This window comes from Mesorhizobium sp. P2_E9 (assembly GCF_056403815.1).
This window is the reverse complement of record NZ_JBFUET010000008.1, coordinates 172,404-228,277: the sequence shown is the minus strand read 5'-3', so window position 1 is coordinate 228,277 and position 55,874 is coordinate 172,404. Positions and strand designations below refer to the sequence as shown.

Annotated in this window: 60 protein-coding genes and 1 pseudogene (2 of these 61 cut by a window edge); 42 read left to right on the top strand and 19 right to left on the bottom strand. The window is 63.9% G+C overall.

All coding sequences use genetic code 11. The features are described 5' to 3' along the window. The 32 genes from AC1D05_RS16110 to AC1D05_RS15955 form a co-directional block, all read left to right on the top strand. Window positions 1-435, top strand: partial view of a DUF1217 domain-containing protein gene (locus AC1D05_RS16110; RefSeq protein ID WP_477442084.1) — the final stretch only. Its footprint begins 687 nt before the window's first position; only the last 435 of its 1,122 coding nucleotides appear in the window; its start codon lies off the left edge, out of view; it ends in the stop codon at window positions 433-435. Window positions 436-437: 2 nt separating this feature from the next. Beyond that, a complete protein-coding gene (gene flgF / locus AC1D05_RS16105; protein ID WP_258581711.1) occupies window positions 438-1,163 on the top strand; it encodes a flagellar basal-body rod protein FlgF in 726 nt (241 codons plus the stop codon). Between the two features lies 1 nt (window position 1,164). Next, a complete protein-coding gene (gene fliI, locus AC1D05_RS16100) occupies window positions 1,165-2,565 on the top strand; it encodes a flagellar protein export ATPase FliI (RefSeq protein WP_477441970.1) in 1,401 nt (466 codons plus the stop codon). After that, a complete protein-coding gene (locus tag AC1D05_RS16095; protein WP_477441969.1) occupies window positions 2,546-3,424 on the top strand; it encodes a hypothetical protein in 879 nt (292 codons plus the stop codon). The genes fliI and AC1D05_RS16095 overlap by 20 nt, the downstream gene beginning before the upstream one ends. Before the next feature lie 157 nt (window positions 3,425-3,581). Next, window positions 3,582-3,962, top strand: a complete 381-nt coding sequence (gene flgB, locus AC1D05_RS16090; RefSeq protein ID WP_019860948.1) for a flagellar basal body rod protein FlgB — start codon at window positions 3,582-3,584, stop codon at window positions 3,960-3,962. Window position 3,963: 1 nt separating this feature from the next. Continuing rightward, a complete protein-coding gene (gene flgC, locus AC1D05_RS16085; RefSeq protein WP_027045477.1) occupies window positions 3,964-4,380 on the top strand; it encodes a flagellar basal body rod protein FlgC in 417 nt (138 codons plus the stop codon). Then, a complete protein-coding gene (fliE, locus tag AC1D05_RS16080; RefSeq protein WP_477441966.1) occupies window positions 4,377-4,700 on the top strand; it encodes a flagellar hook-basal body complex protein FliE in 324 nt (107 codons plus the stop codon). The genes flgC and fliE overlap by 4 nt, the downstream gene beginning before the upstream one ends. 11 nt (window positions 4,701-4,711) lie before the next feature. Beyond that, window positions 4,712-5,500 (top strand): flagellar basal-body rod protein FlgG, encoded by a 789-nt coding sequence (gene flgG / locus AC1D05_RS16075; protein WP_477441964.1) that lies wholly within the window; start codon window positions 4,712-4,714, stop codon window positions 5,498-5,500. Window positions 5,501-5,506: 6 nt separating this feature from the next. After that, window positions 5,507-6,055: a flagellar basal body P-ring formation chaperone FlgA gene (flgA, locus tag AC1D05_RS16070; RefSeq protein ID WP_477442082.1), complete on the top strand. Its 549-nt coding sequence runs from the start codon at window positions 5,507-5,509 to the stop codon at window positions 6,053-6,055. Beyond that, window positions 6,052-7,293 carry a flagellar basal body P-ring protein FlgI gene (locus AC1D05_RS16065; RefSeq protein WP_477441962.1) on the top strand — a complete coding sequence of 414 codons (1,242 nt, stop codon included), beginning with the start codon at window positions 6,052-6,054 and terminating at the stop codon, window positions 7,291-7,293. The genes flgA and AC1D05_RS16065 overlap by 4 nt, the downstream gene beginning before the upstream one ends. Before the next feature lie 3 nt (window positions 7,294-7,296). Further along, a complete protein-coding gene (locus tag AC1D05_RS16060; RefSeq protein ID WP_477441961.1) occupies window positions 7,297-7,878 on the top strand; it encodes a MotE family protein in 582 nt (193 codons plus the stop codon). Beyond that, window positions 7,875-8,576, top strand: coding sequence for a flagellar basal body L-ring protein FlgH (gene flgH, locus AC1D05_RS16055; RefSeq protein WP_477441959.1), 702 nt, complete (start codon window positions 7,875-7,877; stop codon window positions 8,574-8,576). The genes AC1D05_RS16060 and flgH overlap by 4 nt, the downstream gene beginning before the upstream one ends. Before the next feature lie 20 nt (window positions 8,577-8,596). Continuing rightward, on the top strand, window positions 8,597-9,091 hold the full coding sequence (locus tag AC1D05_RS16050) for a flagellar basal body-associated FliL family protein (RefSeq protein WP_477441957.1): 495 nt from the start codon (window positions 8,597-8,599) through the stop codon (window positions 9,089-9,091). Continuing rightward, window positions 9,088-9,819: a flagellar type III secretion system pore protein FliP gene (gene fliP / locus AC1D05_RS16045; RefSeq protein ID WP_027045485.1), complete on the top strand. Its 732-nt coding sequence runs from the start codon at window positions 9,088-9,090 to the stop codon at window positions 9,817-9,819. Before AC1D05_RS16050 ends, fliP begins: the two co-directional genes overlap by 4 nt. A gap of 241 nt (window positions 9,820-10,060) precedes the next feature. Continuing rightward, window positions 10,061-11,047, top strand: a complete 987-nt coding sequence (locus AC1D05_RS16040) for a flagellin N-terminal helical domain-containing protein (protein WP_477441955.1) — start codon at window positions 10,061-10,063, stop codon at window positions 11,045-11,047. A gap of 275 nt (window positions 11,048-11,322) precedes the next feature. Beyond that, complete coding sequence (locus AC1D05_RS16035) at window positions 11,323-12,390, top strand: flagellin N-terminal helical domain-containing protein (RefSeq protein ID WP_477441953.1); 1,068 nt, start codon at window positions 11,323-11,325, stop codon at window positions 12,388-12,390. Between the two features lie 129 nt (window positions 12,391-12,519). Further along, window positions 12,520-14,169 (top strand): flagellar basal-body MS-ring/collar protein FliF, encoded by a 1,650-nt coding sequence (gene fliF, locus AC1D05_RS16030; protein WP_477441952.1) that lies wholly within the window; start codon window positions 12,520-12,522, stop codon window positions 14,167-14,169. Window positions 14,170-14,172: 3 nt separating this feature from the next. Next, window positions 14,173-14,793, top strand: a complete 621-nt coding sequence (locus AC1D05_RS16025; protein ID WP_477441950.1) for a hypothetical protein — start codon at window positions 14,173-14,175, stop codon at window positions 14,791-14,793. Then, on the top strand, window positions 14,790-16,169 hold the full coding sequence (locus AC1D05_RS16020; RefSeq protein WP_477441948.1) for a MotB family protein: 1,380 nt from the start codon (window positions 14,790-14,792) through the stop codon (window positions 16,167-16,169). Before AC1D05_RS16025 ends, AC1D05_RS16020 begins: the two co-directional genes overlap by 4 nt. Beyond that, a complete protein-coding gene (locus tag AC1D05_RS16015; RefSeq protein ID WP_477441946.1) occupies window positions 16,166-17,536 on the top strand; it encodes a chemotaxis protein MotC in 1,371 nt (456 codons plus the stop codon). The genes AC1D05_RS16020 and AC1D05_RS16015 overlap by 4 nt, the downstream gene beginning before the upstream one ends. After that, on the top strand, window positions 17,533-18,900 hold the full coding sequence (gene fliK / locus AC1D05_RS16010) for a flagellar hook-length control protein FliK (protein ID WP_477441944.1): 1,368 nt from the start codon (window positions 17,533-17,535) through the stop codon (window positions 18,898-18,900). The genes AC1D05_RS16015 and fliK overlap by 4 nt, the downstream gene beginning before the upstream one ends. After that, window positions 18,830-19,417 carry a transglycosylase SLT domain-containing protein gene (locus AC1D05_RS16005; RefSeq protein WP_477442080.1) on the top strand — a complete coding sequence of 196 codons (588 nt, stop codon included), beginning with the start codon at window positions 18,830-18,832 and terminating at the stop codon, window positions 19,415-19,417. Before fliK ends, AC1D05_RS16005 begins: the two co-directional genes overlap by 71 nt. Before the next feature lie 224 nt (window positions 19,418-19,641). Next, window positions 19,642-20,310: a response regulator transcription factor gene (locus AC1D05_RS16000; RefSeq protein ID WP_010911291.1), complete on the top strand. Its 669-nt coding sequence runs from the start codon at window positions 19,642-19,644 to the stop codon at window positions 20,308-20,310. 79 nt (window positions 20,311-20,389) lie between these two features. Then, on the top strand, window positions 20,390-21,646 hold the full coding sequence (locus AC1D05_RS15995; protein ID WP_477441942.1) for a flagellar hook protein FlgE: 1,257 nt from the start codon (window positions 20,390-20,392) through the stop codon (window positions 21,644-21,646). Window positions 21,647-21,674: 28 nt separating this feature from the next. Next, entirely contained in the window at window positions 21,675-23,129 is a 1,455-nt protein-coding gene (gene flgK / locus AC1D05_RS15990; protein ID WP_477441941.1) for a flagellar hook-associated protein FlgK, read from the top strand. A 3-nt stretch (window positions 23,130-23,132) separates the two neighbouring features. Continuing rightward, window positions 23,133-24,176, top strand: coding sequence for a flagellar hook-associated family protein (locus AC1D05_RS15985; RefSeq protein WP_477441939.1), 1,044 nt, complete (start codon window positions 23,133-23,135; stop codon window positions 24,174-24,176). 28 nt (window positions 24,177-24,204) lie between these two features. After that, entirely contained in the window at window positions 24,205-24,552 is a 348-nt protein-coding gene (flaF, locus tag AC1D05_RS15980) for a flagellar biosynthesis regulator FlaF (RefSeq protein ID WP_477441937.1), read from the top strand. Beyond that, window positions 24,549-24,992, top strand: coding sequence for a flagellar biosynthesis repressor FlbT (gene flbT, locus AC1D05_RS15975; RefSeq protein WP_475457849.1), 444 nt, complete (start codon window positions 24,549-24,551; stop codon window positions 24,990-24,992). The genes flaF and flbT overlap by 4 nt, the downstream gene beginning before the upstream one ends. Next, the gene (flgD, locus tag AC1D05_RS15970; RefSeq protein ID WP_477441935.1) at window positions 24,992-25,399 is read left to right on the top strand and encodes a flagellar hook assembly protein FlgD; all 408 of its coding nucleotides are present in this window, start codon (window positions 24,992-24,994) and stop codon (window positions 25,397-25,399) included. The genes flbT and flgD overlap by 1 nt, the downstream gene beginning before the upstream one ends. A 13-nt stretch (window positions 25,400-25,412) precedes the next feature. Further along, window positions 25,413-25,679, top strand: a complete 267-nt coding sequence (gene fliQ / locus AC1D05_RS15965; protein ID WP_010911298.1) for a flagellar biosynthesis protein FliQ — start codon at window positions 25,413-25,415, stop codon at window positions 25,677-25,679. A 174-nt stretch (window positions 25,680-25,853) separates the two neighbouring features. Beyond that, window positions 25,854-27,722, top strand: coding sequence for an asparagine synthase (glutamine-hydrolyzing) (asnB, locus tag AC1D05_RS15960; protein ID WP_477441933.1), 1,869 nt, complete (start codon window positions 25,854-25,856; stop codon window positions 27,720-27,722). Between the two features lie 177 nt (window positions 27,723-27,899). After that, the gene (locus AC1D05_RS15955) at window positions 27,900-29,543 is read left to right on the top strand and encodes an MFS transporter (protein ID WP_477441932.1); all 1,644 of its coding nucleotides are present in this window, start codon (window positions 27,900-27,902) and stop codon (window positions 29,541-29,543) included. Window positions 29,544-29,567: 24 nt separating this feature from the next. On the opposite strand, the gene AC1D05_RS15950 is transcribed toward AC1D05_RS15955, so the two are convergent. The 10 genes from AC1D05_RS15950 to AC1D05_RS15905 all read right to left on the bottom strand — a co-directional run bounded on the left by AC1D05_RS15950 (window position 29,568) and on the right by AC1D05_RS15905 (window position 39,748). Next, the gene (locus tag AC1D05_RS15950; RefSeq protein ID WP_477441930.1) at window positions 29,568-29,936 is read right to left on the bottom strand and encodes a cupin domain-containing protein; all 369 of its coding nucleotides are present in this window, start codon (window positions 29,934-29,936) and stop codon (window positions 29,568-29,570) included. A gap of 3 nt (window positions 29,937-29,939) precedes the next feature. Continuing rightward, on the bottom strand, window positions 29,940-31,325 hold the full coding sequence (locus AC1D05_RS15945) for an NAD(P)/FAD-dependent oxidoreductase (protein WP_477441928.1): 1,386 nt from the start codon (window positions 31,323-31,325) through the stop codon (window positions 29,940-29,942). A gap of 82 nt (window positions 31,326-31,407) precedes the next feature. Then, complete coding sequence (locus tag AC1D05_RS15940; RefSeq protein ID WP_477441926.1) at window positions 31,408-32,523, bottom strand: ABC transporter ATP-binding protein; 1,116 nt, start codon at window positions 32,521-32,523, stop codon at window positions 31,408-31,410. Further along, complete coding sequence (locus tag AC1D05_RS15935; RefSeq protein ID WP_477441924.1) at window positions 32,520-33,317, bottom strand: ABC transporter permease; 798 nt, start codon at window positions 33,315-33,317, stop codon at window positions 32,520-32,522. Before AC1D05_RS15935 ends, AC1D05_RS15940 begins: the two co-directional genes overlap by 4 nt. After that, the gene (locus tag AC1D05_RS15930) at window positions 33,317-34,189 is read right to left on the bottom strand and encodes an ABC transporter permease (protein WP_477441923.1); all 873 of its coding nucleotides are present in this window, start codon (window positions 34,187-34,189) and stop codon (window positions 33,317-33,319) included. The genes AC1D05_RS15935 and AC1D05_RS15930 overlap by 1 nt, the downstream gene beginning before the upstream one ends. Window positions 34,190-34,211: 22 nt before the next feature. Continuing rightward, window positions 34,212-35,288 carry an extracellular solute-binding protein gene (locus AC1D05_RS15925; RefSeq protein WP_477441921.1) on the bottom strand — a complete coding sequence of 359 codons (1,077 nt, stop codon included), beginning with the start codon at window positions 35,286-35,288 and terminating at the stop codon, window positions 34,212-34,214. Between the two features lie 39 nt (window positions 35,289-35,327). Then, window positions 35,328-35,987 (bottom strand): helix-turn-helix domain-containing protein, encoded by a 660-nt coding sequence (locus AC1D05_RS15920; RefSeq protein ID WP_477441919.1) that lies wholly within the window; start codon window positions 35,985-35,987, stop codon window positions 35,328-35,330. A gap of 158 nt (window positions 35,988-36,145) precedes the next feature. Then, window positions 36,146-37,927 carry a chloride channel protein gene (locus tag AC1D05_RS15915; RefSeq protein ID WP_477441918.1) on the bottom strand — a complete coding sequence of 594 codons (1,782 nt, stop codon included), beginning with the start codon at window positions 37,925-37,927 and terminating at the stop codon, window positions 36,146-36,148. A 564-nt stretch (window positions 37,928-38,491) separates the two neighbouring features. Further along, window positions 38,492-39,004: a cupin domain-containing protein gene (locus tag AC1D05_RS15910; RefSeq protein WP_477441916.1), complete on the bottom strand. Its 513-nt coding sequence runs from the start codon at window positions 39,002-39,004 to the stop codon at window positions 38,492-38,494. A 15-nt stretch (window positions 39,005-39,019) separates the two neighbouring features. Beyond that, window positions 39,020-39,748, bottom strand: coding sequence for an NAD-dependent epimerase/dehydratase family protein (locus AC1D05_RS15905; RefSeq protein WP_477441915.1), 729 nt, complete (start codon window positions 39,746-39,748; stop codon window positions 39,020-39,022). A gap of 62 nt (window positions 39,749-39,810) precedes the next feature. Between AC1D05_RS15905 and AC1D05_RS15900 the strand changes: the two genes are divergently transcribed. Beyond that, on the top strand, window positions 39,811-40,284 hold the full coding sequence (locus AC1D05_RS15900) for a MarR family winged helix-turn-helix transcriptional regulator (protein WP_477441913.1): 474 nt from the start codon (window positions 39,811-39,813) through the stop codon (window positions 40,282-40,284). Between the two features lie 37 nt (window positions 40,285-40,321). On the opposite strand, the gene AC1D05_RS15895 is transcribed toward AC1D05_RS15900, so the two are convergent. Further along, on the bottom strand, window positions 40,322-40,621 hold the full coding sequence (locus tag AC1D05_RS15895) for a putative quinol monooxygenase (protein ID WP_477441911.1): 300 nt from the start codon (window positions 40,619-40,621) through the stop codon (window positions 40,322-40,324). A gap of 116 nt (window positions 40,622-40,737) precedes the next feature. Between AC1D05_RS15895 and flhA the strand changes: the two genes are divergently transcribed. Genes flhA through AC1D05_RS15880 form a run of 3 tightly spaced genes read left to right on the top strand, consistent with a single transcriptional unit; the run spans window position 40,738 to window position 43,960 of the window. After that, window positions 40,738-42,825 carry a flagellar biosynthesis protein FlhA gene (flhA, locus tag AC1D05_RS15890; protein WP_477441909.1) on the top strand — a complete coding sequence of 696 codons (2,088 nt, stop codon included), beginning with the start codon at window positions 40,738-40,740 and terminating at the stop codon, window positions 42,823-42,825. Next, on the top strand, window positions 42,822-43,574 hold the full coding sequence (gene fliR / locus AC1D05_RS15885; protein ID WP_027045516.1) for a flagellar biosynthetic protein FliR: 753 nt from the start codon (window positions 42,822-42,824) through the stop codon (window positions 43,572-43,574). The genes flhA and fliR overlap by 4 nt, the downstream gene beginning before the upstream one ends. 2 nt (window positions 43,575-43,576) lie before the next feature. Next, window positions 43,577-43,960 carry a hypothetical protein gene (locus AC1D05_RS15880; protein ID WP_477441907.1) on the top strand — a complete coding sequence of 128 codons (384 nt, stop codon included), beginning with the start codon at window positions 43,577-43,579 and terminating at the stop codon, window positions 43,958-43,960. 20 nt (window positions 43,961-43,980) lie between these two features. Here the strand turns inward: AC1D05_RS15880 and AC1D05_RS15875 are convergent, their stop codons facing one another. Genes AC1D05_RS15875 through AC1D05_RS15855 form a run of 5 tightly spaced genes read right to left on the bottom strand, consistent with a single transcriptional unit; the run spans window position 43,981 to window position 48,755 of the window. Next, complete coding sequence (locus AC1D05_RS15875) at window positions 43,981-45,102, bottom strand: ABC transporter permease (protein ID WP_477441905.1); 1,122 nt, start codon at window positions 45,100-45,102, stop codon at window positions 43,981-43,983. Window positions 45,103-45,105: 3 nt separating this feature from the next. Next, window positions 45,106-45,867 carry an ABC transporter ATP-binding protein gene (locus AC1D05_RS15870; protein ID WP_477441904.1) on the bottom strand — a complete coding sequence of 254 codons (762 nt, stop codon included), beginning with the start codon at window positions 45,865-45,867 and terminating at the stop codon, window positions 45,106-45,108. Then, on the bottom strand, window positions 45,836-46,450 hold the full coding sequence (locus tag AC1D05_RS15865) for a Tgt2/MlaC family protein (protein WP_477441902.1): 615 nt from the start codon (window positions 46,448-46,450) through the stop codon (window positions 45,836-45,838). The genes AC1D05_RS15870 and AC1D05_RS15865 overlap by 32 nt, the downstream gene beginning before the upstream one ends. Window positions 46,451-46,459: 9 nt before the next feature. Continuing rightward, window positions 46,460-47,680, bottom strand: a complete 1,221-nt coding sequence (locus AC1D05_RS15860; protein ID WP_477442078.1) for a sulfotransferase family protein — start codon at window positions 47,678-47,680, stop codon at window positions 46,460-46,462. Window positions 47,681-47,738: 58 nt separating this feature from the next. After that, entirely contained in the window at window positions 47,739-48,755 is a 1,017-nt protein-coding gene (locus AC1D05_RS15855; protein ID WP_477441901.1) for a type III polyketide synthase, read from the bottom strand. A 652-nt stretch (window positions 48,756-49,407) separates the two neighbouring features. Between AC1D05_RS15855 and AC1D05_RS15850 the strand changes: the two genes are divergently transcribed. Both AC1D05_RS15850 and AC1D05_RS15845 read left to right on the top strand, forming a co-directional pair. Continuing rightward, window positions 49,408-50,112 carry a class I SAM-dependent methyltransferase gene (locus AC1D05_RS15850; protein WP_477441899.1) on the top strand — a complete coding sequence of 235 codons (705 nt, stop codon included), beginning with the start codon at window positions 49,408-49,410 and terminating at the stop codon, window positions 50,110-50,112. After that, window positions 50,109-51,281: an NAD(P)/FAD-dependent oxidoreductase gene (locus AC1D05_RS15845; protein WP_477441897.1), complete on the top strand. Its 1,173-nt coding sequence runs from the start codon at window positions 50,109-50,111 to the stop codon at window positions 51,279-51,281. The genes AC1D05_RS15850 and AC1D05_RS15845 overlap by 4 nt, the downstream gene beginning before the upstream one ends. Window positions 51,282-51,357: 76 nt before the next feature. Here the strand turns inward: AC1D05_RS15845 and greA are convergent. Continuing rightward, window positions 51,358-51,839 (bottom strand): annotated as a pseudogene (gene greA / locus AC1D05_RS15840) (transcription elongation factor GreA). Between the two features lie 237 nt (window positions 51,840-52,076). On the opposite strand from greA, the gene AC1D05_RS15835 reads away from it, so the two are divergent. The 4 genes from AC1D05_RS15835 (at window position 52,077) to AC1D05_RS15820 (ending at window position 54,160) form a co-directional block, all read left to right on the top strand. Beyond that, window positions 52,077-52,688 carry a rod-binding protein gene (locus AC1D05_RS15835; protein ID WP_477441895.1) on the top strand — a complete coding sequence of 204 codons (612 nt, stop codon included), beginning with the start codon at window positions 52,077-52,079 and terminating at the stop codon, window positions 52,686-52,688. Between the two features lie 13 nt (window positions 52,689-52,701). After that, entirely contained in the window at window positions 52,702-53,127 is a 426-nt protein-coding gene (locus tag AC1D05_RS15830) for a hypothetical protein (protein ID WP_027043086.1), read from the top strand. A gap of 29 nt (window positions 53,128-53,156) precedes the next feature. After that, window positions 53,157-53,693, top strand: a complete 537-nt coding sequence (locus AC1D05_RS15825; RefSeq protein ID WP_477441893.1) for a hypothetical protein — start codon at window positions 53,157-53,159, stop codon at window positions 53,691-53,693. Window positions 53,694-53,875: 182 nt separating this feature from the next. Next, a complete protein-coding gene (locus AC1D05_RS15820; protein ID WP_027043088.1) occupies window positions 53,876-54,160 on the top strand; it encodes an SCP2 sterol-binding domain-containing protein in 285 nt (94 codons plus the stop codon). Between the two features lie 99 nt (window positions 54,161-54,259). Here the strand turns inward: AC1D05_RS15820 and AC1D05_RS15815 are convergent, their stop codons facing one another. Together AC1D05_RS15815 and odc2 are read right to left on the bottom strand one after the other, a co-directional pair. After that, complete coding sequence (locus AC1D05_RS15815; protein ID WP_477441891.1) at window positions 54,260-54,826, bottom strand: GNAT family N-acetyltransferase; 567 nt, start codon at window positions 54,824-54,826, stop codon at window positions 54,260-54,262. A gap of 142 nt (window positions 54,827-54,968) precedes the next feature. Next, window positions 54,969-55,874, bottom strand: partial view of an ornithine/lysine decarboxylase gene (gene odc2 / locus AC1D05_RS15810; protein WP_477441889.1) — the 3' portion only. Its footprint extends 228 nt past the window's final position; the window shows 906 of its 1,134 coding nt (coding positions 229-1,134); the start codon falls outside the window, past its right edge; it ends in the stop codon at window positions 54,969-54,971.

Genomic DNA, 55,874 nt, shown 5'->3' with positions numbered 1-55,874 from the left:
ACCATCAACGCAGCGCAGCAGCCGACCGTCGACATGTACCTTCGCCAGACGCTTGAGGAGGATGCCGGCAAGACCAATGAGGGTGTGCGGCTAGCGCTCTATTTCCAGCGCAAGGCGCCCGACATCACCAGCTGGTACGACGTGCTGGCCGATACGGCCCTTGCCAGCGTCGTGCGCACCGCGCTGGGGCTGCCCGATTCCTTCGCCACCGCCGACATCGACAAGCAGGCGCAGCTGTTCGAGCAGAAGCTCGACCTCACGGATTTCACCGATCCCGCGAAGCTCACCAAGTTCCTGACCCGCTTCACCAGCATGTACGAGATCAACAACCCGACCTCGACCGCGGTGTCGTCCATCAGCGTGCTCTTCGCCAAGCCGGTCACATCGGGCATCTCCACCGACCTGATGATGGCCATGCAGAAGTTGAAATTCTGATCATGCAAGACAGTCTCTACGTCGCCCTTTCCGCGCAGATGGCGCTCGAGCGCCGGCTCGACACGATCGCCGACAATGTCGCCAACGCCAACACCGTCGGCTTTCGCGCCACCGGCGTGAAATTCGAGGACGTGGTGTCGGGCACCGGGCAGAAGTCGGTGTCCTTCGCCTCTTCGGGCAAAACCTATCTTTCGGGCGCCCATGGTTCGCTGAGCGAGACCGGCAACCCGTTCGATTTCGCCATCCAGGGCGACGCCTGGTTCGCCATCGACACGCCGGCCGGCACCGTCATGACCCGCGACGGCCGCTTCTCGATGAACGAGAATGGCGAGCTGATGTCAATCGAGGGCCATCCGGTGCTCGACGCCGGCGGCGCGCCGATCCAGCTCGACCCCCGCAACGGCCCGCCCAAGGCCGGCGCCGACGGCTCGCTGCGCCAGAACGACCAGCTCGTCGGCTCGATCGGCCTCTACAATTTCGATCCGGGTCAGAATTTCGTGCGTTACGGCAATTCCGGCATCGTGCCTTCGCGCACGCCCGAGCCGGTCACCGATCGCTCCGATGTCGGCATCGCCCAGGGTTTCGTCGAGGAATCCAACGTCAATCCGGTGCTGGAGATGACCCGGCTGATCATGGTCCAGCGCGCCTTCGAGAACACCGCGGCCCTGATGCGGCAGACGGATTCCTCCACCGACGAGGCGATCAAGACGCTCGGCTCGAAGTCGTAGCATGTCGCTCGACCGGTCCTCCATCCGCGCACCCGAAATCCAGCTCCAACCGGCGCCGGAGGATCGGTTGGTCGCGTTGGAACGGGTAATTCGGCGCTTCAGCGACGCCGATGGGCTGGTCAAGCGTGGCGGTCTCGTCACCGAAGTCACGCCGACACATTACAAGGTGCGCGGGCTCTCCGATTTCGCCAGGCTGGGCGACATGGTCGAACAGCGCGGCCAGACCGGCGCGCGCCGCGGCGAGATCGTCAAGATCAGCCGCGACGAGGTCGTTGTCGCGCCCTTCGAACGCAGCGCAGACGCCGGCATCGGCGATGCCGTGTTCCGCAGGGGACCGCTCGCGGTGGCGCCGCACGGCTCATGGCGCGGCCGCACCATCGACGCGCTCACCCGGGCGATCGATGGCGGCCCGCCGCTGATCAGGGGCGACGACCTGTCGGGCAGTTCCACGACGCCCGGTGCCATGGCCCGGCAGCGCGTCGGCACCGCCTTCATGACTGGCGTCAGGGTCATCGACATCTTCACGCCGCTGTGCTTCGGCCAGCGCATGGGCGTCTTTGCCGGTTCGGGCGTCGGCAAGTCGACGCTGCTCGCCATGCTCGCCGGCGCCGACGCGTTCGACACCGTCGTCGTGGCGCTGATCGGCGAACGCGGCCGCGAGGTCCGCGAATTCCTCGAGGACACGATCGGCGACAGCATGGCCAAGACCGTGGCCGTCGTCGCCACCAGCGACGAGAGCGCCATGATGCGCCGGCGCGCACCCGACACCGCCATGCGCGTCGCCGAGCACTTTCGCGACCAGGGCCAGCGTGTGCTCCTGGTGCTGGATTCGATCACCCGCTTCGCCCATGCGTTGCGCGAGGTGGCGACGGGAACCGGCGAGCCGCCGGTCGCCCGCGGCTATCCCGCCTCGGTTTTCACCGAACTGCCCAAGCTGCTCGAGCGCGCCGGGCCTGGGATTGAGGGCAAAGGGTCGATCACCGCCATCATTTCCGTGCTGGTCGACGGCGACGACCACAACGACCCGGTCGCCGATTCCGTGCGCGGCATCCTCGACGGCCATGTCGTGCTCGACCGTGCGATCGCCGAACAGGGCCGCTATCCGCCGGTCAATCCGCTGTCGTCCATATCGCGCCTGGCCAGCAAGGCCTGGAGCGTCGAACAGCGCGCTTTGGTGACGCGGCTGAAGTCGATGATCTCACGCTTCGAGGATACGCGCGACATCCGCCTGCTCGGCGCCTATCAGGGCGGCGCCGACGCCGAGCTCGACATCGCCGTGCGCCAGGTGCCGCTGATCTACGAGGCGCTGACGCAATCGCCCAGGGACCGCCCGTCAGCCGATCCGTTCTCCGATCTCGCCCGCCATCTCAAGGGAAAGCTGAATGCCGAATCAGGAGACTGAACGCCAATACACCGAGCGCATCCTGAACGAGATGATCGCCGAAGCGAACGCCGCCGAGGCAGCTCGTGCCGAGGAAGAGAGGGCCGCCAAGGCAAAGGTTGCCAGCGCCATAGCTGCCAAGACCGCGGCTGTTCTGGCCAGAGCCGCCAAGCCGGCTCTGGCCAGAACCAAGCCGGCGCAACCCAGATCAGAGCCGGCTCTACCCAGATCCGAAGCTGTTCTGGCTCAGGCTGCCGTGCCCACCATGCATATGGTCCCTCGCGTCGAGCCTGCCGAGATGACACAGGCAAGCCGCGAATCGCTGATCGACGGCCTGTTCCCCGTCACCGAATGGCCGCAACCACCAAAGGCGCAATTTCCAAAATTGAGCAAAAAGGCGGACCGGCGCAGCGACTTCGTCATCGCCGCGCTCGGCGTCACGCTCGGCCTGATCTGCGCCCTGTTTCCCTGGTATATCTTCTTCAACCAGGAGCAGTTCGGCGTTCAGGCGATCAAGTTTGGCGGGACCGGCACCAATTCGGGACGCGCGGGTGGTGGTGTGGTCGCCTCGCGCAGCGCGCCGCTGACGGCCAAGGACGTTCCCAACACCAGCATCGATCTGCTCGCCACCGGAACGGTGCAGGATGACGCCACCCCGGCACAACCGCCCGGCGACCAGCCCTTCCCCGCCGATGTCGCGAAATTCCGCATGGTCCATGTCGCCAACGGCCGCGCCATGATCGAGGACGACACCGGCCTGTGGATCGTCCAGCGCGGCTCGACGCTGCCGGACTCGAGCACGGTATCGTCGATCGAGCAGCGCAACGGCAAATGGGTCATGCTGACCAGCACCGACCAGGTGATCCAGCTTTCCAGGTAGGCCGTCGCGGTTCTGCCGGCGCGGCTATCTCGGACAAACGGTGCCCGTTTGTCCGAGATAGCCGCTTCTCACTTTTCGGCCTCATGCTCTAGCGGCCGCCCGCAAGGTCCGCGCAAGACTGGCGGCCTAGTCTTTGGGCACATGCCCGGAGATTCCCATGGAGCCCGTTTCCCTTTTCGATCTCGCCGCCAAGCAAGCGCAGTGGCTTTCCGTGCGACAGTCGGCGATCGCCGGCAACATCGCCAACGCCAACACCCCGGGCTACACGGCAAACGACGTCGAGCCCTTCGAAAAGGTGCTCGACCGTACCGCGGTGTCGCTGCAGACCACCGAGGCCGGCCATCTCGGCAGCGCGGCGACCAATGCCGGCTTCACCATCAAGCCGCAGGAAGATGACGGCGTGGTCATGCCGTCCAAGAACACCGTCGTGCTTGAAGACCAGCTTCTCAAGGCCGGCGAGGTGCGCCGCTCCTTCGAGCTCAACACGGCGATCGTCAAGGCCTTCCATTCGATGATGATGATGGCGGTGAAGAGCTGACATGGACGCGCTGACCGCAGCCCTGAAAGTCGCAGCATCCGGCCTCGGCGCCCAGTCCGAGCGCTTGCGCGTGGTCTCCGAAAACCTCGCCAATGCCCAGTCGACCGGCACCACGCCCGGCGCCGACCCCTATCGCCGCAAGACCATCAGCTTCGTCTCCGAGCTCGACCGGGCCTCCGGCAGCTCGACGGTTGAAGTGAACTCGATCGACCGCGATCCGAGTGATTTTCCCATCGAGTTCCAGCCCGGCAACGAGGCCGCCGACGAGAAGGGCTACGTCAAGATGCCCAACGTCAACGTGCTGATCGAAATGGCCGACATGACCGAGGCCAACCGCTCCTACGAGGCCAACCTGCAAGTCGTGAAGCAGGCGCGCGACCTCATTTCAATGACCATCGACCTGATGAGGAACCAATGATCGTGAATGGCATCGGCGCGCTTAACCTGAAGCCCGGGCTGGGCGATATGGCGACCGACCTGCTTCAGGGCGGCGTCGCGCCGGCGACATCGGGCAACCTCGGCACCTCCTTCGCCGAAGCGGTGAGCCAGGCAGCCTCCAAGACCGTCAACACGCTGCAGAACGCCGAGCAGGTGTCGCTGCAGGCGCTCAAGGGCGATGCCGACACCCGCAAGGTGGTCGATGCGGTGATGAGCGCCCAGCAGGCGCTTCAGACCGCCGTCGCCATCCGCGACAAGGTCGTTTCGGCCTATCTCGAAGTCAGTCGAATGGGTATTTGAGGAGTTAGGGCATGAAAGCACTTTCCATCGCCGCCACCGGCATGAATGCCCAGCAGACAAATCTGGAAGTCATCGCCAACAACATCGCCAACATCAACACCACCGGCTACAAGCGGGCGCGCGCCGAGTTCTCCGACCTGCTCTACCAGGTCGACCGCACGCAAGGCGTGCCCAACCGCTCCAACGCCTCGCTGGTGCCGGAGGGCGTTTCGATCGGCCTTGGCGTCAAGACGACGGCCGTGCGCAACGTGCACACCCAGGGCGAACTGACCAGCACCGGCAACAGTTTCGATATGGCGCTGACCGGCAGGGGCTGGTTCCAGATCGAGGGTGCCGACGGCGGCACGCTCTACAGCCGCGCCGGCGCCTTCAACACCAACGCCACCGGCCAGCTGGTGACGGTGGACGGCGCCAGCGTCATTCCGGCCATCACCGTGCCGACCGACGCCGTCGAGGTCATCGTCAACAAGACCGGCCAGGTCTTCGCCCGCATCGACGGCCAGACCGCCCTCCAGAGTCTCGGCCAGCTCCAGATCGCCAACTTCGCCAACGAGGCGGGCCTCGCACCGCTCGGCGACAACCTCTTCCAGGAAACGGCGGCCTCCGGCCCGGCCAATGTCGGCGTGCCCGGCGATCCCGGCTTCGCCACCATCCAGCAAGGCTATCTCGAGGCGTCCAACGTCGATCCGGTCAAGGAAATCACCGAACTGATCTCGGCGCAGCGCGCCTATGAGATGAACTCAAAGGTAATCCAGGCCGCCGACGACATGGCCTCGGTCGTCTCCAAGAACATCAGGTAACGGATGATGGCCATGCCGATCTCCTGCCCCGCATTCCGCCGCACCGCGCTGATCCTTGCGCTGGTGGCCGGCGGCATGCCGGCTTTAGCCCAGGAATCGACAAATCAATCGGCAAGCCAGACGGAAGGCCAATCGGCAAAGCAGATCGCCAGCAATCAACCCGCCGGCGAGGTCGTGCTGATCCCCAACCGCGTCATCTATCCCGGCGAGACCATCGAGCTTGCCGCCCTGAAGCAGGTGACTCTCATTCCGGGCAAGCACAAGCCCGATGCCATGGCCACCCGCTCCGAGGAGCTTCAAGGCAAGATCGCCAAGCGCACCCTGCTGCCCGGCCGCTACATTCCGTCAGCCGCCATCCGCGAGGCTTGGCTGGTCGAACAGGGTGCCGCCGTGCAGGTCTTCTTCATCGCCGGCGGACTGACGATATCGGCCACAGCCGTGACCTTGCAGCCGGGTTCGGCCGGCGACCTCATCAAGGTTCGCAACAGCGACAGCGGCAAGATCCTCTCCGGCACCGTGATGGCCGACGGAACCATCCAGGTCAGCGCTTCATGATGCGCCCGCTTGCCCTTCTGCTCGCGGCCACGCTCGGCCTGCAGCCTGCGCTGGCCGACGGCCTGACGCCCAAGGCCAAGCGCGAGCTCGCCGCCAGGAATGGCGGCGTCGACAACGATCCGGAATATGATCCGGCGACCACCACCCGCATGTTCCGCGTTTCGCCCGGGCCAAGCTCGCTGCCGCCCGGCCAGGTCGCCTCGCGTATCAAGGACATCGCCCAGCTGCAGAGTTCGCGCGACAACCAGTTGGTCGGTTACGGTCTTGTCATCGGCCTCGCCGGGTCCGGCGACAGCTTGCGCAATTCGCCGTTCACCGAACAGTCGATCCGCGCTATGCTGGAAAATCTCGGCATCGCCACCGAAGGCGGTAGCGCCCGCGCCAAGAATGTCGCCGCCGTCATCGTCACCGCCAACATGCCGCCCTATGTGCAATCGGGCGCCCGTATCGACATCGACGTCTCCTCGATGGGCGACGCCACATCGCTTGCCGGAGGCACGCTGATCATGACGCCGCTGAAGGCGGCGGACGGCGAAATCTATGCCGTCGGCCAGGGCGCGGTCATCGTTTCCGGCTTTATCGCGCAGGGTCAAGCCCAGCAGTTGACGCAAGGTGTCCCGACCGCCGGCCGGGTGCCGAACGGCGCCATCGTCGAGCGGCAGGTGAAAGCCGAATTCGACGACCAGCCGATCTTGACGCTGCAACTGCGCAATCCCGATTTTTCGACCGCCATCCGCATCGCCGACGCCATCAACGACTACACCAGCCAGCGTTTCGGCATGCGCGTGGCGGGCGAGCGTGATTCTCGCACCGTTCAGATCAGAAGACCGAAGGGCGTTTCGGCCGCGCGCTTCTATGCCGAGATCGAAAACCTGGTGGTCGAATCCGATACGCCGGCCCGCGTCGTCATCGACGAGCGCACCGGCACCATCGTCATCGGCAACGACGTCAAGATTTCGCGTGTCGCCATCAGCCATGGCACGCTGACGGTGCGCATCACCGAAGCGCCGCGTGTCGTGCAGCCCGAACCCTTCTCCAAGGGCGAAACTGCCGTCGAGCCGTTCACCGCCATCGACGCCAGCCGGCCCAATGGCCGCGTCGCGGTGCTCGACGGACCAGACCTGCAAACCCTTGTTTCCGGCCTCAACCGTCTCGGCGTCAAGCCGGACGGTATCATTGCCATCCTGCAAGGCATCAAATCGGCCGGCGCCCTGCAAGCCGATCTGGTTCTCCAATAGGCGATGCCGATGATCCCTCCCCTCTCATCCCATGAAAGACGCCGCGCGATGCTGTTCGCGGCCGTGGCTCTCGCGGCCATGTCCGCTGCCAGTGGCGGCGCACATGGCGAGGATGTCGTTCGTCAGGTTCTGCCCGGAGCGCAGCCCGCGGTGGCGCCCCAGCAACTGACAAAGGAGAAAGCGCCGGACCAGAGCGAGATCGAGCGCTTCTGCTCCAACATAGCCGACGCCGCCCGCGACCGCCGCTATGCCTTGCAGGCCGAAGAGTTGAAGCAGCTCCAGGCCGGCATCGACGAGCGTATGAAAGCGCTGGACGCGAAGAAGGCAGAATACGAGACCTGGCTGAAGCGGCGCGAGGTCTTCCTGGCCCGGGCCGAGGATGGCGTCGTCAAGATTTATGCCGGCATGAAGCCGGATGCGGCGGCCGAGCGACTGGCAATCGTCAACGCAGATCTCGCCGCGGCCATCCTGATGAAGCTCGATTCACGCAAGGCCAGCGTCATTCTCAACGAAATGGACCAGAAGGCGGCGGCGACGCTCACCGGCATCATGGCCAGCGCAGCCCGAAGGGTAGATCCGTCATGATCCGCAAAACGCTCATTTTGTGCGCGGTCGCGATGCTGTCGGGCTGTGGCACGGACCTGCGCCAAGTCGGCAAAGAACCGGCACTGTCGCCTGTCGGCTCCGGCGTGAGCGACGGCACCACTGGCTCGCTTTATCCGGAACCACCACCAGCACCGGTAAGGAAATTCTCGTTGTGGAACGACCGCCAGAGCCGGCTGTTCACCGACCCGCGGGCGCTGTCGCAAGGCGACATTCTCACTGTCAAGATCTCGATCAACGACAGGGCCAATTTCAAGAACCAGAACGACCGGAGCCGCACCGCCAACCGCAAGCTCGGCTACGACATCAGCGCGCAATGGGACAAGCTGAGTACCGCTGGCAAGGGCTCTGGCGCGCTCAGTTCCGGCACAGATACTACCGCGGACGGTGAGATCAAGCGATCGGAGACCCTCGAACTCAATGTCGCCGCCATCGTCACCGACGTCCTGCCCAACGGCAACCTGATGATCAGAGGCTCGCAGGAAGTGCGCGTCAACGCCGAACTGCGGGTGCTGACCATCGCCGGCATCGTCAGGCCCGCCGATATCGGCGGCGAGAACACGATCCCCTACGAGCGCATCGCCGAGGCGCGCATTTCGTATGGCGGACGCGGACGCATCACCGAGATCCAGCAGCCGGCCTACGGCCAGCAGGTTCTCGACCAGGTTCTTCCGTTCTAGGGATTGGGGAACAAAGCACCGTGGCCAATGTCGAACAGGTTCAGCCACGCAAGGGTCCGTCCCTTGTCGTCCAGGGCGCCATGCTGCTGGTGGTGACGGCCGCCGCCATCGGCATGGGCTGGATGTCCGGCGGTTATCTCAAGGGCGTCGACGCACCGTCATCGGTGCCGGTTGCGCCTGAAAATGAGGGCAAGCCTGTCGAGCCCGCCGCCGCGCGTGAGCCTGGCGCAGGGCCGACGCTCGTGGCGCTGGCGCCGATCACCACCAACATCGCCTCGCCCGCCGACACCTGGATCAGGATGGAAGTATCCGTGGTCTACGACGCGCCGCAGCCGCCGGCGATGGCCGAGGATATCCATCAGGACCTTCTGGCCTTCGTGCGCACGCTGAAGATGCATCAGGTCGAGGGCGCCAGTGGTTACCAGCACCTGAAAGCCGATCTCGAGGAACGCGCCTCGATCCGCAGCCAGGGGCACGCCAAACAGGTTCTCATCAGGACATTGCTGCTCGAATGAAGAAGTTCCTTCTCGCCGCGGCGCTGATCGGCGCCGCCACATCGATCGCGGCGGCGCAGCAGCTGGACCTGGGCGGCATCGGCAAGGCCGACGGCACCACCGTCGGCTACATCATCCAGATGTTCGGCCTGCTGACCGTGCTGTCGGTGGCGCCGGGACTGCTGATCATGGTGACGAGCTTCACCCGCTTCGTCATCGCCTTCTCGATCCTGCGCGCCGGCATCGGCCTGCAGTCGACGCCGGCAAACCTCATCCTGATTTCGCTGTCGCTGTTCATGACCTTCTATGTCATGGCGCCGACCTTCGATCAGGCCTGGAACACCGGCGTCAAGCCGCTGATGGACAACCAGATCAGCCAGACCGAAGCCTTCGAGAAGATCTCGGATCCGTTCCGCACCTTCATGCTGCACAATGTGCGCGACAAGGACTTCGATCTCTTCGCCGACCTCGCCCGCGAACGCGGCCAGGTCGTTGCCAAGGAGACCGTCGACCTGCGCATCCTTGTTCCCGCCTTCATGATCTCCGAGATCAGGCGCGGCTTCGAGATCGGCTTCCTGATCGTGCTGCCCTTCCTGGTCATTGACCTGATCGTCGCCACCATCACCATGGCGATGGGCATGATGATGCTGCCGCCCACTGTGGTGTCGCTTCCGTTCAAGATCCTGTTCTTCGTCCTGATCGACGGCTGGAATCTGCTTGTCGGCAGCCTGGTGCGATCCTTCAACTGATCTCGCCGCATCGGCCCAAGGCGCTGCCCGTAAGAACCGGCAGCGCGCCAGACGTCATCAAAATTCTCCCAAATTATTTTCGATTAACCGTCCGATTTAGTCCTTTGGTAGGGACTCGCCGCCATAGTCGCTCGCAGATGGCGGGTGACCCAAACGCAACGGTCATTGGCATGATGCCGCTCCGTCATACCGGACAATCCGGTATGCCAAAAACACCTGTAAAAACAAGGTACGAGTAGCCATGGCCAGTATCATGACCAACGCCTCGGCGTTGACCGCTCTGCAGAGCTTGAGCGCCACCCAGAAGAACCTCGACACCACCCAGGCCCGCATCTCGACGGGCTATCGCGTTTCCCAGGCTTCCGACAACGCCGCTTACTGGTCGATCGCCACCACGATGCGCTCGGACAACCAGGCTATGTCCACCGTTTCGGACGCACTCGGCCTCGGTGCTTCGAAGGTCGACACCGCCTACACCGGCATGAACAGCGCGATCGACACCATCAACCAGATCAAGACCAAGCTGACCGCTTCCTACGGCCAGACGGATGCCGACAAGGAAAAGACCCAGGTCGAAATCGCTGCGCTTCAGAAGCAGTTGAAGGCCTATGCCGATGGCGCGACCTTCTCCGGCACGAACATGCTCTCGGTGTCCAACGCCACCGGCGCCTCGGCCGACATCAAGGTCGTCTCGGCCTTCAACCGTAGCGCCACCGGTTCGGTTTCGATCTCGACGATCGACGTCAACGTCGAAAGCATCAAGCTTTATGACAGTGGCGCTGCCCCGACCACGAAGGGCATTCTGGACGCGGCCCGCCTCGGCACAACCGGCGCTACCACCGCCACGGCCCAGAACCCGACCCTGGGTGCTGCTCCGGCTGCCGGCGACACCTATTCGGTCGCCACTCTGTCCATCTCCACCGGCGGCGTGGCCGCCAGCGATGCGCAGATCGCCCAGCAGATGAACGTCGTCGACGCCGCGCTCAAGGACATGACGACCGCTGCCACCAAGCTTGGCGCCGCCAAGAGCTCCATCGACCTGCAGAAGACCTTCACGCAGAGCCTGATGGACTCCATCGATCGCGGTGTCGGCCAGCTCGTCGACGCTGACATGAACAAGGAATCGACCCGCCTCCAGGCTCTGCAGGTTCAGCAGCAGCTCGGCGTCCAGGCACTGTCGATCGCCAACGGCTCGTCGCAGTCGATCCTGTCGCTCTTCCGCGGCTGATCGCTCAAACGGCTACATCAAACAAGCGGGCCGCGCCAAAAGCGCGGCCCGTTTTGCGTTTGCTCCAGCCCCGCGCAACCCTCGTTTCTTAACCCTCGAAAGCTAGCCTTTAACAGGCCGTTAACCATAACAAGCTAGTCATGGTTAACCATAGCTTACACCGGATTGGCGAATCGGCCCGGGCGGCACGACGGCAATCGATGGGCGGGCCAGCGGCTCGCGAGGGAAATGCCGGTTTTTGAGAAAGACCGGCCTGGAAAAAAGGAGCGAGTTTCTTGGCGAGCATCATGACAAACGCTGCGGCGTTGACTGCACTTCAAAGCCTCAACGCCACCAACAAATCGCTTGAGCAGACACAGTCCCGGATTTCGACGGGCTACAGGGTCTCCGAGGCCTCTGACAACGCTGCCTACTGGTCGATAGCCACCACCATGCGTTCCGACAACCAGGCGCTTTCGACCGTGCAAGACGCGCTCGGCCTTGGTGCCTCGAAGGTCGATACCGCCTACACCGGCATGAACAACGTCCTGACGACGATCGGCAACCTCAAGACCAAGCTGCTTTCGACCATCGGCCAGACGGATGCCAACAAGGCAAAAACGCAGACCGAAATCACCTCGCTTCAGGCGCAGATGAAGTCGTTTGCCGACGCGGCCACTTTCTCCGGCTCGAACTATCTGTCGGTGACGTCAACGCAGGTCGCTGCCGCCAACGATGGCGTCCAGGCCAACGCCAAGATCGTCTCGTCCTTCAACCGTTCCTCGTCGGGCGCCATCTCGCTCGGAACGATCGACATCGATGTCGAGAGCACCAAGTTGTTCGACAACGGGCTCCCCACCGCCGTCAAGAACCAGGGCATTATCGACCGCAAGACGTCCGTCTACGCGACAGCGGCCGCCCAGAACCTGTACGACACCGCCTATGCGGCTGCGATCGCCGGCGGCGGCACGGACATCGCCGCCAACACCGCTGGCCAGACGGCGGCAGGGGCGGTCGCCAAGGTCGACAACGTCTCCGCCTTCAATCTCGACATCACGGCAGCGGGCGTGACCGACGATATCATCACCCAGATGGTCAACAAGATCGACAAGGTCATGAGCCAGTTGACCGACTCGGCCACCATCCTCGGCGCCGCCAAGAGCTCCATCGACCTGCAGAAGACCTTCACGCAGAGCCTGATGGACTCCATCGACCGCGGCGTCGGCCAGCTCGTCGATGCCGACATGAACAAGGAATCGACCCGCCTGCAGGCGCTGCAGGTGCAGCAGCAGCTCGGCATCCAGTCGCTGTCGATCGCCAACAGCTCGTCGCAGTCGATCCTGTCGCTGTTCAAGAACGGCTAATCCCGCCGTAACTGACAGATACCTGCATCCAATTCACGGGCCGCGCCGCAAGCGCGGTCCGATTTCATTTTCGCACAAGCTTCGAGGGCTAGTGTTCCGGCGGACAATCATGCTGGGAGTCGCTCTATCGTGCCGGAACAGATCCAGAGCATCATCTCTAACCTCCGCGGTTTTGGTGTGAAGCGCCTCGCCATGCTGGCGGGCATCGCCGTTCTGGTGATGGGCGTCATCGGCATCGCCTCGGTTTACCTCAACCGCCCGGCCTACGACACGCTCTATGTCGGCCTCGATCGTTCCGACGTGAACCAGATCGGTCTGGTGCTGGGCGAGGCCGGCATCGGCTTCGACGTCGGCGCCGACGGAACCTCCGTGCTGGTGCCGGCCGGCACCACGGCGCAGGCGCGCATGCTGCTCGCCGAAAAGGGTCTGCCGACCAGCGCCAATGCCGGCTACGAGCTGTTCGACAATGTCGGCGCGATGGGCCTGACCTCGTTCATGCAGCAGATCACCCGGGTGCGCGCGCTCGAAGGCGAGATCGCCCGCACCATCCAGTCGATATCAGGCATCAAGGCGGCGCGCGTCCACATCGTCATGTCCGAGCGCGCCAATTTCCGCCGCGACGAACAGCAGCCCTCGGCCTCGGTCGTCATCCGCTATGCCGGCATCGATGCCGAGAAAAGTGCCCAGTCGATCCGCCATCTCGTCGCCGCCGCCGTCCCCGGCCTGTCGGCCGACAAGGTGACGGTGCTCGATTCCAACGGCAATATGCTGGCCGCCGGCGACGATCCCTCCAACACCAGCGCCGCCCGCACGCTCGGCGTCGAGCAGACCGTGGAGGCGCAGATCGGCGACAACATCCGCCGCGCGCTCACCGCCTATCTCGGGCCCGACAATTTCCGCGCCAGCGTCAAGGCCGACGTCAACACCGACACCCGCCAGACCGAAGAGACGATCTTCGATCCCAATTCCCGCGTCGAGCGCTCCGTGCAGTCGGTGCGCGCCAATGAAAACAGCAACCAGAAGCAGGCTTCGACCCCGGCCAGCGTCGAGCAGAACCTGCCGGAGACTCAGGCGACCAGCACCGAGGGTCCGCAGACCTCTTCGGCCAACGACCGCAAGGAAGAGATCACCAACTACGAGATCAACTCTAAGAAGGTCGCCACCGTCTCCAACGGCTATACCGTCACCAAGATGTCGATCGCCGTCGTCGTCAACCAGGATCGGCTGAAAGCGATCCTGGGCAAGGACGCCACCCCCGAGCAGATCGCCAAGCGCGTCGCCGAGATCCAGAAGATGGTCAGTTCCGCCACCGGCTTCGATGACAAGCGGGGCGATGTCATCGACGTCTCGGCGGTCGAATTCATCGACGGGCTGGACGGCGAGGCGATCCCGCAGGCTGGAATGCTGGACTCCGTCGGCCAGCACGCCGGCACGCTGATCAACGCCGGCGCCTTCATCGTCGTCGTCTTCCTGGTGGCCTTCTTCGGCCTGCGGCCGATGGCGGCGGCGCTGACGGCAAAGGCGACGCCCGCTTTGTCGGGTCCAAATTTCGATGAAGTCCAGCGTTCGCTGCCGACACCGGAGGCAGCCGCTTCCGCCGATGCTGGTGCCGCCATGGGCGCCTTGCCCAACTCGCGGCCTGGCACCAATGCGCTCGACGATCTTCGCCAGAAGATCAGGCCAGCGCCACAGGAGCGGCTTGCCCGCATGGTCGACCTCAATGAGGAGCGCACCGCGCAGATCCTGCGCAAATGGGCGGCCCAGGAAGTCGCGGCGTAAACCATGGCCTCCGCAGCCCTTTTCGATCTTCTCCCTGATTTCGGTACGCGTGCGCCGCGCGTCAGCCAGCCTCAGGCCACGTCCGAACACAGACCGGAAGCACCCGCACCGAAGGCCGATATCGGCACGTTGATCGCCGAGGCGGTTGCCCAGGCGGAGGCAACGCTGGCGGAACGGCTTGTCGCTGCCCATGACGCAGCCTTGGAAGCGGAGCGCCAGGCGAATGCCGAGGAAGCCAGGGTTTTCCTCGAAAGCTTCGGCGGCGATATCGGCAAGGCGGTCTCGCTGCGCATCGATGCCATGGAGACGCGCGTGACGGACCTCGTCGCCGCCACGGTCGCCCGCATCATCGGCGGCGTTGTCAGCGACGATCTGCAGAAGCGCTCGCTCGAGGCGCTTGCCGGCGCGGTTCGCGAAGCCGTTGGCGATGGCGAAGCGGTGCGCATCGCGGTGCGCGGACCGCTGTCTATGTTCGAACCGCTGAAGGCATCGCTTGGGCCACGCATAACAAATCTCGATTTCATCGAGGCGCCCGGCTTCGACCTGACGGTGACCATTGACGAGGCCGTGTTCGAAACACGCATGGCCGAATGGGCGGTAACCCTTTCCGAGGTCTTGTCATGAGTGTCGCCGAAGCCGATCACGGCAGGCACGAGATCATCATCGTGCGGCGGGCTCATGACGACCACGACGAGGCCCATCATGGCGGAGTCTGGAAGATCGCTTTCGCCGACTTCATGACCGCCATGATGTGCTTCTTCCTGGTGATGTGGCTGATCAACGCCGCCAACGAACAGACCAAGGCGGCCGTCGCCAGCTACTTCAACCCGGTAAAACTGGTCGACCGCAATTCGAGCCGCAAAGGCCTGGAGGACCTTGGCGACGGGCCGAACGCGATCGGCACGACTGCCCCAAACCCGCAACAGGTGACAGCCAAGGCGGGCCAAGGTGGCGCTGGCGAGGCGGGTTCTTCTGATCGCAAGCAGGACAAGCAAGAGCCGCAGAAGCCGCAACAATCAGACGATCATCTGTTCGCCGACCCTTACGCCGTGCTCTCCGAAATCGCCACCGACACCGGCGTCATGCAGAATGTCAGCCAGAAGGGCGATGGCGGCGCGCAGAGCGCCGGTCCGGCGACGGGTGCATCGGGCGGCGCGTCCTACCGCGATCCCTTCGAGCCCGATTTCTGGTCGCAGCAGGTCGCTACGCCCGCCGCCGAGGCGAGTGCGCAGCGCCCCAAGATAGAGGGCGACCCGCTCAAATCAGGCGACAAGGCCGCGGAAACGCAGGTCGCCAAGGTCAAGGCCGTGCCGCCGGCTCCGCCCGTCAAGGACGCACCGCTCGAGCCCCTGGCCGGAGATGGCAAGGACGCCGCAGCAGCGATGGCCAAGGTCGGCGAAACCAAAGCCAGCAACGCCAAGGCCGGTGATGCCAAGGCTGGAGACAGCAAGGCCGTGGCCGCAGCCAAGGCGGAAGCCGCAGCCGCCGCGCAAGAGACAACCCCGCCTGAAGCCGCCGAAAAGCCGCCGACCGCCGCTGCGGTGAAGGCCGCGGCCGACGTCAAGCAGCAGCTGGCCGATGCCTTCAAGCCCGGCGACAAGCTGCATGACGGCGTCTCGGTCGAAGCCACCGACAAGGGCGTCGTCATTTCGATCACCGATCAGCTCGACTTCGGCATGTTCGAAGTCGGATCGGCGGTGCCGAGTCGCGAACTGGTGCTGGCGATGGAGAAGATCGGCCGCATCGTCAACAGCCAGAAGGGCACCATCAGCATCAACGGCCACACCGACGCGCGGCCCTTCCGCAGCGCCAGCTACGACAATTGGCGGCTGTCGACGGCGCGCGCGCATTCCGCCTACTACATGCTCGTGCGCGGCGGCGTCGACGAACGCCGCATCACCGAGGTCGCCGGCTTCGCCGACCGTCAGCCGAAGGATCCGGCCGACCCCCTGTCGGCGGCCAACCGCCGCATCGAGATCCTGATGGCGACCGGCGGATGATGCGGGCGACCGTCACCAGCCGGCTGATGGGCCTGTTGCTGATGGCAGCCGGCTATCCGTCGGCCGGCTTTGCTCAGGATACGCTGCAGCCTTACCAGCTGGTGCGCTCGCTGCAGCTTGTCCAGGACCGCATCGCCGCCGGCGATCACGCCGCGATGCCGATGCAGGCCAAGCTGCTCGAGATGACCGATACGCGCCTGCGCGAAGCGGATGCGCAGGACTTCAAGGACCCCAAGAATTTTCGCGCGCTCCTGGTCTACGGCATGAGCGGCGGCAATCCGGTGACCGTCGAGGCAGCCGTGTCGCGTGCCGCCACGGATCCGGCGAACCTCGCCATCGCCAAGGGTGTGATCGACTATCTGAACGGCCGGCCAGGCCAGGCTATCGAAGCCCTCAGGCCGATCGATCCGATGACCCTGCCCGCCGATCTCGGCGCATTCCTTGCCCTGGTCAAAGGTTCGCTAATGGCGACGGACGACCCGGCGGCGGCGTTGACGCTGCTCGACGAGGCCAAGCTGCTTAGCCCTGGCACGCTGGTCGAGGAGTCGGCACTGCGGCGCTCGGTCGGCATTGCGGTGACGCAAGGCGATGCGGCGCGCTTCGCGCTCGCCTCCACCCAGTATGTCGAGCGCTACCTCTATTCGCCCTATGCCAGCCAGTTCGCCGATTCCTTCGTCTCCGGCGTCATCACGCTGCACATGTCGATCAGCCAGGACAAGCTGGCCGATATCACCGCGATGATGGATCCTGAGCGCGAGAAGGTGATCTATCTGCGCATCGCCCGCCGCGCCGCGATCGATGGCCTCAGCGAATTGTCGGCCTTTGCCTCGGCACGGGCCGAGCAGAGCCGCGACGGCAACACCAATCGGGGCGATCCGCGCGCCCTGCTCTATTCCAGCCTGTCGACCGTGACTTCGGACACGACCGAGGATGTGCGCGCCAAGCTCGGCAAGATCGACCGCAGCAAGCTGTCGGACGGTGATCGTGCCCTGCTCGACGCCGCGCAAGCGATCGCCGGTGAAATGGTGGCGCCGCCTGCCTCCGCTCCAGCCGCAAGCCCGGCGCCTGCATCCGCTGCATCGCAGTCCAAACCTGAAGTCGCCGCCATGCAGGCCGCCGACGAGGCCGGATTGCCGCCTGTCGAGGGCGCCGTCTCCGAACAGCCCGCCGCCCCGCCGTCCGGCGGAACAGTACCCTCTGCACCGAACGCATCGGCGCCTTCAGCCGATGCGGCAACGGTCCTGCCGGCATCAGCGCCGGCAGATTCTGCCGCTCCCGACACGACCGATCCGACCGACGCCGCCATGATGAAAACCCGTCGACAGCTCGACCTGATCGACCAGATGCTTGGAGCCGCCCCGAAATGACCCCCAGCCTCGGCCCGGCCTTGCCAGGATTTACCGCCGCGCGCACGGCGGAGCAGCCGGCCGCGCCCGGAAAGAAGGATGATTCCGGTTTCGGCAAAATGGTGCACGGCGGCGCAAGCCAGGCGGAAAAGCAGCCGTCGGCCGAGGCCGGGACGCGCGACCCGCGCTGGAGCAAACTTGCCGCCGACCTTGCGGCACAGACAGGCGAGGACGAACCGATGCCGTCCGGCAAGGTGAAGACCACGCCGACCGGATTGACGGCTGCGAAATCCGCAAAAGACGGCAAGGCTGTCGAGGCGGACAAGGACGCCGATACCGAAACGCCGGCGACCGACGCCGGCGCGACGCCGCTCGACGACCACCTGCCTCTGCTGATGGCGTTTCATGATCTGCGCCATTTCTCGACATCGGCCAAGTCAGCCGACGCAGGCGAAGCCGGACAGCAACCGGCGCTCGGCGGCCAGCTCTTGCCGAAGGCCTATCGGGCGACATCGGCCGCCGGGCATGACGACCTCGAACCGATGTCTAAACCAGAGCTGGTGTCGCTCGTCGACGGCCCGCTGACGAAGCTCGAGTCCGTCCGCGATGCCGGCGCTGGCGCGCCGCGGCGTGACAATGCAATCGCTGCCAGCGCGCTGCCCGACACGGCAACCGCCGAGGTGCCGGGCGTTGAGCCGAAGCAGGCGGCGCCGCAGCTGAAGTCCATCGCCGACGTCCAGTCCTCGTTGCGGTCGGAGCCGGGAAAACAGCCCTCGGCGCAGGCGCGCGTCGACGTGGTTTCCGAGCGCAGCTTCCCTGCCCCGCCGCAAGCGCCGGTGAGCCAGGCAGCGCTCAACGTAATCAACGCCGTAGCGGCCGATGTTGGCACGAAGCAAGCGTCTTCGACAGCCTCCGCCAGCACTCAGCTGGCCAGTTCTGTTGCAGTTCCGACACATGTGTTGAAGATCGAACTTCACCCGGCCGAACTGGGCATGGTCACGGCCCATCTTCGCCTCTCCGGAGAACAACTCTCGATTGAATTGAAGCCCGAAACACACGACGCCTACCGCCGGCTTTCCAGCGACAGCGAGGCAATCGTCAAGTCGCTGCGCGGGCTGGGCTTCGAGGTTGATAAGGTCACCATCATGCAACCGTCAGTGGCCGTTCCGGCTACGACCCGGGCGGATGCAACCGCTTCGCTCACCGCAGCACCTGGCCGCGACCAGTCCTCGTTCCAGCCCGGAAACTCCAGTGGCGGCAACAGCGGCGCCGGCGGCCAGCAACCGGGCCAGCAGTCCGCAAGGGGTAACCATGATGACGCGCAAGCACTCGGCCGCACCGCTTCGCCATCTCGCGAGCGCGCTGGCGGCGATATGTTTATCTAGCCTCGCGAACGCCGCCCTCGCCGCCACCAATCCCTGCGAGCCCGAGATCCTGCGCGCCGCCGACCGCTACGGCGTGCCCGCCGGCATCCTCTATGCCGTCGGCCTGACCGAGACCGGCAACAAAGGCAGTCTTCAACCTAATGCATTGAATATAGAAGGAAAAGCGGTCTTCCCAAGGAGCCGGGCCGAAGCGCTTGCCACCTTCGCCAATGCGCAGCGCGAGGGCAAGACGCTGATCGATCTCGGCTGCATGCAGATCAACCATCACTATCATTCCTCGCATTTCCGCAGTGTCGAGGACATGCTCGATCCGCGCCAGAACGTCGACTACGCGGCGCGTTTCCTGGCCAGTCTCCATGCCCGCCACGAAACCTGGTCGATGGCCGTCGCCCGCTATCATGCCGGTCCCGACAACGACCCGGCGCAGAAGGTTTATGTCTGCCGGGTGATCGCCAATATGGTTGCCACCGGTTTTGGCAAATGGACGACCAACGCCCGCTCCTTCTGCAACCCGTAAGCGCATTTTCTGCTTCCAATACGCCAGTCGCACAGCTCTTGGGTTGCGGTTTTGACTTGCCCAGAACTTCCCGCCGCAAGCATATCTGGCAGCACGCTAATGCAACCGGTGCGATTCCAGACTCCCAAGAAACTAGTTACAAGAAATGACGGTTGTTCAGGTTTCCCGCCAGCGGTTACGCCTTTCCCCACGGGGCAGATGTGCTGATTCGGAAGGCGGGGCCGATGATCGTGATCGTTGACGAGCGAGAGCTCGTAACTGAGGGATACAATTCACTTTTTGATCGTGAAGGCGTCGCCTGTGCAGGCTTCGCGCCCGGCGAATTCGGCGAGTGGGTGAACTCGGCCGCCGACACCGACCTGCGTTCGGTACGGGCCTTCCTGATCGGCGACTGCCGCGACGGCGCCATCTCTCCACGCCAGATCCGCGACCGCACCGGCGCTCCGGTCATTGCGCTCAGCGAGCAGCATTCGCTGGAAAACACGCTGCGGTTGTTCGAGAGCGGCGTCGACGACGTCATCCGCAAGCCCGTCCACATCAGAGAGATCCTGGCCCGCATAACCGCCATCCGCCGTCGTGCCCATGAGGATGTCGCCTACACCGAGATCGGCGCCATGCGCATCTTCATGGACGGCCGCGACCCCGAGATCGACGGCCAGCCGCTACCCTTGCCGCGCCGCGAGCGCCGCATCCTCGAATACCTGGCGAGCAACCGCGGCCGCCGTGTCACCAAGACCCAGGTCTTCAACGCCATCTACGGCATCTTCGACGAAGAGGTCGAGGAGAACGTCGTCGAAAGCCACATCAGCAAATTGCGCAAGAAGCTGCGCGAGAAGCTGGGCACCGACCCCATCGATTCCAAACGCTTCCTCGGCTACCGGCTGGTGTTCTGATGCCGCGCCGCGCCAGCTTCGCGCAAGACAGGACGCGTAGCCTCAAAGCCAGTGGCATGGACATAGCGGAGACGTTTCGATGAGCCTCTACGGAATGATGCGGACCGGCGTTTCCGGCATGAACGCACAGGCCAATCGCCTGTCGACGACAGCCGACAACATCGCCAATTCCGATACCACCGGTTACAAGCGGTCCTCCGCCGAATTTTCGACGCTGATCATGCCGTCGACGGGCGGCGCCTACAATTCCGGTGGCGTCACCACGACGATCCGGCAGGCGGTCAGCGATCCGGGCGTGCTTCAGTACACGACCTCGGTTTCCGATCTTGCCGTCAGCGGCGATGGTTTCTTCGTTGTCCAGGATCCGAGCGGCACACCTTTCCTGACCCGCGCCGGCGCCTTCGTTCCCGATGCACAGGGCAGGCTGGTCAATGCTGCCGGCTTCCAGCTGATGGCCTACAGCTACGCCAATGGCACGCCGGCGGCGACGGTGAACGGCTTCGAAGGCCTGGAGCCGGTTGTCATCTCCGACCAGGGACTGACCGCAACCCCGAGCACCACGGGTAGTTTCAGCGGCAATCTGCCGGCAGGTGCGACTCCGGTCGTCGCCGCCAACCTGCCTGGCGCCAACGCCGCCACCGCGCAGTACACCTCGAAATCGTCGATGGTCGCCTATGACAATCTCGGCAACAAGAAGCTGCTCGACGTCTATTTCACCAACACCGGCACCGGCACCTGGCAGGTGGCGGTTTTCGATCAGTCGAAGGCGACGCCTGGAACATCGTTCCCCTACACCGGCGGCGCACTCGGCACGGCCAACCTGACCTTCGACACCACCACCGGCAAGCTTACTGGTACCCCTACCGACGTTTCATTCACCGTGCCGGGCGGCGCCAGCCTCGATCTCGATCTGTCGACACTGACCCAGCTCGGCACCGGCTTCACCGTTAGCGACGCTCAGGTCAACGGCAACGCGCCGAGCACCATCGACAAGGTGCAGATCAGCAAGGATGGCACCATCTACGCCCAGTACAAGGACGGCTCCACCAAGCCGCTCTACAAGATTCCGCTGGCCGACGTGCAGAGCCCCGACCAGCTCAAGGCGCTGCCGGGCAATGTCTACGCGCAGGGCACCGATTCCGGTGCGATCCGCGTCGGTTTTGCCAATGAAGGCAAGCTCGGCTCGATCATCTCCGGCGCGCTGGAAAATTCCAACGTCGATATCGCCGAGGAATTGACCGACATGATCGCGGCGCAGCGCAGCTACACCGCCAATTCGAAAGTCTTCCAGACCGGTTCCGACCTGATGGACGTCCTTGTCAACCTGAAGAGATAAAACCGGGCGTGGCCCGTGAAAGACCAGCATGTCGTTATCTTCCGCATTGAGCATCGCCCAATCGGCGCTTATGAGTACCGCGCGCCAGACCAGCGTCGTTACACGCAACGTCTCGGACGCCTCCAATCCGGACTATACGCGCCGCATCGCCGTCGTCACCAGCACGGCGCCCGGCGCGCGTTCGGTTGATATCCAACGCGCAACCAACGACCTGCTCTTCCGGCAGAATCTCGGCGCCCTGTCGGCGTATAGCGGCCAGAACGCACTCTACAGCGGCATGGATCAGCTGGACGTGTCGGTCAACGGTGTCGACAACGCCTCCTCGCCCTCGACGGCAATAGCCAATCTGCAGCAGCAGCTGCAGCTCTATGCCACCTCGCCGTCCAACCAGAATCTCGGCTCCAGCGTCATCGACGCGGCCAGGCAGGTCGTGCGTTCCCTGAATGAAGGCTCGCAGGCCATTCAGGATTTCCGCACCCAGACCGACGGCCAGATCGACACGGCGGTCAAAGACCTCAACTCGCTGCTCAGCCAGTTCCAGGACGCCAACCAGGCGGTCATTTCCGGATCCCGTTCCGGCACCGATGTTTCCGATGCGCTCGACCAGCGCGACGCACTGCTGAAGAAGATTTCGGACTATGTTCCGATCTCCACCTTCACGCGCGGCGACAACGACATGGTCATCACCACGGGTGACGGTACCACGCTGTTCGAGACGATACCGCGCACGGTGAGCTTCACGCCATCGGCCGGCTATGCCGCCGGAAGCCCCGGCAACACCGTCTATATCGACAATGTGCCGGTCTCGGCGGGAAGCGGCGGCAACACCAGCGCCAGCGGCAAGCTTGCCGGCCTGCTGCAGTTGCGCGACGGCGTCGCCTCGACCATGCAGGGCCAGCTCGACGAAACCGCGCGCGGCCTGATCACGGCCTTTGCCGAGACCGCGCCCTCGATGCCCAACGCCGCCGGCCTGTTCACCTGGTCCGGCGCACCGGCGGTGCCGGCCGCGGGCACGCTGATCAATGGCCTGGCCGGCACGATCAGCATCAATGCGGCGATGGATCCGAGCGCCGGCGGCAATCCGACATTGCTGCGCGACGGCGGCGCCAACGGCGCTGCCTATGTCGCCAACACCACAGGTGGCGCTTCCTATTCCAACCTTCTGGTTGCCTATGGCGACCGGCTCGACCAGCCGATGACGTTCGACCCCGCCGCTGGGATTTCGGCAACGTCCAGTGTTTCCGACTACGCCGCCAATTCGATCGGCTGGCTCCAGGGCATGCGCCAGCAAGCCTCGACCGCCGCCGACGCGAAGGAGGCGCTGGCACAGCGCAGCTCCGAGGCGCTGTCCAATGCGACCGGCGTCAATGTCGACCAGGAAATGTCGCTGATGCTCGACCTCGAACACACCTATCAGGCATCGGCCCGCATGATGAAGACCGTCGACGACATGATGACGGCGCTGTTGAACGCGGTGGGATAATCCATGACCTCAGTCTCCTCGGCCGCCCTCTCCAACGCCCTGCGCTATCAACAGATGCGCATGCAGGCCGATCTCGTCAAAGCGACGAAGGAATCCTCGACCGGCAAGGTCGCCGATGTCGGCCTGGCACTGGGCGGACGCACCGCCCAGTCCGTCACCTTTTCGCGTGACCTCGACCGGCTCAACGTGATCGTCGATTCCAACGGGCTGGTCGCCGCAAGGCTTTCGTCGACGCAGACGTCGCTCGGTCAGCTCTCCGGCGTGGCGCAGACCTTCCTGTCCAGCCTGACCACAGCATCGTCGGGCGACAACTCCGACAGCCTGACCCAATCCACCGGCCAGACGACGATCCAGCAGCTTACCTCGATCCTCAACACCAGCGTCAACGGCGAATATTTGTTTGCCGGCACGAACACCGACGTCAAGCCGATCAACGATTTCACCGCCGCCGGCTCACCGGCCAAGGCCGCCTTCGACGCCTCCTTCGTCGCCAAATTCGGCTTCACGCCCAGTGATCCCGCCGCAGCCAACATCACCGCCGCCCAGATGGACGATTTCATCACCAACGATGTCACGCCGCAGTTCCTCGGCGCCGGCTGGCAGACCAACATGTCGAACGCCACCGACCAGCAGATCGTCAGCCGCATCGCGCTCAATGAAACCACCGAGACCTCGACCAGCGCCAACAGCGACGGCATCAAGAAGCTCGCAATGGCCGCCGCGATAGTCTCCAGTCTGATGTCCACCAACATCAGCCAGGCGGCGAAGGACAGCATCGTCAGCCACTCGCAGACACTGGTCGGCGAGGCTTTGAGCGGCATCGCCCAGGTCCAGTCGGAGACCGGTATCGTGCAGAAGCGCGTCTCCGATGCCAGCGACCGCATGAAGACGCAGATCGACCTGTTCGAACGCCATATCCTCGATCTCGAAGCCGTCGACCCGGCCACGGCCGCCACCAAAGTCGCCGACCTGACGCAGCATATCGAGACGTCCTTCGCTCTGACAGCACGCCTGCAGCAGCTCAGCCTGTTGAATTACCTGACCTGATAACTCCTACGGAACGGTAGAGCCGACGATGTACCAATTCACCTACGCCGACGTTCAGAGCACCTCCGTCTCGGACGCCAAGGACCGTGAGCGCGAGCTTCTGACCCGCTCGATCGATATGCTGTCGGCGGCAGCGTTGGCAGGCCAGGATTCGATGGAGGCGGTGGAGGCGCTGAACTTCACCAACCGCGTCTGGACCATCTTCGTCGAAGACCTTGGCTCCAGCGACAATGCGCTTCCCAAGGAATTGCGCGCCAACCTGATTTCCATCGGCCTGTGGCTGCTGCGCGAGGCGGAGGATATCCGCCAGGGCCGCACCAACAATTTCGAAGGGCTGATCGAAGTGTCCCAGATCATCCGCGACGGCATTCAATGACCAACACGCTGAAGATATCGCTTAAGCCCAACGAGAAGATCTACATCAACGGCGCCGTCATCCGCGTCGACCGCAAGGTCACCGTCGAGCTGATGAACGACGTGCAGTTCCTGCTCGAAAGCCATGTGCTCCAGGCCGACCAGGCATCGACGCCGCTGAGGCAGCTCTATTTCATCGTGCAGGTCATGCTGATCAACCCGGCCGGCGCTGATGAGGCCCGCGAGATGTTCCGCCGCTCGCTGCCGCTGCTCATTGCAAGCTTCGAGGACGCTGATATCTGCAGCGCGCTGAAACAGATCGACCGCATGGTCGGCGAGGATCATATCTACGAGGCTTTGAAGGCGATCCGTTCGCTCTATCCTCTCGAACGCCGCGCGCTTGGCGGCAATGACGATGTTCCGGGCGCCGCGCGCCCGCTGGCCGTGGGAGCACGCTACTAATGACCGTGGACATGACGACGACGATACCGGTTGGCGCCAATTCGACGACCGCGTCGACCTCGAAGACAGCGGTCGACTACCAGTCCTTCCTGAAGCTTCTGATCGCCGAGATGAAGAACCAGGATCCAACCAAGCCGATGGATTCGACGGCGTATGTGGCCCAGCTCGCCACCTTCTCGCAGGTCGAGCAATCGGTGCAGACCAACACCAAGCTCGACCAGATCATGTCATCGTCGGCGCTGTCGCAGGCCGATGCGATTATCGGCCGCTCGATCACCTCGGCCGACGGCAAGACCACCGGAATAGTGGCTTCGGTGACGCTCGCCAGCAGCGGACTGATCGCGGTGCTGCAGGATGGCACCCAGGTCCCTGTTACCGCAGGCGTGTCGATCAAGCCGGCAAGCTAGGCCAACCTCCGACATGAACGAGGCCGACGCACTCGACATCGTCCAGTACGCGGTGTGGACGGTGCTGACCGCGTCCGCTCCGGTCGTGCTGGTCGCCATGGCGGTCGGCATCGGCATCGCCCTCATCCAGGCGCTGACGCAGATCCAGGAAATCACCTTGACCTTCGTGCCGAAGATCGTTGCCATCATGCTGGTGGTGGCGCTCACGGGCCCGTTCATCGGCGGCCAGATATCGGCCTTCACCAACGTCATCTTCCAGCGCATCCAGAACGGGTTCTGAACCCTTCGGAGGAAGCCTGCGGCGACTGCACTCCGGAGTTGCTGAAAACAACGGTCCGCTTGCGGCCGGCCCGGTTCCAGTTAGATTGCCGTGTGGCAACTCCCGGCCAGGCGATCATTTTGTCCCAATGGCTTCTCGCAGACCCCTGAACCAGCCCAGACCGGCCGGCGGACCATGTGCGGCATAGCCGGCGTCTGGCGCAAGCGGAACCCGATCACGGGCGGCGATCTCGCGGATGTCGGCCGTATGACGCAGGCACTGGCGCATCGCGGCCCCGACGATCATGCCACATGGAACGACAGCCGGCTGGCGCTCGGTCATCGGCGGCTCTCGATCATCGACCTGTCGGCGCAGGCGCGCGAGCCGATGCTCACCGCCTGTGGCCAGGGCGTGCTGGTCTACAATGGCGAGGTCTACAATTACCGGACGCTGCGCGAGACGCTTGAGGCCGAAGGCAGGCATTTCCGAACGGTTTCGGATGCAGAAGTGGTTCTCGAAGCCCTGCACCATTGGGGGCCGGACAAGGCCATCCCGCTGTTCGACGGCATGTTTTCCCTAGCCTATTTCGACATGCGGTCGAGCGCGCTCTGGCTTGCCCGCGATCGCCTCGGCATCAAGCCGATGTCAGTGGCCGAGACGAGTGAGCGAATTCTCTTCGCCTCCGAGGACAAGGCGATCCTTGCCTGTGACGGCGTTAGACGCGCCATCGATGCGCGCGAGATCACCTTGCGTCTTGCCTGGCAAAGCCGCGATTCCAGCGCCAGCCTGTTCGAGGGCATGGAGCGGCTGCCCTCGGCGGGTCTGTGGAAAATCACCGACGCCGGCATCGAGAAGCGCTGTTTCTGGCATGTCCTCGATGTGCTCGACGCCGCCCGCATCACCGGCGACACCGCCACCGACGCCGAGCACATGGCGACGCTGGAGGCGTTGATCCAGGACAGCGTCGGACTGCACTGCATTGCCGATACCAGCCTGGCCGCGGCGTGCAGCGGCGGCATCGATTCCGGTCTCGTCACGACGCTGGCGAAACGGTTCAGGCCGGAGATGACAGCCTATGTCGTCGATCCGCGCCTGGGCCACAGTGAAGCCGAAGACGCCGCACGCACCGCGCGCCATGCCGGCGTGCCGCTGAACAGGGTGCCCGTCGACAAGGACCGGTTCCTCGAACTCTGGCCAAGAACCATCTGGCATCTGGAGAGCGACGGCTGGCATGCAAGCCATGTCTGCTTGCTGGCGCTGGCTGAACAGTGCCGGGCCGACGGCATCAAGGTGCTGTTGACCGGCGAAGGCGCCGACGAGCTCTTTGGCGGCTACGACTGGCAGGAAGCCAGCATGCGGCCGTGGCGGCCGTGGTCATGGCCGCAACGGCTGTTTCGCTCCAAGACCCGGCTTGCCCGCAGGTTCGAGCGCCTGCGTCATGCCCCCTTCCGGACTTCGGTTGCGGGTGGCCATGGCTGGGACCGCAACATAGTGCTCAGGGCGCTGTCGCCGGAGCTGAATTTCCTTCAGACCAAGATCTTCGACCGGCTCGAGCCGGTCGCGTCACTCAGTGACCGTGCCTTCCTGGGATGCTGCCTGCACGACATGTACGCGCATCTGCAGGACCTGCTGAACAGGCATGACCGGCTCAGCATGGCGGCTTCGGTAGAGCTCAGAGTGCCGTTTCTCGAAAACCGGCTGATCGACTTCGCCATCCATCTGCCGAGGCGGCACAAGTACCGCCACAAGCAAGGAAAATGGCTGTTGAAGAAAGTCGCGGAAAAACACATTCCGCTTCAGAACGTGAATGCCCGCAAGAACGGCTTCCAGGTATCGAACAATTTCACCACGGGCACGGAGAGCCTACTGCGTGGCGGCTTGCTGCGCGACGCCATGAAGTGGCCGGCGGCTTCGCTCGAAGACCTGATCGACCTGGCAAAGCGGGACCAGCCGTCGCGGCTGCGGCTGGTCGGCATGGAGCTTTTCCTTCGCCTGCATGCCGGCGGTCAGACCACCAGCCACCTCACCGAAGCGCTGCACGCGGCGGTCAGGGACGCTCGCTGAGGCAAACGAACGGCATAGCCATTTCGCGGTGCCGATAGAGGCGTGGCCCCCTTCTATCCCCTTGTTGGACCATGATCTTTTTCGCATGACATTCGCCCTTTGCGGCGCGATGCCATAGTTTCGGCAAACGATGCGGAGAAACCGCAAGGATCAGCACGCCGTGGCAGGAACCCATCCATGATTGACGAGAAACCGGATAGCGAAGGCGTTTCGGCGCTGGCGCCGTTCCGGAATGGCATTTTCCGCGCCGTCTGGTCCGCAAGTCTCGTGTCCAATTTCGGTGGCCTGATCCAAGGCGTCGGCGCCGCCTGGATGATGACCACGATCGCCACCTCGCCCTATCAGGTCGCCCTGGTCCAGGCTTCGACCACCTTGCCGATCATGCTGTTCGCGCTTGTCGCCGGCGCCATCGCCGACAGCTTCGACCGGCGCAAGGTGATGCTGGTCGCGCAGACCTTCATGCTGGTCGTTTCGGTGCTTCTGACGGTGTTCACCTATTACAATTTGCTCACGCCATGGACGCTGCTTGCCTTCACCTTCCTGATCGACAGCGGCACGGCGCTGAACAGCCCCTCCTGGCAGGCGTCCGTCGGCGACATGGTTCCCCGCAACAAGGTGCCCGCGGCCGTGGCGCTGAACTCCCTGGGTTTCAACCTGACACGCAGCGTCGGTCCGGCGATCGGCGGCGTCATCGTCGCGGCCGCCGGTGCTGCGGCCGCCTTCGCGGCCAACGCCGTCAGCTATATCGGTCTCATCATCGTGATGGCGCGCTGGAAGCGCGACGTGCCGGTATCGACCTTGCCGCGCGAGTCGCTGGGCGCGGCCATGGGCGCCGGCCTGCGCTATGTCGCCATGTCGCCCAACATCGGCAAGGTGCTGGTCCGGGGTGCGGCCTTCGGCTTCAGCGCCGGCGCGGTGCTGGCACTCTTGCCGCTGGTGGCGCGCGACGTCGTCAAGGGCGACGCCTTGACCTACGGCATCATGCTTGGCGCCTTCGGCATCGGCGCCGTCGGCGGCGCGCTGATCAGCGTGCGGCTGCGGCAATTGCTCTCCAGCGAAACGATGGTGCGCTGTGCCTTCGCCGGCTTCGCCGTCTGCGCCTTCAATGCCGCGATCAGCCATCATGCCTGGCAGACCGCCCTCGGCCTGTTGGTCGGCGGCGCCTGCTGGGTGATCGCGCTGTCGCACTTCAACGTCACCGTACAGATGGCGACGCCACGCTGGGTGGTCGGCCGGGTGCTGTCGGTCTATCAGACCGCGACCTTCGGCGGCATCGCGCTGGGCAGCTGGATCTGGGGTGTCGTCGCCGACGCGCATGGCGCCGAGACCGCCCTGATCGCCGCCGCCATCGCCATGCTGGCCGGAGGCGCGATCGGCCTTGTCCTGCCGCTGCCGCAGCAGCAGGTGCTGAACCTCGACCCGCTCAACCGCTTCAAGGAACCGCATCTCGCGCTCGATCTGAAGCCGCGCAGCGGCCCCATCGCCATCATGATCGAATACATCATCCGCCACGAGGACGAGGCGGAATTCCTCGCCACCATGGCCGAGCGCGGCCGCATCCGCCGCCGCGACGGCGCCCGCAACTGGACGCTGGCGCGCGATCTCGAAAATCCCACAATATGGATCGAGCACTACCACACGCCGACCTGGCTCGAATATGTCAGGCACAATGGCCGCATCACCCATGCCGATGCCATGGTCGGTGATCGCTTGCGGGCGCTGCACAGCGGCGACGAGCCGCCGCGCGTGCGCCGCGTCATCGAGCGCCCGACCACCGCCGGCACTGCGCTGGTGATGGCCAAGGGGCCTATCGAGCACTGATCCGGTGGAACTGATATCAGTCGATCAGGCGGCGCTCTGGATCATGTAGAGCTTGCGCGTGGTCTCGCGGATGCGCCATTCGCCCTTCCATCCCTGCGGCAGCACGAGAAGGTCGCCCGGCCCCAACTCGCGCGTCTCGCCGTCTGCGCGGCTCACCTCCACCCGCCCCGAAATGATATGGCATATCTCCGACGAGCCCGTGCGGTCGGCGGTGAAGCGCCCGGGCGTGCACTCCCAGATGCCGATGTCGACGGTTCCGTCCGGCGACTGGAAGAACGAGCGCACGGCCTCGACCTGATCCCCTTCGATGCTGGTCGGCTTTGGTGAGAACGCGCCGATATCGGTCTTGGCGAGATCGTGGAAGGTCGAAAGGTCGATCAAATTGGACTCCATGGATCAGTGGCCCGTGATGCTGTCAGCGAGCGCCGCCAGTCTCGATGTATGCGCAAGCCCAGCGGCCTCGCGCCCGTCAGCGATGCGATAAAGCTGGTACATCGAATGCACGCCGAGCCAGCGAAACGGTTCCGGCTCCCATGGCCTGACCTTGCGGTTGACCCAAGGCAGCTTCGTAAGCTCGGTGTCCTGGCCAAGGATCAGGTCGGCAAGCGTGCGCCCCGCAAGATTGGAGCTCGACACGCCAAGCCCGACATAGCCGCCGGCCCAGCCGATACGGGTCGCGGGATCGAGCCCGACGGTCGTGCACCAGTCGCGCGGCACGCCGAGCACACCGCACCAGGCATGCTCGATGCGGCAGTTCGCCGTCTGCGGCAAGAGCGTCGTCAGGATCTGATGCAGCTGGTCGACCGTCGCCTGCTGCGTCTGCCCATTGACGTCGGTGCGCGAGCCGTAGCGATAGGGTACGCCGCGCCCCCCCATGGTGATGCGCCCCTCGCGCGTACGCTGGGCATAGCAATAGGCGTGGGCGGCGTTGCCGAGAAGCTCATGACCTTCCCAGCCGATGTCGCGCCAGAGCGCCTCCGACAGCGGCTCGGTGACGATCTGCGCGCTGTTGAGCGCCAGCCAGGTCCGCTCCTCGCCGGGGATGCCTGATGTAAAACCCTCCGTCGCGCGGATGATGGTTTCCGCCCGCACCGTGCCGCGGTTCGTCGTCAAGCTGCCCTTGGCGATGGACGTCACCGTCGTCTGTTCGTAGATCGCCACGCCCAACCGCTCAACGGCGGCGGCAAGCCCGCGCACCAGCTTGGCCGGCTGCACCCGTGCCTGGCCGTGGACGACGAAGCCACCCATGACATTGCGCACATTGATGCGTGCCCGCGTCGCCGCCTGATCCAGCATTTCGACGCGGTGCGGATCGACATCCCAGGCGCGGATCGTTTCGCACTCTTCGCGCGCGCGTTCGAGCTGCGCGGGGTTGGTGGCCACCGTCAGGTTGTCGACGCGGCGGATATCGGCATCGATCCCTTCCTCCGTCGCCACCCGGATCACCTCGTCGACACAGCCAGCCATCGCCGCCTGCATGGCGCTCACCCCTTGCCGAGTCGAGGTCTTGAGATATTTTTCACGCGACCAGCTGAAACCACCCGACAGCCAGCCGCCATTGCGGCCCGAAGCACCGAAGCCGGCAAACTCACGCTCGATCAGCGCGATGCGCAGCGAAGGCCTTGCCTTCTTCAGATAGTAGGCGGTCCACAGCCCGGTATAACCGGCACCGACGATCGCGACATCGGCTTCGATATCGCCGGGCAAGAATGGCCGGGGCGCGGGAACTCCGCCTATATCCGCATACCAGAACGATATGTCGCCGTTGCGTTTGGCTTGCATGGGATGACTTTCAGGAAGAGCAATTCCAGGAAAAGTGTGAAACGGTTTTCCGTCCGGGATTGCGTTAAAACAAAGAGATGGATCAGGTCAGCGTCGCGTCGGCCGAGCTGTCATCGGCCAGAAGCTTGGCGTCGGCACCGTCGAAGCAAAGCTCCACCTTGTCGCCAAGGCCAAAACTGTCGCCGGTCAGCGGCGAGCGCACGACCGCCGTGGAGCCGTCGCCGAGCCTGACTTCGTACTTCGATCCGGAGCCGAGATAGATGGCTTCCGCGATCGTGCCCGGCAGCCGGTTGGTGGTGCCTACAGCACTCTGGCCGGGCCTGCGGATGGCGAGTTTTTCGGGACGCAGCAGCATGACCGGACGGGCTTCGCCGGCGATCCGCCGCGGCGCCGTCACCGTCTCGCCGGCGATGGTGAGCGCCGTGCTCGCGCCGTCGCTTCGCGCCTCGCCGCGCAGCACCGTGGAGTCGCCGATGAAACGGCCGACGAACAGCGTCGCGGGTTCATCGTACAGCTCACGGCCGGTGCCGACCTGCTCGATCCGCCCGCGATTGAACACCGCGATGCGATCCGACAGAACCAGCGCCTCCTCCTGGTCGTGCGTCACATAGACGAAGGTGGTTCCGAGCTCGCGATGGATGCGCTTAATCTCGAGCTGGAGCCATTCGCGCAGCTTCTTGTCGAGCGCGCCGAGCGGCTCATCCATCAGCAACAGCGGCGGGTCGAAGACGATGGCGCGGGCCAGCGCCACGCGCTGCTGCTGGCCGCCCGACAGTTCGCTGGGATAACGATGCGCGAAATCGCCCATCTTGACCATGTCGAGCGCCCTTGCGACGCGCGCCTTTCGCTCTGCCTGATCGACGCCGCGTAGCGTCAGCGGATAGGCGACGTTGCGGCCGACGCTCATGTGCGGGAAAAGCGCGTAGTGCTGGAAGACGACGCCGATGTTGCGCTTGTGCGCCGGCACGCCGACGACGTTCTTGCCGCCGACCAGCAGCTTGCCGCTCGTCAGGTCGGTGAAGCCGGCCACGACGTTGAGCGTCGTGGTCTTGCCGGAGCCGCTCGGGCCGAGCAGCGTCATGAACTCGCCGGGCTCGATCCGCAGCGAAACGCCGTCCAGCGCCTTGAAGCCGCCATAGGCCTTGCTGATCGATTCGAGATCGATCGCCGCGCCCTTGCTCTCCTGTGCCTGCTTCATTGGCGTCCTTTCCGCTCGCGACCAAGAAGAAGCATGCCGCCGCCGATCAGTATCGTCGTAGCGAAAAGCAGGATCGTGCCGACGGCGGCAACCGTCGGGTCGGCGTCGCGGGTGATCGAGGAGAATATCTGCACGGGCAAGGTCTTGAGATAGGGGTTGGTGATGAACAGCGACACGACGATCTCGTCGAAGGAAGTGGCGAAGGCGAAGAGCAGACCGGACAGCATGCCGGGCAGGATCAGCGGCAGCGTCACCGTGCGGAACGTGGTCAGCGCTCCCGCGCCGAGGCTCGCCGCCGCCGTCTCGAGGCGCCTGTCGAAGACTTCGAGGCTAGCCGAGACCGCAATCAGCACGAAGGGAAGCGCAAGGACGGTGTGGGCAAGCACGAAGCCCAGCAGCGTGCCGACGAGATGGGTGTCGAGATAGACGGCATAGATGCCGATAGCGAGCACCACGCCCGGCACCACCATCGGCGTCAGCATCAGCATCCGCAACAGGCTGGCCGGCCCGGCCTTCATACGGTCAAGGCCGAAAGCCGCGAGCGTGCCAAGCACCGTTGCCAGCACCGCCACGATCGAGGCGACCTTGAGCGAATTGAGGAAGCTGTTCGACCAGTCCGGATTGGTGGCGAAGTTCTGGTACCACTGCCAGGAGAAGCCCTGCGGCGGAAACGCCAGCGACTTGTTCTCGTTGAACGACATCGGCACCACGACCAGCGTCGGCGCCACCAGCCATATCGCCACCAGCAGACAGACCAGGCCCAAAACCAAGCGTGTGAGCGGCTTCATCTCCATCAGCGCCGCTCCGCTTCGCGGTACCTGGAGCGCATCACCGGCGCCGCCAGCGCCAGGAGCACGAAGGTTGCGACGAGCAGCACCACGCCCATCGCGCCGCCGCGGCCCCATTGCAGCAGGCTGAGCACCTGGGTCTGCACCAGCGTCGACAGCATGGTGGAACGCGGACCGCCGAGCAAAGCGGGGGTGATATAGAAGCCCAGCGCCAGGATGAAGACGATGATCGCGCCGGCATAGACCCCCGGCAGGGACAGCGGCAGATAGACGGTGAAGAAGGCGCGGGACGGTCGCGCGCCAAGGCTTTGCGCCGCGCGCATCAACCTGAGATCAATGCCTTTCATGACCGAATAGAGCGGCAGGATCATGAACGGCAAAAGCACCTGCGCCATGCCGATCACCACGCCGGTCTGGGTTCGGATCAACTTGACCCCACTGAACCCGGCCGCGCGCAGCAGCGAATTGATGACGCCCGAATCCTGCAGCAGGATCACCCAGGACAGAGTGCGAACCACCCCGCTCACCCAGAACGGGATCAGCACGCAAAGCACCAGCACCAACCGGACGCGCGGACCGACCGCCGTCATCAGATAGGCGTAGGGGTAGGCCGCGATCACGCAGACCAGCGTGACCCAGGCCGAGATCGCGAAGGTCCGCTGGAGCACGGTGAGGTTGGCCGGGGCGCCGAAGAACCAGGCATAGTTCTGCACGCCCCATTCCGGCTCCGACAGGCTGCGCAGCACGATGGTGAACAGCGGATAGCCGATCACCGCGACGAGCAGGATCAGCGCCGGCGCCGTGAGCGCGAACGGCCGCCATGCCCGTCCCGGCCGCGCATCGGCGGCGGGTTGGGTTGGAAGCTCGGACGCGCTCACGATCTGCCTCTCGTTCGCCGGTTCAGTTGCCGGCCATCAGCGCCGACCACTTCTCCTGCGCCACCGCGAAGTTCGGAACCCAGAACTTGAAGTTCTGCTTGTAGCCCTGCTTCTGGCGATCCGGAGTATTGGTCAGGAAGGCGGCGACGGAAGCGTCGACCTTGGGCTGCGCGTCGCTGTTGATCGGCGTGTAGGATGTCTTCTCCGCCAGGACCTCCTGAGCGTGCTTGCCGAGATAGGCATTGAGCAGCGCGTAGGACGCGTCCGTATCCTTGACGCCGACGGGGATCGTCATCTGGTCCATCACCACCAGCCAGTCCTGCCAGGCCGGCGCGTATTTGGCGCCGTTCTTGACCGCGGTCATGGCGCGACCCGTCCACATCATCAGCATGTCGGCCTCGCCGGATTCCGCCAGCTGCTGCGATTCAGCGCCCGTCTTCCAGAAAATGGTATCGGGGCCGAGCTTGCGGACCACATCGATAGCCTTGTCGATATCGGCCACCGTCATCGCCTTCGGGTCGCCGCCGGCAACCTTGAACGCCTGTTCCAGCAAGCCGCCCGTCGGGCTGCCGGAGCCGTCGATCCCGCGCACGCCCGGGAACTTTGCCGTATCGAAGAAGTCGGCCCAGCTCTTGGGCGGATTATCCTTGTACTTTTCCTTGTTGTACATCAGCACGACGCCGTAGTTCATCGCCGGCACCGAGCACTCGCCGACCTGGCCTTCCGGGATCTTCGAGACGTCGAGCTTCGTCAGATCCAGCTTCTGGAACAGCTTGCCGCAATAGACGTAAGGCGGCAGGTCGTCGGTGTCGACGACGTCCCAGGCTACATTGCCGGACTCGACCTGCGCCTGCAGCTTGGCGATCTCGGTCGGTCCGTCATTGAGCAGCTTGACGCCGGACTTGTCGACGAACTCCTTCAGCGCGGCCGCCTGGCCGTCCTGGTAGATGCCGCCATAAGAGACGAACGTCAGCGTCTTGCCCTTGAGCGACCCTTCCTTGACCTCGCCTGCGACCGGCTTCTCCTGCGCGAACGCCGCGGTTGCCAGCACGCCAAGCGCCATCACGGCGCTGAGATACAAAGCTTTCGTTTTCTGCATGATTGTCATTCTCCCATTGATGCCCGCATTGGATTGGACCTACCTGGCCGCGAGCGGTTTCCAGGCCGTGTATTGATCGAGTTCGGCGCGCACCGAGGTCGGCGGCGCGATGATCCACATCACTTCGGCTCGGCCACTGCCGATGTTCTCTGAGCGATGCGGTGTCGACGTCGTGTATTCGATGCTGTCGCCCTCCTCGAGCACGTGGCGCGCCTCGCCGAGCGAGACCTCGACGATGCCGCGCAGCACGACGAGCATCTCGTGCGCGTCGCCATGGGTGTAGCGATCGGGCCCGGTCGAACCGCCAATGTCGAATTCCCCGACATAGACTTCCATGTCGCTGAGCGGCGGGCGCGACAACAGCATCTTGCGGCAGCCGTCGCTGGGCGGCAGGCTCGGCCGCTCGCTTCGTCTCAGAACGCCATGGTTTTGCGCTGTGCTTTCCTCGAACAGCATGGCGACGCTGACGCCGAGCGCCGAAGCCATCTGGTTGAGCGAGGCGGTGCTGGCGCCGGTCAGGCCACGTTCAAGCTGGCTGATGAAACTGGCGCTCGTCCCGGTCGCTTCCGCAAGCTCCCGCAAGGACAGCCTGCGGGCGAGGCGAAGGCTCTTGAGCCGCATGCCGAGCACCTGATGGGCATGGGTCGCGACCGGTGCGTCGCCCGTCTTTACCGAAGCCTTGTCGGACCCCTTGCTCATGCGGTCTTCCACCTCACTTAACATCTTGTACAGTGCCACTGTACAATTGACAAGCCGCACATGACGCCAGGAGCGCACCAATATCTGGGCCAGGCTTGCTCAAATCGGAGGGTATGTCCGCGGAAGGAGGACGTGCCTAACCGCCGACAAGGAGATGCCTACCCCTCGCCCGACAGGTCCCGGCGCGCCTTTTCGAGCTCCTCGGCGTAGCGCCGCATCAGATGACCCTCGGTCAGCAGTCCGAGCACGATGTGGTCGGTGAAATCCTCGACCACCGCCAGTTCCTCGGCGCCGGCGCGCTGGAACGTCTCGGCGGCGGTCTGCACGTTCATGCTCGGCACCAGGACCGCATCCTTGTACTGCGCCAGATCGCGCACCGGCACCTCGCCGCCGGCGGGATCGCTGTGCAGTTCGGCGACGATCAGCACGCCGACATACTGATCGCCCGGATCGACGGCGATGACGCGCTGGGCGGAGCCGAGCGGGATCTGCCTGCGGAAGTCAGCCAGCGACGTCGAGGCATCGATGGTCTTGATGTCCTTGCGCATCATCGAGCCGACGGTGAGGCTGCGCATCCAGCCGACATCGTGGGCGCTGCGGATCGTCTCGCCGCGCAAATGGAAGCGCCATGTCGAGAACGAATAGCCGAACGTTTCGCGCACCAGGATCGCCGCCATGATCGAGGCGGCCAGAACGACGCCGGTCAGCGTCAGGTCGCGTGTCGATTCCAGTGCCAGGAAGGTCATGGTCAGCGGGCCGCCGACGACACCGACGGCAAGCGAGGTCATGCCAACGACGGCGGCGACGGAGGGGTCGATGCCGGTCGCCGGCGAGACCAGCGCCATCACGCCGGCGAATGCCTTGCCGAGCAGCGCGCCGAGGAACAGCGAAGCGAAGAACAAGCCGCCGCGAAAACCGGAGCCGAGCGAGATGGCCGACGCCGCCAGCTTGAGCAGGAAGACACTCGCGACAACAGCCAGCCCGTAGTTCATGGCGAATTCGCGATGCAGCGCGCCATGGCCGCTGGACAGCACCTGCGGCGTGATCAGCCCCAAGAGGCCAACGATGACGCCGCCGATGACCGGACGCAGCGAGGCATCGATCGACAGCCTGTTGAAACCGCGTTCGATCAGCGTCACCAACTGCATGATGGCGATCGAAGCCGCACCGCCCAGCAGCCCGAGCAGCAGGAAGGGCACATACTGGCTGGGCGTCAGCGCCGGCAGCCCTGAGAGCTCCAGCGGAAACGGCACGCCGCCGAACATCTCCGCCGTCAGCGAGGCCGAGATCGCCGCCGTCATCACAGGCGCGACATTGGCGACCGAGTAGATGCCGATGACCAGTTCGAAACCGTAGAAGGCGCCGGTCAGCGGCGCATCGAAGGCGGCGGCGATAGCGCCGGCCGCACCGCAGCCGACCAGGATGCGGACATCGTTGCGGCGCAGCCTGAAGATGCGCGCCAGGCGCGATGCCAGGCCGGATCCGACCTGCGTGTAGCCGGCTTCCAGTCCGACCGAGGCGCCGAAGCCGCTGGAGATCATCGTCTGGCCGACGATGATGAAGGTGTCGGTCAGCGACATGCGCCCGCCATAGAGCGCATTGGCTTCGATCGGATCGACCGGGGTGCGGAATTTACGCAACCGCAGCCAGATTACGCTGAGCCCGAGCAAGGCGCCGCCGATCGCCGGTATCAGCGCCTGCATCGGATTGGCGAGCGAGAACATGCCGGAAAGCCGGCCGCCTGGCTGAACGCCGAACAGCAGACCGTGCAGGTCCTGCACGATCTGGCTCATCGCGGTAACCAATATGCCCGCCATGACCCCGACGACGCCCGCCAGGATGACCACGGCGATGCCGCGCGCCTCGAGCAGAGGAATTGATCTCAAAAGCACCGCGCGCAGCCGGCGGGCGTAGACTTGTGGTTGGTTTCTGGAAAGCACCGGGGCGGCTCGCCGATATTAAAAGGGATTTGGAAGGCTGATACGCCTGGGGATACCGCATGGCAACCGCGATACCGGCTACCCCTGTGAGGATCGTTTTCGAACGGCTTAGAGGCTTCTTTTGGTCAATCCCCGAGCTCGCTCACGAAATCGACGCAACGCCTGAAAAGTGGTATTTTAGCCCGTCTTCATTTCCCTCAAGGAGGAGAACATGAGTGCGCGGGGGTTTTTTTCGTCAGCTGTTTGCGCGATTTTTTTGAGCTCGTCTGCAATGAGCAGCTCAAGCCTGGATATGCCAGTTAGGCAGGATATTTCATACTCGATGTCTCTTTTGCTCGGTGGCAATACGGAACAACAGAGCCGGCCGACAGAAGGATTTCTTCAGCTTGCGCAGCAGGACGTTTGCTGTCCTGGCGGTTATCCCTGGTACCGTAATTCAACGAACATGTGTTACGGCAGCTACGAAGATTGCCACGATACCGATGGCGGAGGTTGGTCCTGCAGACAGGTCAACGCCTGCTAGGCCTTCTCAGCTAGCCGATCGAGAGGCAATTGCTTCTGCCGTCAGTCCGGTATGGTCAGCGGCCCGCAATCGTCGTCGGCGATGAACGTCGCCAGGAGTTCGGCGGGCTCGGTGGCGCTGGCATTCTCGGCGAAGAGATGGACCGTGCCGGGCGGCTCGAACCAGGTCTGTCCCCCGGTATAGACGGCGACCGGGCCGCCTTCGAGCTGCGAGCGTAGCGTACCCGTCAAGACGAAGGCGCTGACCGAGCCCGGATGCCGGTGGCGAGGCGTATAGGCATTCGGCGGGAATGCTACGATCGCCGTGGTGATCGACTTGCCCGGTACGTTGGGCAGCTTTTCGCAGGAGATCGGCGTGACGACCGTCTTCGCCCGTGCTCCGGCGGCACCATCTCCATCGGTGTTTGCCATCTGCATGTGCGTTTCCATGCCATCAGGCACGGTGCCAATGAAACCCGGGCCGGCCCACTTTGCCGCGAGCGCGAACAGAACCCCGACAGCGCTGATGGCGATAAGAGATTGGCCGGTGCGCAAACGAGCTTGATTGCCGAGCATATCGATGTCTCCGATTCAGGCAGGCAAGCGGAAATCGGCGCGCCAGCCCAGTTCCTCGACCGCCTTTTGTGTCGAGACCGCCTGGTTGGGTTCCGCTACGTTGAAGATGCCGGGTGGACCCTTGTCGAGCGCGAGCAGCGCGGCATAGGCAGCCGCATCGACATGCACCGGTGATGCGCCTGCGGCCGTATCGGTTCCCGTCCCCGGTCCATAGAGCTGGCCGTATCGCAGGACCACACCCTCGAATGGTGCGTTGAGCACGGCCTTTTCCAAGGCGATGACACCGCCAACGCTGATGCCGCGATTGCCGCTGGCACCGCCGTCCAGGGGGTCGGTTTCGCCATGCGGCTCCGGGCCCGGCGCATAGGCCCAGGCGATGCTTTGCGCGACCATGCGCCGGACACCGGACGCGACGGTGGCCGCGACCAGATTGCGCGTGCCTTCGTCGCGGATACGGGCATTGCGCTCAATGGCCTCGCCCATCCGGCTCGGATCCAGCCCTGGCGGCAGGTCGGTCAGTTGATGGACGACAACATCAGGCTTGGCGGCAAGCATCGCACGCGACAGGGTCTCGGCATCGAAGACATCCACGACCACCGGCTCGACGCCGAGGGCGCGCAATGCTGCGGCCTTGTCCGCATTGCGCGTGGTGCCCGTCACCTGATGATCTGCGGCCAGGAGCTGCGGGATCAGCCGCTGCCCGATGGCGCCCGAGGCGCCGGCAAGAAAAATTCGATGACCCATCGTCATCAACTCCACATCGTCGTAATATCAGTACACGAACAACATATAAGAGCTCTGATATTATGCGCAAGCCCAATCAGCGTCCGTCGATTCCGGCTCCCGGCGAAGGCAAACGCGGCGAGGAAGGCTATCTCGGCTATCTCCTGCGGCAGGCGGCCGGCGCGCATCGGCTCAGGATGGACAGGGCGCTGGGCGATCTCGGCGTGACGCAGCCGCAATTTGTCACGCTGACCATGCTTGCCGCCTATCCCGGCCTCTCCAATGCCGATCTTGCCCGGCTGGCCCTGCTCACCCCGCAAACGCTCAGCGTCATCGTCGCCAATCTCGAACGGGCAGGTTCGCTGGTGCGCAAGCCGCATGCCGTCCATGGCCGCATCCAGCACATCGATCTCAGCGACAGCGGTCGCTCACTGCTGCGCGCCTGCCGCGAGCGCGTGCAAGCCATCGAGAGTGAGCTGACGGCGGGCCTGTCGGCCGCGGAAGAACGCGCCGTCAGGCGTTGGCTGGTCGGCGTCGCCACCACAGCGGAGTCCTGATTGTTTGCCGGTTTCCGACCGGCCGGGCAGCGACCGATCAGGTCGGCATGGGCTCGCCGGCTTCATAGAGCACGAGATTGCGCTCGCCGATACCAAGTGCTGGCCAGCTTGAGCGCCACGCGGCGATGTGCGGCGAGCGGAAATGCGCATCGAGCGCGGCCCTGTCGCGCCACACCTCGGTGACCCGGATCAACCCCGTGTCGAGCACGTCGTGCGCATAGGAATATTCGAGGCAGCCATCCTCGGCACGGCTGCCCGAAATCATGCGCTCCATGTCAGGCTTTGCTTCCTCCAACTTTCCGGCGGGCAAGCGGATCGTGCCAATGATCAGGAGCATGGGTTTCCCTTCCTTCGCGACATCAAGTCCAGCCACTCTCCCACCCTCGCGCAAGCTTGGCCAGCTACCCTCGCCGGGCTGTCCTATGCACAGCAACCTATGGTTCGAGGAAGAGAATGGCGATCAGCGAAAGCATCCAGCCCGGCGCGGTGGCCAAGAATGGCCGCGATGTCTTCTTCGCACTCGGCATCGTCATCATCCTGGCCGTGCTGTTCCTGCCGATCCCGGCCTTCCTCATCGACATCGGCCTCGCCTTCTCGATCGCGCTCTCGGTGCTGATCCTGATGGTGGCGCTGTGGATCCAGCGGCCGCTCGATTTCTCCTCGTTCCCGACCGTGCTGCTCATCGCCACCATGCTGCGGCTATCCCTGAACATCGCCACCACGCGCATGATCCTGTCACACGGCAATGAAGGTACGCACGCCGCCGGCTACGTGATTGCCGGCTTCTCCAAGCTGGTGATGGCCAGCGACTTCGTCATCGGCCTCATCGTCTTCATGATCCTGATCGTGGTGAACTTCATCGTCATCACCAAGGGCGCCACGCGTATCGCCGAAGTCGGCGCCCGCTTCACCCTCGACGCCATTCCCGGCAAGCAGATGTCGATCGACGCCGATCTCTCCGCCGGCATGATCGACGACAAGACCGCGCAGCTGCGCCGCCGCGAACTGGAGGAAGAATCCTCCTTTTTCGGCTCGATGGACGGTGCCTCGAAATTCGTGCGCGGCGACGCCATCGCCGGCCTCATCATCACCGCCATCAACATCGTCGGCGGCATCGCGATCGGCTATATCAGGCATGGTATGGGCATGGGCGAGGCCGCCGACGTGTTCATCAAGCTGTCTGTCGGCGACGGCCTGGTCACCCAGATCCCGGCGCTGATCGTCTCGCTCGCCGCCGGCCTGCTGGTGTCCAAGGGCGGCACGCGCGGCTCGACCAACCAGGCCGTGTTCGGCCAGCTCGGCGCCCATCCACGCGCACTCTATGTGGCGGCGGCGCTGCTGGTGCTGCTCGGCCTGATGCCCGGCCTGCCGCTGTTCCCGTTCTTTGCACTGGCCGGTGGCATGGCCGCTCTCGGCTACATCATCCCGATGCGCGCCAACCGTGTCCTCGCCGCGGCCGAAGCATTGAAGACCCAGGAGAAGGCGACCAAGGTCGAGGAAGAGAAGAACTCGGTCAAGGCGTCGCTCGCCACCGCCGAGATCGAACTTCTGATCGGCAAGCAGCTGTCGACCCGGCTGCTGGTCTCGCATCAGGAACTGGTCTTCCGCATGGCCAAGATGCGCAAGAAATTCGCCCAGCAATACGGCTTCGTCGTGCCGGAAGTGCGTGTTGCCGACGATTTCGCCATCCCGCCGAAGAGCTACCAGATCAAGGTGCACGGCACGGTGGTTGCCGAATATTCGATGCGCGTCGGCGAGATCATGGTGCTACTCGGCAGCCGCGAGGTGCCCGAAATACCCGGCGAAGAGATCCGCGAGCCGGCCTTCGGCATGCGCGCCTATTCCGTCATGGAGACCTTCGCCGAGGATCTGAAGCGCGAGAACTACACCTTCGCCGACAACATGTCGGTGCTGCTCACCCATCTCTCCGAGGTGATCCGCAACAACCTGCCGCAACTCCTGTCCTACAAGGACATGAAGGCGCTGCTCGAGCGCCAGGACCAGGAATACCGCAAGCTCGCGGACGAGATCTGCACCACGCACATCTCCTATCCCGGCCTGCAGGCGGTGCTGAAGCTGCTGCTCGCCGAGCGCGTCTCGATCCGCAATCTGCACCTGATCATCGAAGCCATCGCCGAGATCGCGCCGCATGTGCGCCGCACCGAGCAGATCGTCGAGCATGTCCGCATCCGCATGGCCCAACAGATCTGCGGCGACCTCTCGGAGGGCGGCGTGCTCAAGGTGTTGCGTCTCGGCAACCGCTGGGACCTCGCCTTCCACCAGAGCCTCAAACGCGACGCCAAGGGCGAGGTGCGCGAGTTCGACATCGATCCGCGCCAGCTCGAGGAATTTGGCCAGGACGCCACCAAGGCGATCAAGAAGTTCCTCGAAGCCGGCGAGCGCTTCGTCCTCGTCACCGCGCCCGACGCCCGCCCCTATGTGCGCATGATCATCGAGCGCCTGTTCACCACGCTGCCGGTGCTCTCCCATGTCGAAATCGCCAAGGGCGTCGAGATCAGGGTGCTCGGGACCATATCGTGAGCGTTCTTTCGCAGAGCGTCGTCATCGCGGCGTTCCTCGCCTTCTGCCGCATCGGCGCCTGCTTCATGCTGATGCCTGGCCTGTCCAGCGCCCGCGTGCCGGTGCAGGTCAGGCTGTTCGTTGCGGTCGCCGCGACCGGCGGCCTGCTCGCCTTCCTGTGGGATCGCATCATTCCCTTCGTCGATCCGCGCCCGCAGATCCTGGTGCCGATGATCATCTCGGAACTACTGGTCGGCGGGCTGATCGGCGCCATGACCAGGCTCTACATGGAAGCCCTGCGCTTCATGGGCTCGGCCATCGCCATGCTGATCGGCTATGGCGGCTCGGGCGGACCGGCGATCGAGGAGCCGGAACCGCAGGCCGCCCTTGCCGCCATCATCTCGTTTTCGGCGCTGTTGATGCTGTTCGTCTTCGATTTCGACCACGAGATCGTCCGCGCCCTGGTGGCGTCCTACACCGTCGCGCCGGTCAACATCTTCTTCAACCCGCAGGCCGCGCTCGTCGACATCACCGACACCGTTTCGGACACCTTCTTCCTGGTCATCCGCCTCGGCAGCCCGTTTGTCGCCTATGCCATTCTGGTCAATCTGACGATCGGCTTCGTCAACAAGCTGACCCCGCAGATCCCGATCTATTTCATCTCCCAGCCCTTCGTCATCGCCGGCGGCATGATCATCTTCTATTTCGCCATCGGCACCATGCTGTCGCTGTTCGTCGACGGCTTCGTCGACTTGACGCTGGCGAGGTAGCGATGAGCACGCGCAAGGACCGCCTGAAGAAACTGGTCAAGGTGCAGGAACAGCTGAAGGCGCTGCACGAGACCCGCCACGCCAGCTTCCTGGCCGCGGCAAACGCCGCCGAGGCCGAGGCCAGGGAGTTGATCGGCCATTTCGACCAGGACAATTCGCTGTCCAGCCTGTTCCCCGATCTCTATCACCGCCGCATCGCCCAGGCCGTGGTGCGCCAGGAGAAGAGCCTGGAAAGCGCCAAACAAGAAGTCGCCCTCATCGCCACGGCAACCGCCCGCACCAACATGGTCGAACGCGCTTACAAGGACGTGCGCAATCGCGACGAACGCGAGAGCGCCGACCGTGAGCGGCTGGACCTGATCGCGCAGAAGCGGGGGGAAGAATAGCGGCTGCAACTCTGCCTGTGTCAGATCCTGCGCAGCGCGTCAGCGGGGAGAAGGCGCGTGGCGCGCCAGGCAGGGTAGAGCGCGCCGAGGGGCCCGGCGATGAAGACGAAGATCAGCGCTTGGGCGATCGACCAGCTTGACAGGTAAGGCACGATCAGACCCGCCGCGAACTTTGTCTTCGCCGCCATTTCCATTGTCAGGGCGCCGAGAATGATCCCGATGACCCCACCGGCTGCGCTCATGATCACGCCTTCGATAAGAATGAGCCGAAGAATCCGCCGCGGCGACCAGCCAAGTGCAGCGAGAACGCCAATCTCGAACGTCCGTTCGTTCACGGCCATCAGAAGTGTATTGGCAACGGCGACAGAGGCCATCGCCATGACAACCAGTGAAATTGTCCGGGCAATCGCCTGAAGCAGATCGAAGATGCGGATGCTGTTGGCAAACTGCTCGGTGTCGCCGACCGCGAACCCCGGTGCAGCCGCGATGAGCCGGGCTCGGGCAACGGCGATGTCGTTCTTCTCGAGCGGGCGCTTCAACCGCACCTCGTACAAGGTAAACACGTCTTCCCGCGACAGGAGTTGCTGCAGCCCTTCGAGCGGAACGATCGCGCTGTTCTGGTTCAGCACTGACGAGAACGACGCGATGCCGACAATCTGGTAGGGCTGGAACTGGAGTTCGACAGTATCACCGACCCGCTTGTCCAATGCGGTGGCGATCGACTCGCCAAGGATTACGGGCCACTGATCCCCCGGTGCAGGGATTCGTCCCGACAAGAGGTGCATATCGTTCCACAGGAAGCTGCCGGCGGGCCAGCCGGCCATGACAATATTCGCGTCGTCGTCGGCGGTGGTGATGTTCAGGAGAACGCCCGACACGGCCTCGACGTTTGGCACTGCGGTAAGCCCGGAGCCCAGCGACCTGGGCACGGTGCTGCTCACCAAGTTGAAAGCACCGCGCTGGCTCACCACCAGGTCCGCGCCGTTCTCATCGATTCCCGATGCGAACGAGCGCTGGACGCCGGCGGTCAGGCCGGTAAGCGCCACAAACCCCGCGACCGCCAAGGCGATGCCGAGAACCGTGAGGAGGGTGCGAAGCGGGCGCGCAATGAGACCGCGCAAGGGAAGGGTCAGCTCTGTCATGGGTTAGCGGGTCCGCGACGCCGGCGCGGGCGTTGACATCGCCCCCATTCGGCTGTCCGAGCGGATGCTGCCGTCGGAAATCTCGATTCGCCGACCGCACAGTGCGGCCACGTCCTCGTCATGGGTCACGACGATCACCGCGGTGCCGAACTCGCGATGCACATTGCCAATGATGCTCATCACGGATTGGCTCGTCTGCACGTCGAGGCTTCCTGTCGGCTCGTCCGCAACGAGAAGCTTCGGACGGTTTGCAAGCGCCCGCGCAATTGCAAGCCGCTGGCGTTCGCCGCCCGAAAGCTCCGCTGGCCGGAGCGTGGCGCGCTCGGCAAGACCGAAATGTGCCAGAAGTTCGAGCGCGCGAACGCGACGCTGCCGCGCGCCGCCGAGGTTTCCCAACAAAGCCACTTCGATGTTCTCGCGCGCCGATAAAGACTGGAGCAGGAAAAAGTTCTGGAAAACGATGCCGATCTTGCTTGCCCGGACGGCTGCCCATGCAGCCCTTCCGTTGATGGCCCGTCCTTCGAACCGAACTTCGCCGCGCGTCGGCCGGTCGAGCCCACAGACCAGGTTCAGGATCGTGGATTTACCGCTCCCGCTCCGGCCGACAATGGCGACGGTCTCGTCATCCTCGATCGCAAGCGACACATCGTCAACGGCGACAATGCGGCCGCCGTCAAAGTCGCGGCCGACATTGCTCAATTCGACGAGGAGGGACATGAGCACGAGCGAGGAGTCATACTCGGCCTTTCCTGAGGTCGGCGACAAGTGCTGGGATCGAGCCGCCGTTGCCGGCGAGCAGCTGGGCAACGCGGTCCCGCTGCTGCACGGTCACGGAGCCGCCGTCGACAAAGACATCGCCGATGCAGAGTTGTCCGCGGCAGCGGCGGATACGCCAGTCCACGGATGTTGGGCCGTGGAGCGGCCGGCGGAATTCGCTGCGCACCAGGATGTCGCCGTTGGCCAGGGGCTTCGTCCCGAGCACGGTGAAGGTCTTGTCCTGCGTCCGCTCCAGTCTGTCGGCCAGCCTGTGCGCAATGGCATAAAGAAGCGCATCGACCACCGAGGCGCGGTCTTCTGCACTCGCGCGTCGCCAATACGTCCCGAGCACGGCTTGGGCGATGCCCCTACCATCGAACGCCGCGGAGATCGAGCGGAGCTGCCCCTCGGCGGATCCACCGTGCCCAAGCGCAATCGCCGCCTGGCGCACGGTCTCAACCAACTTGACCGCGTCGCTCTGCTCATCGGCAGATGCCGAAAGCGATGGGGCGCAGATCGCCAGTAGCACGGAGACGAGCAACAGCCGGGCCAACGCTGCCCAGCTTGCGTGCGACCAAAGGCCTGCTGTCATGATCCTATGTCATCCAATGCGTTGTTGGCTGTCAACATCGAGCCCCTCAGGAGCCTGTGCGGGCGCATGTCCAAAAATGGCGGCCAGCGGTTCGAGGCGCGCTACCCGCGCTCTCTGCCTTTCCGTCAGGTCGGGATGGCGGCCACGCACCTGTTTGACGAACGTCGCGGCGACCTGCAGCATTCCCTCCTCGCTGCTGGGGGAAAATGACAGGCCCAGTTCACGGTAGATCCGCTTCATCTCCCCTATCGGGTCAGCAACGAGATCCTGCAGCCGCACTTCCGCGAGGTCGGCGGCTGGAATCTGAGCTCTATCCGCCAGATAGTGCATCTCTGTCGCGAGATATTCGTGAGCGATGATCTCCTCCTGCTCGTCCTCGGGCAGTGGCGGCTGCAGGGCGAATGCACGTTGCAATTCGCGCGCCAGAAGGAGGTTGGACCGGAACACCGCCTCGGGCGAACGGGAGATGTGGACAAACTTGGCGCCCGGAAACAGTTCTAAGAGGTAGCGGACGCGCGCCGTGTGGCTCGGCGACTTGAGCAGAAGTCGCCGCCCGCCCGCAACGAGAGTAAGCTTCTGCACGAAAGCAAACTGATGTGAGCGCCACCGGCTGAATTCGCCCGCCGAAAGCGCGTCGAGATCGTGAAATCGATTGAAGAAAGCCTGGCGGCGGGGAAGTATCGCGCGTCCCGCGAGGACAGACATCCCACCCATATTGTTCAACGCGAAGTCATCCTCCGCTGGCAAGCCGGCGCCCACCGGCATCACTGTGTTGAGGCGCGTCAACGGTAGCAAGGGTACGAAAAGGTAACGCAGGACAGCCCAACCGAGGACGAATGTCTGGGGTGCCAGGACCTGCGGCCAGCTCGGCGATCTCAGGCTCGGATCGGCTGCCAGCAGGTTCTGCAAAAACGTCGTCCCGGATCGGAAGTAGCCGAGGACGAACACAGGGGCGTTGTCCCGCTCCATCCGGGGAGGTCGCAGCCGCAGCCACACCCCAACGATCACGCGCTCCGGCAAGGAGGCAACCGTGCTGATCCCGGAAAGCAGGAGCAGGAGAACCAGGCGCGGCCAATAGGCGGCAGGGATCTGGCCTTGCGCGCGCCACAGGATCCTCAGTACGGCCTCAAGAGGTGCCACGCACATGAAGTGCGGGTACGGCAAATAGGGCACCAGCCAACGGGCTGCGAAAGCGCGGATGCGGTGTCGGACATTGTTCGATGGCATCATCAAGGAACTTATGATCCATAGGTTCAGATGTTCAAACCGGCCAGGTCACCAGACCTCCTCAGGCGGTCCGGAACATCATGGTCTCGGTGGTCAGTCCCGGCCCGAACGCCATGCCGCAGCCGAGCAAGCCCGACGGCTCCTTCAGCATTTCGGCCATCACGAACATCACGGTTGCCGATGACATGTTGCCGTATCGCCGGAGCACTTCGCGCGATACGGCGAGCGCGGTCGGCTCCAGTTTGAGTGCCCGCTCGACCGCGTCGAGCACGGAGCGGCCGCCGGGATGCACCGCCCACAAATCGATCTCTTTGGCGGGCCTGCCGCCGAGAATGGCCGGGTGCTCGTTGCGCAGCGTCTCACGGACCGCGCCGGGAACCTGGCCGGACAGCACCATGTCAAAACCGTCGTCGCGGATGTGCCAGCTCATCAGCTCCTTGCGCTCGGCCGCGACGATGGCGTGGAAGCTTTCGAGCAGGATGCCGTGCGGTTCGGCCGTTACCAGCGCAGCCGCGCACCCGTCGCCCCACAGGCAGAACGAGATCAGCTTCTCGAGCTCGGTGGCTTCCCTGAAATGCAGCGTGCACAATTCGATATTGACGATCAGCACGCGGGCTTTCGGGTCGGAGCGCACGATATGGCGTGACAGCTTCAAAGCATTGATGGCGGCATAGCATCCCATGAAGCCGACGATGGTGCGCTCGACCGACGTCGGCAGGCCGCATCGCTGCACCAGCTCGAGGTCGATACCAGGCGCCGAAAAGCCGGTGCAACTCGTCACGATCAAATGTGTGATCAGCGAGCGGTCGTCGTCGGCCAGCAGTGTGTCGACGGCCTTTTGCGCGAGCTCCGGCGCAGCAGCTTCGTACATCTGCATACGGATTGCCGTGCTGGCGAACGAGCCCCTGACCGATGTGCCGTCGCGGTCGATTGCCCCACCGCGCGGATCGTCGGCAGGCGCAAAGCAGGAATAGCGATGTTCGATGCCGGCGAGACTGACCATTCGCTCGAAGAGCGTAAGGCGCTGGGCATCGTTTTCAAGCAGCGAAGCTCCATAGCGAAGGAAGAATTGGTGCACGTCGTGTTCAGGAACTGACGTGGAAATACGGTTCAGATACGCCTGAGGGGACAAAATTGCTCCGACAATGAGCCCAATCGGGTCTCATAAGAGGTCTAGGAATTGGGGAAGCGCTTCCTAAGGCAAACGTCGGCATAAGGTATTTTATTGCGTGGTGCCGATATTTCTCATTAGCAAACTGTGATACCAGCCTTCGGTATTGTACGAAAGAGACAGAGCCCACTTCATTAAGGTCGACAAAAGACACGGGGTTCAATTCGGTGCCCGGCTATCCCAGCCTGCTGCGGATCGAGGATCGCATATCCGGCAGACGGGCAGATCAACAGCCTGATAAATATCCACATTCACGGGCGCCCTTCACCAGGGGCCACAAGGCAGCAGCTCTTCGATTTGCGCCATTCGAGTTTCCGTTGGCGAGTTTCCGAAAAATGTTGGCGAGTTTCCGAAAATGTTGGCGAATTTCCAAAAATGTTGGCAGTCGATTCATCTGCCCTTCGTCTGAAACCACGATCCTGTGCGATGGAATTGAGCCCGGCGCACGTTCGCGTGAAGTGATATCAGCTCTCTTTTGGCATAGGGTGTCATTTTGGTCGTCACTAGAAGCCTATTTGCCCGACGACCGATCGAGGCCCCAAAAACTCCGATTTATCGCATGACCGACATAAACATCCGGCATCTGGAGCCAGAACTCCTCGACGGCCTCCCGGCCGATGATCCTCGGGCGATTGCATCCCGTCGTGATCTCGTTCGCATCAATGCATTGATGTTCCAGGCCAGGTTCATGGCATCGCTCCTGCGAACGAACGTGCCGACCCCGCCGCTACGCATCCTCGAACTGGGCGCCGGTGACGGAAAGTTCATGCTGACAGTGGCGCGGCTGATGGCGCGGCGTTGGCCCAACGTCGAGATCGTCATGGTCGACAGGATCGACCTGATCGGCAAGGATGTGTGTAATTCTTTCGCTGAATTGGGTTGGCGGGCGCGACCCGTAACAGCCGATATATTCGATTGGACAGTGGACAGGCCCTTCGATCTTGTTTGCGCCAACCTTATCCTCCATCACTTCGACGACACGCGCCTCCTGGAGCTGTTTGCCCGGATCATGACGATGGCCCCGGTGCTCGTCGCGACGGAGCCGCTCAGGGCCAAGGTGCCACTTGTCGCGACGCGGTTCCTGCGACTGATCGGCGCCTGCGCGGTGACACTGAACGACGCGGCGCAAAGTGTCCGCGCCGGCTTTCGCGGCACGGAACTTTCGCAATTGTGGCAAGCGTCAGGTGGAACGCCGGTGATGGAGGGCCGCAAAGGCCTGTTCACTCAAGGTTTTGTCGGTCGCAGCATGCCCGGCACCAAATGATGCACGACGCTATCGTCATCGGCGCCGGCCCCGCCGGCAGTTCTACCGCTATTGCGTTGGCCCAGCATGGTTGGTCGGTGGCAATGGTGGAGAAGGTCGCGTTTCCTCGCCGAAAGGTCTGCGGCGAATTCATGTCAGGCACAAGCCTTGCCTTGCTCGACCAGTTGGGCGTCGGCGAGATTTGGCGCGCGGAAGCCGGCCCCGAAATACGTCGCGTCGGGTTCTTTTCGGGCGATGTCTCAGCCGAGGCGCGAATGCCGCGCGCCAAGACGGGTCTCGGCCGCGCTCTCGGCCGCGATCGTTTGGATTACGTCCTGTTGCAGGCTGCGCAACGTGCGGGCGTCGAAATCCTCCAGCCTTGCAAGGCTGTCGCTATTCGTCGGCACGATGATTTGCAGTCTGTGACCGTGGAGGCGGGCCAGCAACAACAGGTTTTGAGCGCACCGGTAATTATTGCCGCGCACGGATCCTGGGAAACCGGGAAACTTCCAAGCCAGATTGAAAGAACAAGCCAGCCTTCCGACCTGTTCGGTTTCAAGGCGCATTTCACCGGCGCAGCACTTGCGCCGGACCTGATGCCGCTGCTGGTGTTCCCGGGCGGCTATGGTGGAATGGTAACGGCGGACCATGGCAGGGTTTCAATTTCCTTCTGTATCCGCCGGGATGTCCTATCCGGGCTGCGCCAGCGTTCTGGAAATAGTGCGGCCGCCGATGCATTGTGGCGCCATGTTCTTGCCTCGTGCCGAGGCGTGGGAACCGTGCTGGCCGGTGCCGAATTGGATGGCCCATGGCTCGCCGCGGGACCGATTCATCCCGGTATTCGAGCTTGCTATGATCAGGGTATCTTCCGCGTCGGCAACGTCGCAGGTGAGTCACATCCTGTAATCGCGGAAGGGATTTCGATGGCGCTGCAATCCGGCTGGCTCCTTGCGAGAGAACTGATCGCGTCGGGTAAAGGCCACGAGGGCCACGACGAGGCCGGACTTCGCTACGAGAGGCAATGGCGCCGGCAATTCTCGACCCGTTTGCGTGCCGCGGCCTTGATTGCCCGAATAGCACTTGGGCCTGGCGGCGCGACGGCTATGCGCGCCGTGATCAAGAATTTTCCGGCGGCTTTGACACTTGGCGCTCGGTTGAGTGGAAAGACCCAGCCTGTTCCGGGCTTTTGACATTAAGCAGCACTGCTCGCTGGGCGTCACCTGAACATGCCCGCAATTCGATCGTGCGTTCTACACCGATCTCCACCTAGGAAATGGACAGGATCTCGAGCTCGCGCGGCCCGAGTTGGACAATGTCGCCAACCCTTTTGCCAATCAGCGCGATCGCAACCGGTGAACCATGCGATATGGACGCTTGGGACGGGTTGGCCTCATCCTCACCGACGATGCGGAAGCTCTGCGTGCGGCCATCATCCCGCTCGAGGCAACGGTGTGACCGAAGGCGACCACTTCATTGGACGTCGGCACCGACATAAGCTGGGCCGTACGGACGCGCTCAGTAAAATAGCGCATATCCCGAACCGGAACCGCCGATTGCCGGCGCCTCTCGTTGACATCTTCCAGCACGCTGGCGGTCTCGAGAGCCTGCTGAGCGCGAGCCAATTCATCCCTTAGCATCTTGAGGCCCGCCTCCGTGACGAGGTTGACCCGATCGGAGATAGGGCGAGCCGGCAGGATGGTTTCCGATGCGGCCTCGGCACTCTCCTCCTTGGCAAATGCTACGCTCAATTGATCGGACTCCGTGTGGAACGCTGTCAGCAATCGGATAACCCACGGCCGACAATAAAGCTGCAAGAATTTAGCAGCAGGCTTTGGCAGAAGCGGAATGTGCAAAGGTCGGCATTGGCCCGACCGCCGGACCGGGCCTCTCGGCACATACCCTTGCGGCGCAAGGTGAATATCCGATCCCGGCCCCAGCATTCCGCCCTCCTCCCTCCCGCAAGCCTGCCACAAGCTTGTTGAGGCATGGTCTGGCTAAGGAAACCCGGCAAAAGGCGGACTTTCTTGGCGATTTCACCACCCAGCGACATTGTTATGGATGTCGCCCGAGCTGCCGATCCGATGGATATCGAGGCTGCCCGCGCCGCGCTGACCAAGCGTGCGGGCGGTGCCGCCGGCACGTTCTCAGTAGACACCGCCGCGTCCGTCGATGCCGGCTCGATCCTGTCGCGCGCCACGGCTGACAAGGCGGCAGCGACAGCCGATCCGGCCAAGAAATTCAAGAAGTTCGAGGCGATGGTCCTACAGACCTTCATCCAGAACATGCTGCCTAAGGACACCGAGGGCGTCTATGGCAAGGGTCTCGCCGGCGACATGTGGAAATCGCAGCTCGCCGAGCGCGTCGCCGACGTCATGGCCGAGCGCGGCGGCATCGGCATCGCCAAGTCGCTGCTCGCAGACCACTATATGGACGGCGAGCGCAAGGTGCCGATCGGCCCGGTCTCGAACGGACCGGAAAAAACCGAGATCGACCAGCAAACCCGTCTGTCCGCCTCGCTCGTCCAGGAATTGCAGCGCAAGGCCGCCAGGTCGATGACCGGCGACGAGACAACCATAAAAACAGATATCAAGATCTAGGCTGGGAAACACCATGACCGACTCTTCCGAATTCACCGCCAACCTACCGGCGCGCACCACCGCGTCGGAAGCTCCGATACCGTTCGCACGGCCCGGGAACCTTGCCGCCATCATCGGCCGCATCGAGGAGGTGGTCGAGGAAGAAACCGCCGGCATCCGCAGCGACACCAGCTATGACCTCAAGGCGTCGAACGCCCGCAAGAGCCGCTATCTCTACGAACTGACCCGCGCCATGAAGGGCGGCAGCGAAGCCGAGTTCCTCGAACAACACCGCGAGGGCCTGACCCGACTGCGCCAGAAACTGGCGAAGAACGAGGCGGCGATCCTGGCGCATCTGAGCGCCGTCAACGAGGTCGCCAGCCTGCTGCGCAGTGCCATCCAGCGTGCCGAAACCGACGGCACATACTCCGCCGGCGAATTCGGCCGGATGAAGGGTTAGATCGTTGTGATATCGGGCTCGGGCTCTGAATGATCAAGGTCGTCGCCATCGCGGTCTGGGTCTGCGCCGCCACCCTCGGCGCGGTGTTCTATTCGTTCCAGGCCGCCGGTGAAAAGGGCGTCGGTGAAAAACCCAAGCCGATGCTGGGCGGGCTGGATTACGTCAAGACCGACGTCATTTCGGTACCGCTGATCCGCGACTCCAAGATCGGCGGCTACTTCCTGGCCAAGCTGGTCTACACCGTCGAGCCGGAGCAGATAAAGAAACTGTCGATCCCGGCCGAAGCGCTGATCACCGATCAGGTCTACAGCTATCTCTACTCCAATCCCCAGATCGACTTCAGCAAGAAGGCGACGATCGACCTCGATGCGTTCCGCGCCGCGATCCGCGACGCCATCAACACCCGCGTCGGCGCAACCCTGGTGCATGAGGTTCTGATCGATCAGGTCAACTTCCTGAGCAAGGACGAGATCCGCGACAACTGGCTGCGCCGCCGGCAGGATTCCGACGCCCCGGCGTCCGAGACCGCCAAGCCGGCCGAAGCGGAGCCACCGCCGGCCCACTGACCGCCGATGCCCCACCAGCTTGCCCGGTGCGGCGACAGGATCCGACCTCCAGGATTCGCGTTGACGTAAACGTCAACCCGAAGCTATATGCGGCAGCGATCATAATCGCCGAAGAGGCAGCATGGGTTTCGGTCGGACCGAAGCACCGTCGCGTGACAGATGCAACCAGACAGGAGAACAGCGTGAGCGTTCAGGAGATTGCCGAGAAGATCAAGTCGCGCGTGGCCAGTAGCGGCTTCGATCGTTCCGTGAAGTTCGACACCGGCGGCGACGGCGTCATCGTCATCGACGGCGCAACCGTCTCGACATCAGACGCCCCCACCGACTGCACCATCAAGCTCTCGCTCGACGATCTCGATTCGCTGATCGCTGGCGACCTGAACCCGACCATGGCGTTCATGACCGGCAAGATCAAAGTCGAAGGCGACATGACGGTGGCCATGGCGCTCAGCCAGCTGATCGGCTGAACCGCGAGGCCGCCGAATGGCGGCGTCAGGAAACAGTGACAAGCAACAACGAAAACGCCGCCTTTCGGGCGGCGTTTTGTGACAATCGTGTCGGCACTTTCAGGCCGCCAGCGTCGCCTGTGCCTTGAGCTTGCGGCCGGACGCCTTCAGCGTGCCGTGCACGCCATCAAGCGCGCCATCCACCAGCTCCAGCGCCAGCAGGCGGTGCCGCTCATAGGGGCCTGGCATAGCCAGCCGGCCCGTCTTGTCGGCCGAGAAGCCGAAGCGTCCGTAATAGGGCGCATCGCCAACCAGCAGGATGGCCGCGTGGCCGAGACGCGCCGCCTCGGCAACGGCATGGCGCATCAGCGCCGTGCCGATGCCGGCATTCTTGAGCGACGGATCGACGGCGAGCGGGCCAAGCAGCAACGCCGCCGGACCGCCCTCGCCCAGCCTGACATCCCACAGCCGCACCGTGCCGGCGACGCCGCCCGACGCATCGCGCGCGACGAAGGCCAGGCCTTCCGACGGCCGGCGGCCACGCCGCAGCTTCTCCGACGATTTTTTCCGCCGCATCGGCCCCATGGCGCGATCGAGCAAGGCCTCGCGTGCCGCTATGTCGGCAACGGTTTCGGCGACCATGGCGAAGGCCGGCGCATGAGCTACAATTTCAACTGACATTTCCATTTCCGCAATCCCTGGCAAGCGGAGATTTGTTCCACAAGCGAAGCCGGGCGGACGACAAGCGCCCGCGCCGGATGATCTGATCGGCTCTCTCAGCGCATTTTCGGGCGAAGTAGTGTCCGAAAATGCACCAAATAAAGAACCGTCAGATCACGTAGGATCGGAGAGGCTCGAAGCCGTTGAACGCGACCGCCGAGTAGGTGGTCGTGTAGGCGCCGGTGCCTTCGATCAGCACCTCGTCGCCGATGGTCAGCGACAGAGGCAGCGGATACGGCGTCTTCTCGTACATCACATCGGCCGAATCGCAGGTCGGGCCGGCGAGCACGCAAGGCGCGGTCTCCGAGCCGTCATGGCGGGTGACGAGGGGATAGCGGATCGCCTCGTCCATCGTCTCGGCCAGGCCGCCGAACTTGCCGATGTCGAGGAACACCCAGCGCACATTGTCGTTGGCGGCCTTCTTCGAGATCAGCACGACTTCCGACTTGATGACGCCGGCGTTGCCGACCATGCCGCGGCCCGGCTCGATGATGGTTTCGGGAATGGCATTGCCGAAATGCTTGCGCAGCGCCGAGAAGATCGCCTGGCCATAGGCCTGCGCCGCTGGCACATCACGCAAATAGCGCGTCGGGAAACCGCCGCCCATATTGACCATCTTCAAGACGATGCCTTCCTCGGCGAGCGTGGCGAACACCTTCTTGGCATCGGCCAGCGCACGGTCCCAGGCGGTCAGGTCGGTCTGCTGCGAGCCGACATGGAACGACACGCCATAGGCGTCGAGGCCGAGGCCCTTGGCATGGCGCAGCACGTCGACGGCCATCGCAGGCACGCAGCCGAACTTGCGCGACAGCGGCCATTCGGCGCCCTCGCCATCGGTCAGCACGCGGCAGAACACGCGGGCGCCGGGAGCGACGCGGGCGATCTTCTCGACCTCCTCGACGCAATCGACGGCGAACAGCCGGATGCCGAGCTGGTAGGCGCGTGCGATGTCACGCTCCTTCTTGATGGTGTTGCCGAAGGAGATGCGGTCCGCGGGCGCACCCGCGTCCATCGC

Coding starts and splice junctions, on each gene's coding strand:
- flgF (WP_258581711.1), top strand. CDS start 438: ATGCAAGACAGTCTCTACGTCGCCCTTTCCGCGCAGATGGCGCTCGAG.
- fliI (WP_477441970.1), top strand. CDS start 1,165: ATGTCGCTCGACCGGTCCTCCATCCGCGCACCCGAAATCCAGCTCCAA.
- AC1D05_RS16095 (WP_477441969.1), top strand. CDS start 2,546: ATGCCGAATCAGGAGACTGAACGCCAATACACCGAGCGCATCCTGAAC.
- flgB (WP_019860948.1), top strand. CDS start 3,582: ATGGAGCCCGTTTCCCTTTTCGATCTCGCCGCCAAGCAAGCGCAGTGG.
- flgC (WP_027045477.1), top strand. CDS start 3,964: ATGGACGCGCTGACCGCAGCCCTGAAAGTCGCAGCATCCGGCCTCGGC.
- fliE (WP_477441966.1), top strand. CDS start 4,377: ATGATCGTGAATGGCATCGGCGCGCTTAACCTGAAGCCCGGGCTGGGC.
- flgG (WP_477441964.1), top strand. CDS start 4,712: ATGAAAGCACTTTCCATCGCCGCCACCGGCATGAATGCCCAGCAGACA.
- flgA (WP_477442082.1), top strand. CDS start 5,507: ATGGCCATGCCGATCTCCTGCCCCGCATTCCGCCGCACCGCGCTGATC.
- AC1D05_RS16065 (WP_477441962.1), top strand. CDS start 6,052: ATGATGCGCCCGCTTGCCCTTCTGCTCGCGGCCACGCTCGGCCTGCAG.
- AC1D05_RS16060 (WP_477441961.1), top strand. CDS start 7,297: ATGCCGATGATCCCTCCCCTCTCATCCCATGAAAGACGCCGCGCGATG.
- flgH (WP_477441959.1), top strand. CDS start 7,875: ATGATCCGCAAAACGCTCATTTTGTGCGCGGTCGCGATGCTGTCGGGC.
- fliP (WP_027045485.1), top strand. CDS start 9,088: ATGAAGAAGTTCCTTCTCGCCGCGGCGCTGATCGGCGCCGCCACATCG.
- AC1D05_RS16040 (WP_477441955.1), top strand. CDS start 10,061: ATGGCCAGTATCATGACCAACGCCTCGGCGTTGACCGCTCTGCAGAGC.
- AC1D05_RS16025 (WP_477441950.1), top strand. CDS start 14,173: ATGGCCTCCGCAGCCCTTTTCGATCTTCTCCCTGATTTCGGTACGCGT.
- AC1D05_RS16020 (WP_477441948.1), top strand. CDS start 14,790: ATGAGTGTCGCCGAAGCCGATCACGGCAGGCACGAGATCATCATCGTG.
- AC1D05_RS16015 (WP_477441946.1), top strand. CDS start 16,166: ATGATGCGGGCGACCGTCACCAGCCGGCTGATGGGCCTGTTGCTGATG.
- fliK (WP_477441944.1), top strand. CDS start 17,533: ATGACCCCCAGCCTCGGCCCGGCCTTGCCAGGATTTACCGCCGCGCGC.
- AC1D05_RS16005 (WP_477442080.1), top strand. CDS start 18,830: ATGACGCGCAAGCACTCGGCCGCACCGCTTCGCCATCTCGCGAGCGCG.
- AC1D05_RS16000 (WP_010911291.1), top strand. CDS start 19,642: ATGATCGTGATCGTTGACGAGCGAGAGCTCGTAACTGAGGGATACAAT.
- AC1D05_RS15995 (WP_477441942.1), top strand. CDS start 20,390: ATGAGCCTCTACGGAATGATGCGGACCGGCGTTTCCGGCATGAACGCA.
- flgK (WP_477441941.1), top strand. CDS start 21,675: ATGTCGTTATCTTCCGCATTGAGCATCGCCCAATCGGCGCTTATGAGT.
- AC1D05_RS15985 (WP_477441939.1), top strand. CDS start 23,133: ATGACCTCAGTCTCCTCGGCCGCCCTCTCCAACGCCCTGCGCTATCAA.
- flaF (WP_477441937.1), top strand. CDS start 24,205: ATGTACCAATTCACCTACGCCGACGTTCAGAGCACCTCCGTCTCGGAC.
- flbT (WP_475457849.1), top strand. CDS start 24,549: ATGACCAACACGCTGAAGATATCGCTTAAGCCCAACGAGAAGATCTAC.
- flgD (WP_477441935.1), top strand. CDS start 24,992: ATGACCGTGGACATGACGACGACGATACCGGTTGGCGCCAATTCGACG.
- fliQ (WP_010911298.1), top strand. CDS start 25,413: ATGAACGAGGCCGACGCACTCGACATCGTCCAGTACGCGGTGTGGACG.
- asnB (WP_477441933.1), top strand. CDS start 25,854: ATGTGCGGCATAGCCGGCGTCTGGCGCAAGCGGAACCCGATCACGGGC.
- AC1D05_RS15955 (WP_477441932.1), top strand. CDS start 27,900: ATGATTGACGAGAAACCGGATAGCGAAGGCGTTTCGGCGCTGGCGCCG.
- AC1D05_RS15950 (WP_477441930.1), bottom strand. CDS start 29,936: ATGGAGTCCAATTTGATCGACCTTTCGACCTTCCACGATCTCGCCAAG.
- AC1D05_RS15945 (WP_477441928.1), bottom strand. CDS start 31,325: ATGCAAGCCAAACGCAACGGCGACATATCGTTCTGGTATGCGGATATA.
- AC1D05_RS15940 (WP_477441926.1), bottom strand. CDS start 32,523: ATGAAGCAGGCACAGGAGAGCAAGGGCGCGGCGATCGATCTCGAATCG.
- AC1D05_RS15935 (WP_477441924.1), bottom strand. CDS start 33,317: ATGGAGATGAAGCCGCTCACACGCTTGGTTTTGGGCCTGGTCTGTCTG.
- AC1D05_RS15925 (WP_477441921.1), bottom strand. CDS start 35,288: ATGCAGAAAACGAAAGCTTTGTATCTCAGCGCCGTGATGGCGCTTGGC.
- AC1D05_RS15920 (WP_477441919.1), bottom strand. CDS start 35,987: ATGAGCAAGGGGTCCGACAAGGCTTCGGTAAAGACGGGCGACGCACCG.
- AC1D05_RS15910 (WP_477441916.1), bottom strand. CDS start 39,004: ATGCTCGGCAATCAAGCTCGTTTGCGCACCGGCCAATCTCTTATCGCC.
- AC1D05_RS15905 (WP_477441915.1), bottom strand. CDS start 39,748: ATGGGTCATCGAATTTTTCTTGCCGGCGCCTCGGGCGCCATCGGGCAG.
- AC1D05_RS15900 (WP_477441913.1), top strand. CDS start 39,811: ATGCGCAAGCCCAATCAGCGTCCGTCGATTCCGGCTCCCGGCGAAGGC.
- AC1D05_RS15895 (WP_477441911.1), bottom strand. CDS start 40,621: ATGCTCCTGATCATTGGCACGATCCGCTTGCCCGCCGGAAAGTTGGAG.
- flhA (WP_477441909.1), top strand. CDS start 40,738: ATGGCGATCAGCGAAAGCATCCAGCCCGGCGCGGTGGCCAAGAATGGC.
- AC1D05_RS15880 (WP_477441907.1), top strand. CDS start 43,577: ATGAGCACGCGCAAGGACCGCCTGAAGAAACTGGTCAAGGTGCAGGAA.
- AC1D05_RS15875 (WP_477441905.1), bottom strand. CDS start 45,102: ATGACAGAGCTGACCCTTCCCTTGCGCGGTCTCATTGCGCGCCCGCTT.
- AC1D05_RS15865 (WP_477441902.1), bottom strand. CDS start 46,450: ATGACAGCAGGCCTTTGGTCGCACGCAAGCTGGGCAGCGTTGGCCCGG.
- AC1D05_RS15860 (WP_477442078.1), bottom strand. CDS start 47,680: ATGATGCCATCGAACAATGTCCGACACCGCATCCGCGCTTTCGCAGCC.
- AC1D05_RS15850 (WP_477441899.1), top strand. CDS start 49,408: ATGACCGACATAAACATCCGGCATCTGGAGCCAGAACTCCTCGACGGC.
- AC1D05_RS15845 (WP_477441897.1), top strand. CDS start 50,109: ATGATGCACGACGCTATCGTCATCGGCGCCGGCCCCGCCGGCAGTTCT.
- AC1D05_RS15835 (WP_477441895.1), top strand. CDS start 52,077: ATGGTCTGGCTAAGGAAACCCGGCAAAAGGCGGACTTTCTTGGCGATT.
- AC1D05_RS15830 (WP_027043086.1), top strand. CDS start 52,702: ATGACCGACTCTTCCGAATTCACCGCCAACCTACCGGCGCGCACCACC.
- AC1D05_RS15825 (WP_477441893.1), top strand. CDS start 53,157: ATGATCAAGGTCGTCGCCATCGCGGTCTGGGTCTGCGCCGCCACCCTC.
- AC1D05_RS15815 (WP_477441891.1), bottom strand. CDS start 54,826: ATGGAAATGTCAGTTGAAATTGTAGCTCATGCGCCGGCCTTCGCCATG.